The organism is Corynebacterium casei LMG S-19264, from assembly GCF_000550785.1.
Taxonomy (GTDB): domain Bacteria; phylum Actinomycetota; class Actinomycetes; order Mycobacteriales; family Mycobacteriaceae; genus Corynebacterium; species Corynebacterium casei.
This window is the reverse complement of the sequence record NZ_CP004350.1, coordinates 1,437,869-1,495,539: the sequence shown is the minus strand read 5'-3', so window position 1 is coordinate 1,495,539 and position 57,671 is coordinate 1,437,869. Positions and strand designations below refer to the sequence as shown.

Genomic DNA, 57,671 nt, shown 5'->3' with positions numbered 1-57,671 from the left:
ATCCATGACGACATAAGAGGTGCCATCGTTGTACAGGTAGGTCATGTCACGACGATCAACGGTTGCGGTCTCAACCTTGGTGCCCGCACTCCAAGTCTTATCCGTGGTCTTGCCGGAAACAACATCCTTGAGCTTGCTGCGAACGAAAGCTGGGCCCTTGCCCGGCTTTACGTGCTGGAACTCAATAATCTGCTGGAGCTTGTTGTCAATTTTAAGAACAAGCCCGTTCTTGAAGTCGCTGGTATCTGCCACGAGATTCTCCTGTGATGGGTCGTGTAAAAGTACGGTCTATCATCCTACTACAGCCCCGTGTCCACACGTTACTGGACCGAGCCGGGCGCTTTAGAAATTAGAAGGTGCAATCTAGCCCACGGCTAGATAACACGCAATTCCTTAGAGGATGGGGTGATGACTTTTGGTGCGCCGGAAGTGATGATCAACGTGTCTTCAATGCGTACACCGCCCTTGCCAGGGATATAGATTCCAGGCTCGATGGTCAAGGTCATGTTTTCTTCCAAGTGGCCCTTGCCCGTGGATGCTGCAGATGGCCCTTCATGGACGTGCAGACCAATACCATGACCAGTGGAGTGCACGAAGCACTCGCCATAACCTGCATCTTCAATGACCTCGCGGCAAGCACGGTCGACGTCAACCAGCGCGGTGCCGGGCGTTGCAGCGGCCACGCCAGCAAGCTGCGACTTGAGCACCACGTTGTAGATTTCCTCAGCGAAATCGGTCAGCTCACCCATGACGAAAGTACGCGTCATATCGGAGTTGAAGCCGCGTAGGTGTGCGCCAAAGTCGATGGTGACTAGGTCGCCGGATTCGATAACGCGGTCATCGGCACCGTGGTGTGGCATTGCAGAGTTCGGGCCCGAAGCCACGATGGTATCGAAGCTAACGCGCTCAGAGCCTGCCTTGCGCATGCGGTATTCCAAATCAGCTGCAACCTGGCGCTCGGTACGCCCGATAGCAAGCTCCCCTGCCTCCAACATGTCTTCCAGGGCGTTATTTGCCAGCAGCGCAACATTCTCGAGCTGCTCCAGCTCGAAAGAGTCCTTAGTCTCACGCTGCTTTTCAATCACTCCTGAGACAGGAACCAACGTGACATCTTCGGGGCAAGCTTCCTCGAGCTTCTTAAACTGCTCAACGGAGACAAAAGAAGACTCGAAACCAACGCGCTGTGGCCCTTCAAGGTTCTCGAGCAAGTCTGCGCCGACATTGCGCTGGATAACAGCCTTGATGTCTGGAACTTCCTCAGCAATCTGGGTGACATAGCGACCATCGGTGGTCACAACGGCAGAAAGATCCTTGCGCAGCAACAACGCACCATTCGAGCCAGAAAAGCCAGTCAAGTAGCGCATGTGAGTCAAGTCAGTCACCAAAATTGCGTCGATACGCTGCGCGGCCAAGGTTGCCGCCAGTGCGCGGCGTCGATTGCTAAAGCGAGTATCTGCCAAACCCATACTTACTACTTATGTCCTTTACTCTCATGCCGCTACCTTCCGGGGTACGGAAAATAGCGGCGTGACCAAAATGTTTCTAGATGCGAATACTGTCCAAGCTTACCAGCCTAGGCGTTCTTTGGTGCCAAGTCTTGAGTGAAATATCCCAGCGCCGCAATGTAGCCATAAACACCCAGGCCAGCGACAACACCGATGGCCTTGTCAGAAAGGAAAGAGTGCTGGCGGAACTCCTCGCGCGCGTGCACATTGGAGATGTGAACTTCCACAAATCCCTTGCCGTCGGCGATTTCCGCCAGCGCATCACGCAGGGCAACTGAAGTGTGTGTAAAGGCGCCAGGGTTGATAATAACGGCGACGCCTTCATCGGCAGCAGCATGCACGGTATCGAGCAGCACGCCCTCGTGATTGGACTGCACGAAATCTAGCTCGATACCTGCCGCGTCCGCGTGGCTGCGCACCAGCTTCTCAATATCGGCAAGCGTGGTGGTGCCATAGATTTCTGGCTGGCGCTTACCCAGTCGGTTCAAGTTTGGTCCATTGACTACAACAATCTTCATGCTTGTTTAAACCTTTCGCTTCTTAATGTGTGGAAATCGCGTCATAAGCCACACGCAGTTCATCCATGCTTGGGCCTTCCAGGCGCGTGGTGCTTCCCACACCGGTCAACGCCACAAACCGGATGGTGCCGTGGCGGTTTTTCTTATCGCGAGTCATGGCTTGGTACAGCTCATCGAAATGGCCTGGCTCATAGGTTGTGGGCAGACCAATATTCGCCAAGATTCGCTCATGGCGCGCAACCAGCTCCGCGTCAATTAGGCCACGCGCGTGCGACAGCTGCGCGATAAACATCATGCCGACCGCGACTGCCTTGCCATGGCGCCAGCGGTAGTTTTCGCGCAGCTCCACAGCATGACCAAAAGTATGGCCGTAGTTCAGGGTTTCGCGCAGGCCCGCCTCTTTGAGGTCCTCGCCCACCACGGCTGCTTTGACCGCTACCGAACGCGCGATGAGCTCTGGCAAGAACCCGTCTGGGTCCACGCACGCCGCTGGGCCTTGCTCATAGCGCTCAATAATGACTGGGTCATGGATGAAGCCGGTCTTGATGATTTCGGCGGAGCCGGCAACGATTTCATCGGCAGGCAAGGTGCGAAGTCGCTCCAAGTCGATGAACACTGCCGAGGGCTCATGGAACGCGCCCACCAGGTTCTTACCCGCTGCGGTGTTAATACCAGTCTTGCCGCCAACGGCAGCATCAACCATGGCGAGCAACGTGGTGGGAACCTGAATGACCTTGATGCCACGCATCCAAGTGGCGGCCACAAAGCCCGCCATATCAGTCACTGCCCCGCCGCCAAGGCCAACAATGGCATCGGTGCGGGAGAAGTTCTCCTCGCCCAAACGATCCCACAGTGCGATCGGTGTTGCTACCTGCTTGCCGCCCTCTGCATCGGGGACTTCTTCAACGAAGACCTCCAACCCCTCTTCCCTGATGCGCGCAGCGAGCTGTGCTGCCGGTTCGGCGATGCTTGGCTGGTGCACCACCATAACCTTGTCAGCGCCGGTAGCTTTCGCATGCTTAGCGATGCCGACGTCAAGACCCTTGTCAATGACTACCTCATAGGGAGCTGGTCCATTGACTGCGATTGTGGTCCTTGAATTGCTTGCGGCTCCGGAGGTTGTGGAAGTCACTGACTGTGCCTTTCTCTAAATATGATGCGTTGGGCAGGCGTGGTTTCTTAAATCAACAATGGGGTTGTATCAGCACACCGTGTCGAGGAAGCCCAGGATATCCGCAACTACTTGTTGGGGGCTACGGCCATCGGTGCGAGCCCGGAAGTTGGCTACCTCACGGTAGTAAGGCTTGCGTGTTTCGATGAGGTCCCGGTAGTGCTCCACTGGATTATCCGCGGCGAGCACCGGGCGGGTGGACTCACGCGCAGTACGTCGTGCGCCTTCCTCAGCGGAGACATCAATGAGCACCACCACGTGATTTTCTAGCAACTGGCGCGTTGACTCAGTCAACACAGCACCACCACCAAGGGAAACCACGCCGTCAGATTGCAGCGCCTCTGCAACATGCTGGGCTTCAATATCACGGAATTTTGGCTCACCAAGGTCTGCGAAAACTTCACCGCAGGATTTACCTTCAGCTGCTTCAATGAGCTGATCAGAATCCACCAGTCCCACGTTCAGAGCACGCGATAGGCGCCTGCCGATGGTGGATTTACCAGCACCAGGAGGTCCCACGAGCACCACATGCGGGCGAGTCGCAGCAGTAGGCTGCGGAATAGAAGGAAGGGTCATGGTCACTAGTCCTGGTTAAATTCCATACGCTGTGCAACGTAGTCCTGGTAGGCAGCAATATTGCGCTTAGTTTCTTCAACGCTGTCGCCACCGAACTTATCCAGAACGGAACGGGCAAGCACCAAAGCAACCATTGCTTCGGCCACAACACCTGCTGCCGGCACAGCACAGACATCGGAGCGCTGGTGAATACCAGTCGCTGCTTCGCCAGTCGCCATGTCAACGGTTTTCAGGGCGCGCGGCACGGTGGAAATTGGCTTCATTGCCGCGCGAACGCGCAGCTGCTGACCATTGGTCATGCCGCCTTCCAAACCGCCAGCGCGGTTGGTCAGGCGATCCACGCCGTCTTCGGTGCGAACCATTTCATCATGAGCTTCTGATCCGCGGCGACGTGCTTCTTCAAAGCCATCACCGATCTCCACGCCCTTGATGGCCTGAATGCCCATCAACGCGGAGGCCAACTGTGCATCCAAACGGTCATCACCAGAGATGTGGGAGCCCAGGCCAATAGGCAGGCCATCAACCACAACTTCAACGATTCCGCCGAGGGTATCGCCCTGCTTCTTTGCCTTCTCAATCTCTGAGATCATGGATTCCTCAGCTGCCTTGTCAAAGGAGCGCACTGGGGATTCATCGATCGCGGTGATGTCTTCAAAGTGTGGGGCCGTGCCCTCATAGGTTTCAGATGGACCGATGGACAAAACGTGGGATAGGACCTCCACGCCAAGAGTCTCACGCAGGAAGCTACGCGCTACGGTTGCGGCTGCAACTCGCGCGGCGGTCTCACGGGCAGAAGAACGCTCCAGGATTGGGCGTGCTTCCGTGTGCCCGTACTTGATCATGCCAGCGAAGTCTGCGTGACCTGGACGTGGACGAGTCAGCGGTGCACCGCGACCCGATTCCATAGCTTTAACGTTTTCTGGATCATCCATGTCCAGCTTTTCTGCGGACATGATGGTGGTCCACTTTGGCCACTCAGTGTTGCCAATCATGATGGCGATTGGGCTGCCCAAGGTATAGCCATGACGAATACCGGTGAGTAGCGTCAACTCATCCGCCTCAAACTTCATGCGCGCACCGCGGCCATAGCCGAGTCGGCGACGAGCGAGCTGGAATGAAATTTCATCACGGTCAACGGGTACACCGGCCGGCATATGCTCAAGCATCGCAATGAGCGCCTGGCCGTGGGATTCCCCTGCAGTAGTCCAACGAAGCATGCCAACCATTATCACACGTGGGTAGGTGCAATGAACCATTTGCCTCCGGGTTTGATTCAGCACTCCCCCTACAGTGGTGTAAAAGTCACCATTGCCGTCGCCAAAAGCATGGCTGGCCCATTGGGTGGATCCGCAAACTTCTGTGGACTTTTTCGATTTCGCAGCCGCAACGGTATCCCCCAGACCAACGCGAGCAGTGCTGTAATCACCATGGCGACAAATATGTAGACGGCCCCAGAGACTAAGGCGATGGCGATGCCGAGTGGCAACGCAAGCTTGATGTCCCCGCCTCCAATGCCGTTGCCTTTGCTGAGCAAAGCGAGCAAGAAATACAGCAGCGGCCACGCAAATCCCCACAACCCGGAGAAATCCATGGACAGAATCGTCCAAGTCAGCATCACCGCACCGGCGGGAAGCGTCAGTGCATCAGGTAGTCGGCGCTGGCGGATATCAAAGTAAATCAGCGCTGCGGCCCATGCCACCGCCACGCCCGCGATGACGGTCAACAACCAAATATTCATGGACACACTCCCCCAAGTATGTTTTCAATTTCACGATGCGGCGCGAAACAGGCTTCCGACTTTAATGTCCATTTCTGGACTAGTACAGACGGTTAACGTTCTTGTCGCGCATGTAAATATTCAATGCCTCAAACATAGCCTCGCGTGGTGCTTCCTGGCCAGTGTATTGCTCAAACTGGCTGAAAGACTGGTACGCCAGCATGCGGTGTCCACCCACGGTTGGGTAGCCATCGGCTGCAGCATGCACGGTCAACGGGGTTGGCCATGGGTCATAAATGACGTCCAAGACAGGTGCATGCGCAAGCGCAAAGCTATGGTCTGCAATCGCCTCTGAGGGCACGGTGGAAATAATTACCTCACTGCGTTGTGCAATAGCTTCGATGTTGTCATCGTAAGTCACTGGCTCAATGGTCAGGCCAAGCTTTTCTGTCAGATGCTGAAGCTCACCACGGCGATCCGAGCGGTTGAGTAGGTCAATGTGCTTGATGCCACGCTGGGCCAGTGCCCACAAAGCAGGACGAGCCGTGCCGCCCGCACCAATAAGTAGTGCGCGGGGCTCAGTTTTCGAGGAATCCGTAATCCGCAATCCATCGGCGCGGCCCAGAAGCTCATTCAACGCACCTTGCACGCCTTCAGTGTCGGTGTTGTCTGCTTGCCAGCCTTCCTCGGTGCGTACCAAGGTATTTGCCGAGCCCATCAATCGTGCGCGCTCCGTCACTGTAGTGGCAAAGTTCAGAGCTGCGAATTTGCCCGGCATGGTCACTGAAAATCCACGGTAGTCCTCCTCGGCATCGGCAACAATGCTCGGCAAGGTGTCCGCATTGGCTTCAATCCGGGAATAGGACCAATCATCCAGACCTAGGGCCTTGTAGCCCGCAGAGTGCAGAATTGGGGACATTGAATGGGCAATCGGCTGACCCAAAACTGCGGCGCGTGGCATGGACTTTTAATGCTCCTTTGAGATGTGAGGAATACCCCGTGAAAGGTCTTCCTCATGCTTTCTTTAATTGCTTAGGACTACCCTACTGACGCTGGGTATCCAGGATGCCGGAATCAATAGCGCGGTCAACCTGCTCGAGGTGCTCCTCGAAGGTGTTGGTAAACACGGTAGTGCCTTGGTCATCAATGGTGACGAAGAACAGCCACTCACCATCCGCAGGGTTTTCCATTGCCTTGATTGCATCCTCCGAAGGAGATGCAATTGGAGTCTCTGGCAGACCATCCATGGCGTAGGTATTCCATGGAGTGACGTTGCCACGGTCTTCATCGGTAGTAGCAAGCTCAACATCTTCCAAGCCGTAGTTCACGGTGGAGTCGAACTCCAGACGCATCGGCGCATCCAGACGGTTAAGGATGACGCGAGCAACCTTATCGAACTCCCCAGCCGGAGCTTCACGTTCCACCAAAGACGCAGAAGTAAGCAGCTCATATGGAGTAATGCCGATTGCCGCTGCGCGATCCACAATGCCGGTCTCGTTGTACATGGAGGTAGAACGAGTAATCAGGTCAGTCAGAATTTCCTGCGCGCTCATGTTCGGGTCCAGGACGTACTGACCTGGAGCAATCAGACCTTCGATACGCTTCGGGTCATCACCGCGGGCACGGATTTCTTCCAATGCCCACTCCGGTGCACCAAGTTCTGCTGGGTCAACGGTCGCAGCGGTGTTTTCCAGATCCGCCTTGTTCACGCATTCGCCGTCGTTACAGGTCACGCCCTCAATCAATGAGTACACGCCATATCGGACATCACCGCCGAGGACATTAATGTCCATCAATGTGGAGCCGCCTTGAACTTCTAACATGTCCACGCGGTTTTCAGCGTCCAAGAGCGCTTCAACAGCGGAGCTAGCGCTCATCTGCCGCTGCAGACGGTAGAAACCCGGCTGGATATTGCCGGCATCAGAATTGCTTGCGGCGGCGGTCTGGAATGCGGCATCGGATTTCACAATATCGCGCTCTTCCAGTTCTGGTCCCAACTGAGAAATAGAGGAACCTTCTGGAATCTGGACTAGCTCGACAGTGCCGTTGCCTTCGCCCTCATAGTCATTGCCGTCTACTTCTCCGCCGCTGTTGCTGAGCACTCGCATGGCGATATAGATAACCGCACCAATGATCAGAACGAAGGAAGCGATGAGTACCGCGATACCGCGTTGGCGGCGCTTTACATGGACTGGTTCCATTGACTTGGCCAGTCGAGGTTCTTTGTGGCTCACTAAGGTCACGGCTCCTTGGGGGTCATTTCCACTTTGGCGTCCCTTTTGGTCACCAAAATGTTGCCATCAACATGTATTAACGCCACCACACTAGTCGCTGTATTCATGGTTAGCGAGCAGGCATACCGGTAAAACGTTACCTTTCTGAGATACCCCAGTTGTGAACCTGAAATTTATCTGAGAAATACCGGTATTTATTCGCCCGGTTCTTCGCCCGATTCGTTGCCCGTTTCATCGGCCAAGGCAGCGCTGCGCCCATCGATCCAGGACTGCAGAATCTCTACGGCCGCAGCCTGGTCAATAACAGAACGGCCCTTCTTCTCACTCACACCAGAGGCACGCAGCGCTGTGGTGGCAGCAACTGTGGTGAGCCGTTCATCGCCCATCCGGATAACGGGGGTGGGCTGCGGCGGAGTTGGGTCAGTTGCAAATGGTTTGGCCAAGCGACGCTTGAGGCGGAAAGCGATTTCCTTGGCGTGTTTGACGCTGGCGGAGCCATTGCCCTGCAAATCGCGCGGGAAACCCACGACGATTTCGATGATGCCGTATTCGGCAATAATTGCCAGCAGCCTATCGATGTCGCCCTGGTCCGCGTCTTTCAGACCGGTTTCGCGCGGCACGGTTTCCACTGGAGTGGCCAGACGGCCATCGCGGTCAGAGACCGCTACGCCAATGCGGACGGTGCCCACGTCCAAGCCGAGTCGACGGCCGGGACCTGGGTCATCCACGCCCGGAGTATCCGGTGAAACCTTTGCCATGATGTATCTGCTCTTTAGAATCTGGACTAGAGCTTGGCAGCGAAGTCTTTAACAGCGGCAAAGCCCTGCTCCACACCAGCAGCAGTGTTGCCCGCGCCCTGCGCCATGTCAGGCTTTCCGCCGCCACGGCCATCGACATATTCGCCGAAGGTCTTAACCAGGTCGCCGGACTTCACACCACGTGCGACAGCCGACTTCGTTGCAGCCGCGATAAATGGCAGCTTGCCGTCATTGTCGGATGCCAGAACGATGATCGCGTCGTCATTGTTCATGCGGTTGCGCAGGTCGGTAGCCAGGGTACGCAGGTCACCAGCAGCAACTCCTGCTGGTAGGTTCACGGTCAAAACCTTGAAGCCATTGATGTCTTCAGCTTGAGCCACGAACTCTGCCGCGTTTGCCTGCAGCTGTGCCTGGTGCAGTTTCTGGATTTCCTTCTCAGCTTGCTTCAGCTTCTCCGTCAAAGCAGCAATGCGGCCTGGCAAATCATCCGATGGGACCTTCAGATCCTTCGAAACGGCATCAATAAGTGCTGCTTCCTTGGAGTAGTACTTGAAGGCATCCATGCCGGAAAAAGCCTCAATACGACGGGCGCCTGAACCAACCGAAGACTCACCCAGGACAGAAACTAGGCCAATCTGGGAGGAATGCGCCACGTGCGTACCACCACAGAGCTCGATGGAGAAAGGTCCACCGATTTCTACGACGCGTACATTGTTGCCGTAGTTCTCGCCGAACAATGCCATCGCGCCCATTGCCTTTGCTTCTTCCAAAGAGGTCTCAATGGTGTTGACAGCGAAGTCAGAGTCCACAGCCTGGTTGGCAATCAGAGCGATTTCATCCATCTGCGCTTGCGTCAGCTGCTCGGTGTAGTTGAAGTCAAAGCGCAGGTAACCCGGACGGTTCAAGGAACCAGCCTGGACTGCTGTTGGGCCAAGAACCTGGCGCACTGCAGCGTGAATCAAGTGAGTAGCGGTGTGCGCCTGTGTTGCGCCGTGACGCCACTGCTGGTCAACCTCAGCGGTGACGTTAGAGCCCAAGTCCAAGCCACCGGAAGCCACGGTAGCCTTGTGTACCCACAGCTTCTTGCCGATCTTCTGCACGTCTTGGACGTCCAGGACTGTGTCACCGGTGAAAATGCGGCCGCGGTCGGCCATCTGTCCACCAGATTCCGCGTACAGCGGGCTATGGTCCAAGATGACTTCAATTTCCTCGCCGGCACCAGCGGAGGTGATCTTTTCGCTGTCGCGAACCAGGCCGATCACCTTGGCGTCGGAAGAAATCTCTTCATAACCAGTGAAGATGGTTGGCTGGTTGTCCACCCACTCGCGGTACAAAGACTCATCAGCGTGGCCGTGCTTCTTAGCGCGGTTATCCGCCTTGGCACGCTCACGCTGCTGGGTCATTGCAGCGTTGAAGGATTCCATGTCCACTTCGAGACCAGCTTCTGCAGCCATCTCCAAAGTCAGGTCAATTGGGAAACCATAGGTGTCATGCAGTTCGAAAGCCTCATCGCCCTGAACCGTGGACTTGCCAGCAGTTTTAGCCGCCGATGCCACCTCATCAAAGCGATGGGTACCGGATTCCAGGGTCTTCAAGAAAGCCTTTTCCTCATTGAGGGAAACGCGCAGGATGCGCTCACGGTTTTCTGTGATCTCTGGGTAAGAAAGCTCCATAGTGTCCATGATGGTGTTCATGAAACGCTCGAGGACCTCAGCCTGCGCACCAAGTAGACGTGCGGAGCGAATAATGCGGCGCACCAGACGGCGCAGGATGTAGCCACGGCCTTCGTTGGATGGGGTTACGCCATCCAGGATGAGCATCATCGCGGTACGGGAGTGGTCTGCAATCACGCGGAAGCGCACATCATTGATGCGCCCATCCTTAGGGTCTTCATAGGTTGCGCCGGTGACCTTTTCAGCCTCAGCAATAACTGGTGCCAGAAGGTCGGTTTCATAGACATTGTCTACGCCCTGCAGGATACAAGCAACGCGCTCAATGCCCATGCCGGTATCAATATTCTTCTTTGGCAGCTCGCCGAGGATTTCAAAGTTTCCCTTGCCGGTGCCTTCGCCGCGGATGTTCTGCATGAAGACCAAGTTCCAGATCTCCATGTAGCGGTTATCATCAGCCTCTGGCCCGCCTTCGTTGCCATATTCTGGGCCACGGTCGTAATAGATCTCAGAACAAGGACCACAAGGACCAGGCACACCCATGGACCAGTAGTTGTCTTCCATGCCCATGCGCTGGATGCGTTCTTTAGACACGCCGATAACGGTGTTCCAAATCTCTGCTGCCTCATCATCGTCCAAGTAGACGGTGACCCACAAGCGCTCTGGGTCTAGGCCAAAGCCTCCTTCTTCAACAGAATTAGTCAGGAGCGCCCAGGCATTCTTGATAGCGCCTTCCTTGAAGTACTGACCGAAGGAGAAGTTGCCGGCCATCTGGAAGAAGGTGTTGTGGCGGGTGGTGATGCCAACTTCTTCGATATCCAAGGTGCGCACGCACTTTTGGATAGAAGTTGCTAGACCGTTCGGAAACGGTGGGTTCTGCTGGCCCAGGAAGTAAGGCTTGAAAGGAACCATGCCAGCGTTGACGAACAGCAGGTTTGGGTCATCAAGAATCAACGAGGCGCTCGGTACCGCTTCGTGTCCACTATTAACGAAGTGTTGGGTAAACCGTTCGCGAATCTCATGAGTCTTCACTGTGCAGTGTCCTTTTGCATCTATCGGCGGCATCTATCGGGATTGATAAATGCAGCATCTGGCGGGTTAAATCTCTCGTCCGCACTCTATCAATGCCATCAATGCAGTGGCATCACATGCATGAGGGAGCAACACTGACCACGAGTGCGGACTTAACACCACAAGACTTTACCCGTCTTGCGTGTGAGCATGGAATCTAGGGCGGTATTTTTGAGGCGCACAAACGATTATTTGCGCTTGCCACTCTTAGGTTCCTGCCGGACAATTCCCCGCAGGCGTGGCAGGTATTCATTAATCCGCTTTTCGGCGCCATGATCCGTTGGGTGATAGTACTGTGCATCTGCGAGCTCATCAGGCAGGTATTGCTGTGCAACCACACCGCGTGGATCATCATGCGGGAACTGATACCCCACCGCGCTTCCCAGTCGCTTCGCGCCTTCATAGTGCCCATCACGCAAATGCGGCGGTACGTGACCAATCTTTCCCCGCCCGATGTCTTCTTGGGCTGCGGCAATGGCCTGCATGACGGAATTAGATTTCGGCGCGGTAGCCAAGTGAATTACTGCCTGCGCAAGCGGAATACGTGCCTCGGGCAAACCAATGAGCTGTGCTGCCTGTGCTGCGGCAACAGCTGTTGGCAACGCCGTTGGATCCGCCATGCCGATATCCTCTGAGGCGTGCACAATCAAGCGCCGCGCAATAAACCGCGGGTCCTCGCCAGCTTCAATCATCCGCGCCAAGTAGTGCAAGGCTGCATCCACGTCTGAGCCACGAATGGACTTAATAAACGCTGACACCACGTCATAATGCTGATCACCATCGCGGTCATAGCGCACCACCGCGCGGTTCACACTGGCATTAAGAATTTCTGAGGTCAACACCGGCTTCCCCGCAACCGCTTCATCAGCGCTGGATTCATCAGCCCCAGAATCATCGGCCGCAGAATCGTCGACGCTTGCTTCAGCGGATTTGGCTTCAACTGCGTTGGCTTCTGTGGTCTCAGCAGCAGCTTCCAGGTAGGTCAATACCCGTCGAGCATCGCCGCCAGCAAGCATTGTCAATTGTTCGCGGGCGTCATCGGCAATGGTGATCCTGCCCTGCAGACCCCGTTCAGATGCAATTGCTCGGTCAATTAACTGCCCAATGTGCTCGGGCTCCAAGGAGTTCAATTGCAGCAGAAGCGAGCGTGATAGCAGCGGCGCCACAACGGAGAATGAAGGGTTTTCCGTGGTTGCGGCAACAAGTAGGACCGTCCGGTTTTCCACTGCGGCAAGAAGCGCGTCTTGCTGGGTTTTAGAAAAGCGGTGAACCTCATCAATAAACAACACGGTGCGCACGCCGCGGATGGCTTCCTGCCGTGCATGAGTGATAACTTCACGGACTTGCTTTACGCCAGAATCAAGTGCTGAGAGCCCCACGAAGTTTTGTCCCATTGCCGAGGCAATCAAAGACGCAATCGTGGTCTTGCCCGTGCCTGGTGGGCCGTACAAGATAACAGAGGCCTCACCGGAGCCCTCCACCAAACGTCGTAGCGGTTTGCCGGGAGCTAACAAATGATCTTGGCCCAGGACTTCATCCAAGGTTTGCGGGCGCATGCGTGCAGCCAGCGGCGATCCGCTGTGCGTGGCAAACATGGAGTTACCGCGGCCAGCTATCCCCGTCGCACTATCAGAATCGGTGCTGGCAGATGGCGTGGTGGGAAATAGCGAGTCCTGCGACATATAAACCTTCCAACCCTAAAGCGGGGATTAAATCCAAGCGGGTATCTCAGGCGATACCTAGATCTGGTGGTTCGATCCTAAACGGTTCTCACGGAGACGGTCAGCTACTTGCAATCCGAAATCTGCAATCACCTGGTATTCCTCGGTATATGAGCCGCGTCCACGGCGAACAGCGAAGCGATGAAGTGCTTCAAAGGTTTCAAACAAGTCGCGGCGCACCAGCATTTCATCATCGCTGAACGGCTCTAATCCACTTGGGCGCAACAAGGAGTTAGCGGTTTGTTTATCAATTTCGCGCTTCTCAGAAGCAAAAGACGCTAATTCTTCTACCCCGCCGGTGTACATCGTGGCAACACTGGACAGTGCCCAGCCAATGAGTGAACGTACGATCAGACGGTTGAGTTCTTCGCTTTCGCCAAAGCGTGGCCAAGTGTCGGTGACTTCCCGTGCCCATGCGTGGACGAATACGTCTGCTTCTTCATTGGAGATTGGTCGCGCAAAGAGGAATTGCGGGAAGCCTGCAATCACACATGCGACGTCAAAGCCGACATTACGGAAGCCCGCCCATTCGTAATCCAGGAAGGAAATCCTGTGGGAGACAATAATGTTGTCAGGTGAAAGATCGAACGGCGTAAACGCGCGTTCATTTCCGCTGAGCAAGGTTGCGGCCGATGCATACGCGTAGTGCGTCACTGCCTCAGGCGGCATCAAGCCCGCGCGTTCAAGAATTTCAATGCCCAAGTAGATGGAGTTGTGTAGTGCATCTGCACGCAGCTGATAATTAACCTTGTCAGGGTGGTTGCGGACCACGCGGTTGAGCAGTGCTTCAAAGTCTGGTTCGCGGCCGGCAGTATCTGCGTGCATTTGACCAAGCTCAGTGCCCAGCGCACGGATGATTTGCATGCGCTCATCATCGCTAGCCTGCGCGAGAGTATCCGACAAGGTGTTGGAATCGCCCAAATCCGTCAGAACCAGAATGCGCTGCTCTATATCGTGCGCCAGCAGAACGGGCCCAGGACGGGTGTCTTCAGAAAGAGATGTGGTGAACTGGTATGCCACAACCTCACTGATGAAAGCCACATCATCAATGGCTTGGCCAGTTGGCGGATTATGCTTCAGTACCACGGTCCGCTGTTGCAGAAACGGTGAGGAAGACACGCGCGCACGCAGGACAATAGCGTGACCAGAGCCGGAAAGCCGCTCTACTTCGGAGAGTTTTTGTTGACCACCAAACCGCCGCGACAGCAAGTCTTGAGCAATGTCTACGACTTGTTGTTGTTCCAGGTTCACGGTCTACTCCTCAGGTCTGGCACCACTATTAGCACGTCTTTCATTTCATGGCGGAAAATAGTGGTGCCTAATGCTAGATTCATCCCGCGCGGCGTGCGCGGAAAGCTAAAGTCTCAAGCTTGAGCTTTAAACTTCGGCCTTGTTGTCGTTCTTGGCCTCAGCGTTGTTCTTCGCCTTTTCTGGCTTGAAATCAACGCCGGTCTCTTTACGCTGCTGCGCAGGAATTGGTGCTGGTGCGTCGGTCAATGGATCGACTCCGCCACCAGACTTAGGGAAGGCGATGACGTCACGGATGGAGTCAAAGCCGCCGAGCAGGGACACAATACGATCCCAACCGAACGCGATGCCGCCGTGTGGTGGTGCACCATACTTGAAGGCGTCGAGCAGGAAGCCGAACTTCTCCTGTGCTTCTTCTTCGCCAATACCCATGACGTTGAAGACACGCTTTTGTACTTCACCGTTGTGGATACGGATGGAGCCGCCGCCGATCTCGTTGCCGTTGCACACAATGTCGTATGCGTAGGCGGTTGCTTCACCTGGATTCTCATCAAAGGAATCCATCCACTCTGGCTTAGGAGAGGTAAAGGCGTGGTGTACAGCAGTCCACTTGGAGTTACCCAGAGCAACGTCACCCGATGCAGTCGCATCGGCTGCTGGCTCAAACATAGGAGCGTCCACAACCCAGGTGAATGCCCAGTCGCCTTCCTTGATGAGGTCGTTCTTACGAGCAATCTCACCACGTGCTGCACCAAGCAATGCACGCGAAGACTTGGTGTCACCAGCGGCGAAGAAGATTGCGTCGCCTGGCTTCGCGCCAACGTGCCCAGCAATGCCTTCGCGCTCAGCGTCGGTGATGTTCTTCGCTACTGGGCCACCGAGGGTGCCGTCTTCGGCAACGGTGATGTAGGCAAGGCCCTTTGCGCCGCGCTGCTTTGCCCATTCCTGCCAGGCGTCGAACTGGCGGCGAGGCTGTGAAGCGCCGCCTTCCATGACAACCGCGCCTACGTATTCGTTCTGAAATACGCGGAAGGTGGTGTCCTTGAAGAAGTCCTGGCACTCCACAATCTTGATGTCGAAGCGCAGGTCTGGCTTATCAGAGCCGTAGTACTTCATTGCATGCTCGTAGGTCATGCGTGGAATTGGGGTGGTGATTTCATAGCCGATGAGCTTCCACAGCTCAGAGATGATCTCTTCGCCCAAAGCGATGACGTCATCCTGATCAACGAAGGACATCTCAACGTCCAACTGGGTGAACTCTGGCTGACGGTCCGCGCGGAAGTCCTCATCGCGGTAGCAACGCGCAATCTGGTAGTAGCGTTCCATGCCGGCAACCATGAGCAGCTGCTTGAACAGCTGTGGGGACTGTGGCAGTGCGTACCAAGAACCAGGCTTTAGACGTGCTGGAACCAGGAAGTCACGTGCACCTTCTGGGGTGGAGCGGGTCAAGGTTGGGGTTTCAATCTCAGTGAACTCGTGCGCATCCAGGACGCGACGTGCAGCGCGGTTCGCTGCCGAACGCAGACGCAGAGCATCGCCCTGTGCCTTACGGCGCAAGTCCAGGTAGCGGTAACGCAGACGAGCTTCCTCGCCTACCTCGCCGGAGGTAGATGGGTCATCAATCTGGAAAGGAAGTGCTGCAGACTTGTTCAACACCTCAAGCTCAGTGACGTTGATTTCAATTTCGCCAGACGCCAGATTTGGGTTCTCAGAACCTTCTGGACGGGCCTCAACGATGCCGGTGACCTTCACTACGAATTCCGAACGAAGTTCATGAGCTTGCTCAGCAACCTCAGACTCGCGGAAGACAGCCTGTGCAAGACCGGAACGGTCGCGCAGGTCAATGAAGATAACGCCGCCATGGTCACGACGTCGGGAAACCCAACCGGTAAGGGTGACGGTTTCACCGGTCAGCTCTTTGCGGAGTTCGCCCGCTAGGTGTGTACGCAACACGTTAGTGTTCATTCCTTTCAGATATGCAACCACTCCTTCCTGCTTCGCCTTGCGTAGACAGCGCGCGCGACATGCGGGAAGAAGACATGAACGGCCCAAGTCTACTCGCCTTCAATGTCCGCGGCCTCTAAGGGGGTCATACTTTCCCACCCGGCAGACATGCTTTACTCCCTCGAACTGGCCGATACTCCCCCATGGACTTCATCATGAACTTTCTGAGAACAAAATGAGAAGGATTGACCTGTGCAAAGTTGACCAAAAATTTTCCTACTTGACATAATTCCTGCGCATGACTGTGGCATGATCAGTGCATGACATTCAAAAAGGGTGCAGATATTAGTGGTAGGCGTGCCACTACAAGGCGCGGCGGTCGAGGCGGAGCTATTGCTGCCGGCGGCGGCCTTGGATCAGTATTGCTGATTGGCCTTTTCCTACTTCTGGGTGGAAATCCCTCCCAGATTGATGATGTATTCGGTGGACAAGAGCAACAACAGCCAGCCATTGAAGGCGGTGAAGAAGGTGGGGATACCCTCGCCCACTGCAAGACAATTGAAGACGGAAATGTTTACGCCGATTGCCGCGTAGACTTTACTGCTCAGTCCGTGGACGATGTGTGGACGGAAATTCTTCCGGCAGAGGCTGGCATTGAATATGTTGAACCAGGACGCGTGGTTTTCCAAGACACTGTTCAATCGGGATGCGGCGCGGCTACTGCGGCGACTGGCCCCTTCTATTGCCCGGCAGACCAAACTTCCTACTTTGATGTCTCATTCTTTGAACAGTTGGAGCAATTCGGCGGCACGAATGCCCCGCTGGCGCAGATGTACATTGTTGCTCATGAATTCGGTCACCACATTCAGCAGCTCGAGGGCACGTTGAGTTTGTCTAATTACAACGAGCCTGGTGAGGATTCCAATGCTGTGAAGATCGAGTTGCAGGCAGACTGCTACGCAGGCCTTTGGGCATCGCATGCCGATAAGGGCGAAGACGCCATGCTGGAGCCCATCACCCCAGAACAGGTGGCTACTGCGGTGGACACTGCACGCGCTGTGGGAGATGACAACATCCAGCAGCGCTCAGGCGGTGAAGTCCGCCCGGATATGTTCACGCACGGCACCTCTGAACAGCGCCAAGAAGCTTTCTTAACCGGCTACAGCGAAAGCACCATGGCAGCATGCGACACCTTGGAACGCGGGGTTTATAACTCCTAGCCAAACCGCCTTTGGCCCCGCCTAGCGCAGCTATTCAGCCCACTGAGACTCACTTGCACTAAAAGTCTTAGTGGGTTTTCGCATTGGTACGAAGTTTCGCCGACTAAAAATCAAGCCATCACTTCGTGGATGTTCAGTACGCTAACACCTATGACATCCACGCAAAATGGAGACACTCAGCCCAACGCCTCCGATGCAGATTTAGAGGACGCTAAGACTGAGCAGAAATTTCAGAGCCGAGCTATTCCTTTTCTTTCTGCGTTCAATGACATTGAGACGCATTTGCGGATTGTGCTGGAAGCCAAGCGTTCGGACTCATTTTGGTGGATGGTAGACCGCGCGGTGGACAAGCACTTGCTATCGCGTAGGCAAGGCGAAGTGCTGAAGGATTATGGAAATTTGCGCAATGCTATTTCCCATGGCCGCTATAACAACGGAGAACCGATCGCGGAGCCGCACCCGGTTGTGGTCAAAGATATTGAAATGTTGCGCGGACTGCTTATTGATCCACGTTCAGCGCTCTCGATTCTTCAACCAACCAATGTGGTGAGCTTGAGTCCTGACTCCCCTGTCACCGATGCCCTGAAGGTAATACGGGAGGACGGCTTTGCGCAGATTCCCATTTATGAAGACAACAAGTTCGTGCAGCTGTTAACCACAAACACAATCTCCCGGTGGGTGGCCACTGATTTGGCGGACAATAACGCCCTAGACGCCCGGACCATTGCAGATGTTCTGGCCATGGTGAAAAAGATCGACCAAGCGGTCTTCCTTGCGCGGGACATTACAGCGCAGGAGGCGGTCGATGCCTTGATCAGCCCCGATAAGGTCGGTCGACTGCCTCACGCGGCCATTGTGACAGAGAATGGCGAGCGAAATCAGAAGCCACTTCGCATCATCACCACCTCTGACCTTGCCATTTTGATTGATTCGTTAAGTCTGGAATAACTTTCCCAAAATATTGTTGACATGTCATAGATATACTAGAGTTTCTAACAGCATCACTTAGGAATTGAAGTAAAACCTCAATAACTCAACGTTAGGATCAGACATGCAGTTCGGAATTTTCACCATCGGTGACGTAACCCCAGACCCACTAACCGGCATGACCCCAACTGAACATGAGCGCATTAACGCCATGACCCAGATGGCACTCAAGGCCGAAGAGGTTGGACTAGACGTCTTCGCTACCGGTGAGCACCACAACCCACCGTTCGTGCCTTCTTCCCCAACCACGCACTTAGGCTACATTGCGGCGAAGACCGAAAATCTTATTCTGTCCACGTCCACCACGTTGATCACCACCAATGACCCATTGAAGATCGCCGAGGACTTTGCTTTCTTGCAGCACCTATCTGGCGGACGTACGGATTTGATGATGGGTCGCGGCAACACCGGACCTGTGTACCCATGGTTTGGCAAGGACATTCGCGAAGGCATTCCGCTGTCCATTGAGAACTACCACCTGCTGCGTCGCTTGTGGCGCGAAAAGAACATCTCTTGGGAAGGCAAGTTCCGCACCCCGCTACAGGGCTACACTTCTACCCCATTCCCGCTGGATGAGGTTCCACCATTCGTGTGGCATGGCTCCATTCGCTCCCCACAAATTGCGGAGCAGGCTGCATACTACGGTGACGGTTTCTTCCACAACAACATTTTCTGGAATAAGGAACACGTCATTGACATGGTGGGCATGTACCGCCGCCGCTTTGAAGCTTATGGCCACGGTAGCGCCGACCAGGCAATCGTTGGCCTCGGAGGCCAGATCTTCGTTGCCGATACCGAAGAAGATGCAAAGAAGCAGTTCCGTCCATACTTCGATGTAGCACCGGTCTACGGCCACGGCCCTAGCCTCGAGGAGTTCTCTGAGCTGACCCCATTGACCGTTGGCACCGTGGAGCAGGTCATTGAGCGCACCATGCAGTTTGCGGACTGGGTGGGCGATTACCAGCGTCAGATGTTCCTCATTGACCACGCCGGTTTGCCGCTGGAAGTTGTGCTCAACCAGATTGAAATCTTGGGCACCCAGATTGTTCCTGAGCTTCGTCGACGCATGGACGCACGCCGCCCGGACCACGTTCCTTCCAACCCACCAACCCATGCATCCCTGAAGGAAGACCGCAGCCATGCGCACTTTCAGGTCGCGCCAGGCAAGATCGCTGAGTAGCTCAGGAAACCCACCAGCTAATTCCAGTTAGCGTTGTAGCAGGTAAGGTTGTACTAACTACGTGCTAATAAGAAAGAAAGAGTTGAAAAGATAATGCGTTCTTTGGCCGTTATCACCGCCGGATTGTCCTCACCATCGTCCACGCGGCAGCTGGGAGAAAAGATTGCCGCTTCAGTTGAAGGTGCAGTGACCTCCCGCGGTGAGTCGGTTGAAATCCACTTCATTGAGGCGCGTGATTACGCTGAGGAATTAGCAGCAGGTTTGGTCAACATGGCGGCTGAGACGCCATTGCTTGACGATGCAAAAAAGACGCTTTCCGCAGCAGACGGCCTCATTGTGGTCACTCCCATTTTCCAGGGAAGTTACTCAGGGCTGTTCAAGATGTTCTTTGATTCATTGGATACTGAGAGCATCAATGACATGCCGACGGTCATCGCGGCAACAGCAGGCTCCGCACGCCACAGCATGGTTTTGGATTTTGCCCTGCGCCCGCTGATGACTTTCCTGCACGCAATGGTTATGCCAACCGGAGTATTCCAGGCAACGGAAGACTTCGGCACTCCTGAGGGAGCACGCATTGAGCAGCGCATCCAACGCGCAGCCGGTGAATTGGCAAACTTTATGGTGTCGAACCCAGATCACGTTGAAGGGTTAGCCGGGGATTTCACCAACATAGAATCCAGAAAACGCAAATCTGGGGTTGGGATCGATACTGACAATTTTGTTCCTATGTCTCAGCTGTTACAGTAAAGGCAAAGCTCACCAGCTATATCTTGCCGGTGAGACAATGCGCGTGTTCTGTGAATAATTTACTAAGCCCAAAGCCGAATCAGTTCAATGCTTTGGGGTTAGAATAACAACCAGAAACATGCGCATTTCTGCGTTTTACACGATGTTTTACCCCCTGATTTGTATCCAAGTTTGATAGAGAAAGGCGTCGTTGAATGACCATTAGCGTCGTTGACATCTTTTCCGTAGGTGTCGGCCCGTCTTCGTCGCATACCGTTGGACCAATGCGCGCAGCCAAGAGTTTTGTGGAGTCCTTGCCTGCTCTTCCCGCAAAGGTTCACACTGAGTTGCGCGGATCCTTATCTGCTACGGGTAAAGGCCACGCAACTGACCGTGCAGTGATTCTAGGGCTCGCAGGTTGGGCGCCCCTGACCGTTCCCGTTGACGCTGAGCCCACCGCTGGTAGCTTCATTCCTTCCGAGGGAACCATCGAAGGTCCAGTGGGCAGGCTAGATTATTCCATCGCTTTCAACAATGAGCCCGTTCCTGAGCACCCAAACTGCCTCATTTTTAGCGCCTGGGATGAACAGGGCAATGAAATTGCAAGCAACATGGAATACTTCTCCGTCGGCGGCGGCTTCGTCTTGTCCCGTGCCGAGTTGAACGCAAAGCTTGAAGAAACTCATGAGGTGCCAGCAGGTATGGCTGCTGCCCAAAGCGATGATGAGCGCATTCCATATGACTTCTCCACTGGTGATCAGCTGCTGGAATTGTGCAAAGAGACCGGCAAGACCATTTGGGAAATCATTGCCGCTAATGAAGCCGTCCTCCACCGCGAGGACGGCGGAATTGCCCGCGTCAACACCCATCTGGACTTGGTGTGGGACGTCATGCGCGAATGCGTAACCGACGGCATTTCCACCAAGGGCATTCTTCCCGGCGGCTTGCAGGTCAATCGTCGTGCACCACAGCTGTATGCGTTGTTGTTAGAACAGCAGGATGACCCAACCTCGGGCTTTTCTGCCATGGAGTGGGTCAACCTCTACGCGCTGGCCGTCAATGAGCAAAATGCAGCGGGTGGTCGCGTTGTCACGGCACCAACTAATGGCGCCTGCGGCATCATCCCAGCAGTGCTGCACTACGCGCGTGACTTCCTCCCAGATTTCACCCGTGAGACCGCTCGCCGTTTCTTGCTCACCGCTGGCGCGGTCGGCATGATCATCAAGCAGAACGCCTCTATCTCGGGTGCTGAGGTTGGCTGTCAGGGCGAGGTCGGCTCTGCTTCTTCAATGGCGGCCGCAGGCTTGGCTGAAATCCTCGGCGCTACCCCAGCTCAGATTGAAAATGCTGCGGAGATTGCATTGGAGCACAACCTGGGCCTGACATGCGATCCAGTCGGCGGTCTGGTCCAGATTCCGTGCATCGAGCGCAATGCGATTGGTGCGGTGAAGTCCATCAACTCTGCGCGTCTTGCTCGCATGGGCGAAGGTACTCACCACGTCACCTTGGACAACGCAGTCCAGACCATGGCCGAAACCGGCCGGGACATGCACACCAAGTACAAAGAGACCTCCATTGGCGGTCTGGCAAAGACCTTGGGACTGTCCGTCTCACAGGTGGAGTGTTAAACCACCTGCGCCAAGAGCGGCCAACGTGGATTTTTGTCCGCAGCTGAAAGTGCCGTGGAGATCAGTTCAATCTGATCTTCACGGCACTTTCAACGTTTTGAAGCAACCACCAAGGTCTAAAGCTTGGAGGTCAAGACTTCAACGATGTCCTCGATGGCAACGTCTTCTTGCTTATGCGCTGCCAGGTCCTTGAGAGCAACAGTGCCGTTGGCAAGCTCCTGGTCACCCAGAACTAGAGCGAAGCGTGCGCCGGCACGGTCAGCGCCCTTCATCGCGCCCTTGAGGCCACGATCACCATAGGACATGTCTGAGCTAATTCCAGCCAGGCGAAGATCATTGATGATGTTAACCATCTTCTTCTTTGCCTCTTCACCCAGCGCGACTCCGAAAACAGCTGCGCGTTCATCAACACTAGGAATGGTCTTGCCTTCGGCCTCCAAGGCGAGAACAGCTCGGTCGACGCCCAAACCGAAGCCAATGCCGGACAGGTCTTGTCCACCCAGTTGCGCCATCAGGCCGTCATAGCGTCCACCGCCGCCAATACCAGATTGTGCACCGAGGCCATCGTGAACGAACTCGAAGGTGGTCTTGGTGTAATAATCCAAGCCGCGAACCATACGTGGGTTAATCACGAACGGCACATTCATGTCTTCGAGCAAAGACTTCACGGTGTCAAAGTGCACGCGGCACTCATCGCACAAGTTGTCCAGCATCAACGGAGCATCGGCAGTAGCTTCTTGCATCTCTGGGCGCTTGTCATCCAGCACGCGCAGAGGGTTGATCTCTGCGCGGCGGCGGGTTTCCTCATCCAAGTCCAGCTTGAACAAGAATTCCTGCAGCTTCTCACGGTAAGCAGGGCGGCAATTTCCACAACCCAAAGAAGTCATTTCCAAACGGAACTCGCTCAGACCAAGCGCGCGATAGCCGCGGTCTGCCAGTGCGACAACTTCCGCATCCAGTGCAGGATCATCAATACCGATGGCCTCAACGCCCACCTGCTGCAGCTGGCGGTAACGACCAGCCTGGGGGCGCTCATAGCGGAAGAATGGGCCGTAATAAGCCAGCTTGACCGGAAGCTGACCGCGATCCAGATTGTGCTGGATAACAGAACGCATCACACCCGCTGTGCCTTCCGGACGCAAGGTGACACTGCGCTCTCCGCGGTCAGCGAAGGTGTACATTTCCTTCGAGACCACATCGGTGGATTCTCCAACACCGCGCGCGAACAGCGAAGTATCTTCAAACACCGGCAGCTCAATATGCGAATAACCCGCTAAATACGCTTGACCCACGAGAGTCTTGCGCACAGCGTCGAATGTCGCGGACTGCGGCGGAACATAGTCTGGCACGCCTTTTGGTGCCGACAAGGCTTGAAACTGCTTCTTATCACTCACGGCTTCTAGATTACATCTCCCAGGTTGAGAAGAAACCCATTGGTCTTTCTTTCCGCACGCATGGTGGTTGTCGGGCCATGCCCCGGAAGCAGCGTCAGTTTATCATTCAAGATATTCAACAGGCTACGCAACGAATCCTGCATGGCCCGTGGATCCGAATGCTGTAGGTCTGTGCGTCCAATTGAGCCCTTAAACAGCACATCGCCGGTCAGCGCAAAATCCTCAGCGACGATGACAACACAGCCCGGGGAATGGCCCGGGCAATGGTGAACCTCAAACTCCATGCCGATCAGAGACAACTTCTCTCCCGTACCGAAGTGGCGAACGTCCGCGATGGGGATCATCGAGGCAGCATCGAAAAGCACCAGCGATTGCGGGGATACTCCCCGGCCGTCTTTCAACATGAATTCATCATCCGGGTGAATATAAACCGGCAAGCTCAAGCGCTTTGCCAAGTCTCCCGCCTCGCGAGTGTGGTCAAGATGTCCATGCGACAGCACGATGGCCTCGATGGTGAAGCCGTGTTGCTGACTGAGCTCAATGACTCTGTCCATGGCGTGCATTCCGGGATCGACCACAAAGGCACGTCCTTCGTGCTCCACGATGTAGGTATTTGTCTTGTAAGGACCGGCCCCAAAACCAAGAATTTGCATGCCTATACCCTATCCTTTGGCTGCCAAAACTCAGCATTGTGGCAATCACGACAAAGCTCCGATCAACCCACATCTAATGGGTCGACCGGAGCTAGTAGATACGAGCCTTGCTCGCCAAATCAGGGGGGGGCTTTACTGCAGCGCAGCCAGTGCCTCGTCGTAGTTAGGCTCTTCAGTGACCTCATCGACGAACTTTGCGTAGACAACCTTGTGGTCTTCATCGGTGACGATGACGCCACGCGCGAGAAGGCCAGCCAGTGGGGAGTCCTGCAGGGTTGCGCCGAAATCTTCACCGAAGGAAGAACGGAAAGCGGATGCTGCAACCACATTGTCCAGGCCCTCTGCTGCACAGAAGCGATCCAGAGCGAATGGCAGGTCCTTGGAGATGGACAGCACAACGGTGTTGTCCAGGGAGGTTGCCTTCTCATTGAATGAGCGGGTCTGTGCCTGGCACACGCCGGTATCGATGGATGGGAAGATTGAAACAACCAGGCGCTTGCCTGCGTAATCCGCTGGAGTGACGTTCGAAAGATCGGTGCCGACGACGGTGAAGTTAGGAAGCTCTGCACCTACTGCTGGAAGCTCACCTGCGGTAGTTGCTGGGTCATTCTTAAAAGTTACGTTAGCCATGTCCCCGACGATACTGTCGTTTTCACTTCCTCGCCATGAAGTTGTTTCTTTGCCACACGTATTCAGCCCGGGGAGGCCCGCCCGCGTCCGCAAAGTGCCAGGAAATGCACAACTAATTGCGTAGGGGCACTTCAACCTGTCTGCGAGGTTCACGCTAGAATCAGTCCGAGAAACCTGGCACGCGAAGTTTCGCTGAAGCGCTGTGCCAGATGTACCTGTTCAACCACGAGCTAAGGATCACTCGGTGACTAGTAATAAAAAGCGCGGCGAAGAAGCCCTATCTCATCTTGCACGCGAGATTAAAGCTCGCGACCGTAAAGACAAGGCACGCCCGTTTGGCGTTGTCATCGCTTCTCTCGTAGCCATCCTCGCCATCGGTGGCGGCATCACCTACATGGCAATGCAGGGCAACGAGGAAGACGTCGTTGCAGAAGACGCAAACACCAATGAGACTGAAGCTGCTCCTGAGGAGCAGGAAGTACTCACCCTTGCCGGTCAGCGTGAGACCCCGCTGGAAGACACCGTTCAGTGTGAGTACAACGAGTCCGGTGAAGCTGCAAATGATGCCACCGTTCCAAACGGCGACGACATTTCCACTGAGGGCACTGTCACCGTCAACTTCACCACCAACCAGGGCGAGATTCCAATGGAGCTCGACCGTGCGCTTGCTCCGTGTGCCGTCAACGCGATCACCGATTTGGTTGACCAGGGCTACTACGACGACACCATTTGCCACCGCATGACCACCGGCGGTCTCGCTGTACTGCAGTGTGGTGACCCAACCGGTTCCGGCTCCGGCGGACCTGGCTTCCAGTTCGCTAACGAGTACCCAACTGATGAGCTCGATGACACCGCTGTTCAGTCCATCTACCCACGCGGTTCCATCGCGATGGCAAACGCTGGCCCAGACACCAACGGTTCCCAGTTCTTCCTGAACTACGCGGACTCCACCCTGGCGCCTGATTACACCTACTTCGGCAACGTCACCGAAGAGGGACTTGAAACTCTCGACGCAATCGCCGAGACCGGTGTTGAGGGCGGCGCCAGCGACGGCGCTCCTGCGGAAGAGGTTCGTATCGAATCCGCTACCCTCGCCTAGGGTCAATCGCCTTGTGCGGAAATATTTAGACATTTAGCGTGCCCGCTGGATTTATATTCCAGCGGGTTTTGCTTTACCACGTCGCGAAATACATCAAATACTTAGCCGCAACAAACTAAGATCGTCCAGTTTTCACAGCTCACAGACAGTAAGTGTTGGATGTCACACTCTTAACAAAACTTCATAGATCTCTTGCAATAGCCTTAAGGTCACGTTAATATCATGGCGTCTACTAGAACTTACGAAGTCTGAAGGATTTCCACATGAAGCTTTTCTCCCGCAAGGCAATCGTTGCCGGCGCAACCGCACTCGCAGTCACCTTCGCAGGTACCTCCGTAGCCGTCGCTCAAGAAGACGAGACCACCGTCACCACCACCACCGACGAGACCTCGGTTGAGACTCCAACCTCCAAGGAATCCGAAGCTCCAGCTGAAGGCGACAAGGATGATGAGAAGGAAGAGGGTTCCTCCACGGACCCCAAGGACATCACTGCTTGGATCTCCGTCTTCACCGCAGTCGTTGGTGCAGTGGGCACACTGTTCACCTTCGCTAACAAGCACTTTGACTTCATGGGCTAATTTGCTTCCTGTGAAGTAAACAAGCTTAAAGCTGCTGGGACATTGACTCAGCAGCTTTAGTCGTTTTTGGACTCGCTCAACACGGGTTAAGCAAACTAACCCGATTGCCGAGTCATGAAAGTGTGAGATTGGTTCAATTTCACATATGTGTGTCGAAAAATAATTACATTAGAGTAGACTTCTTCTGGGCACTTAAAACTTGAATATCAAAGGATTGTTTCATGACTCTCTTCTCCCGTAAGGCTCTTGTTGCAGGCGCTACCGCTGTTGCTTTGACCTTCTCTGGAACCGCTGTTGCAAACGCACAGAGCAGCTTCGCCGGTAGCTCCGAATCCACCACTGCGGAAGGAGAGAACACCGGCAACGGCAACAACGCTAATGCCGACGTCTCCTCTGAGGATTCCTTCGTCTACAACCTCTTCTACGGCTCCACCAATGATGAGGGCGAATTGGATCCAAAGGAATTCACCACCTGGATCAACACCATCAACTCCTTGCTGCGCACCATGGACAGCTTCCTGTCTATGTAAGCACTTTGCTCAAGGCATTCCGGCTGGCTCGTTATTACGGGTGAGCCGGATTTTTGGATCACTGGCTTGGATCAGTGGCTTAGACCGGGAGCTCATTTAGTGTGAGGATTTTGGGCGGGTGCCTCAAGGAGTTCTTTTGCTCCACGCACGTCTTTAAGCATTTCTGGGTCAAGGGGGCTGCCTGCACGGATGATGGAGACGTCACCCGAGGCCTCTAGAATCATTGCTTGGACATCTGCGAAGTTTCCAATCCCCGCCTTGCGAATAGACGTTCTGACATCGTCATAAGAAAAATGCGACTTGCGAAGAGCGTTGGTCACAATAGCGCCTTCAAACATCAGCAAAATCGGTTCACGGTCTATTAGGTGCCCAAGTCCGCTCTTCTCCCGCAGGATTCCGAAAAAGGCTTCTAGGACCATCAGGGTTGCAAGCCCAATGATGCCAGCTGCCAGCGTGGGTGGATGGCCGAGGATGACGCGCCCGGCGACTGCGCCGAACATAATGATGATGACTGCATCAGACGCTGACATTGACGTCAGTACGCGCGAGCCGAAGATCTTCACTAAGAGTAGGAACGCGATATAAATCAGGACTGCCGCCAAGATGACGATGGGAATACGCGGCGGGTCAATATAGAGCTGCTCGCGGGCATGTTCCATCAACGTATCAGTCCAATTCACGTCATCTACGTTACCTTGCCTGTTGCCTGGGGCCATGTAAAAGCGGGTGGTTCTTCCCCATTGCTGAGGATGAACCACCCGCGGTGAGTAGCTAGCAGCTAATTAGAACTGGATTGGGCTGACAGTGTTGATCTGACGGCGCAGGTCGTTCAGAGTACGCTGCATGTTAGCTGGGATGAACTGGTCGAACTGACCGCTTAGACCAACGAATGCTGCGATGCCAGCAATCGCTGCCAGTACACCGGCGAAGCCAAGACCTGCAGCGGAGCCGGAGGCAGAACCTTCGGAGGAGCCCTCAGCAGAACCCTCAGAAGGGGTTCCTGGCTCATCGCCATCGGTGTCCTCGGTGAATCCAAGCTCGCTCAGTGGGACGGTGATTTCGGTGCCTGCATCGGTGGTTATGGTGACCAGGTCGGTCTCCACAGCGTCCTCTGGCAGAATCAGTTCAACGGTTGCGCGGCCGAACTCGTTGAGCTGGTTGTCTTCCTCAGCGTTCCACTCGGTGTCAACGTCAGCGGTCTCAGAAACATCGCCAACTGCAACGGTCGCGGTAGTGGCCTGTGGGTCTTCTTCCATGGTGTAGTTCAAGGAAGTCAGGTTGAAGGTAACTGCCTCGCCTGGTGCAACGGTGCCCTCAGCGGAGATGCCGATATCGGTCTGTCCGGACTGGATATCAGCACCAGCCGCGATGTAGTCATTGAGCACGGAGTAGTCCATGTATCCCACATCGGTTAGCCCCTGAACACTAGCCAGTGAGGTAAAGCCGTCGCCACCGTCGAATAGGAAGGTGGAGGTTGCCACGGTGTAGTCAGCGGCTGGGTCAATCTCTTCACCGTTTAAGGTTGCGGAGATAACGCGCTCACCCTGCTCTGCAGACGGATCGTATACGTATTCAAAGCCTGCGGACATGCCCAATGCCAGACGTGGACGGGAAGCACCTGGCTGCCACTGAGCCTCCAGAGCATCCAGGATGTCCTGGCCGGTCAGGATGCCATAAGCAACAGAGTTGCCGAATGGCTGCACGGTAAGAACGTCCTCAAAGGTGACGTCGCCTTCAGGCAGGTCAGCGCGAACGCCGCCGGCGTTCATGATGCCCAAATCGATGTCCACACCGATCTGCTGTTCCAGGGATGCGCGGTTAGCGTCAGCAATCAGGGAGTTCAAGGTGGATTCAACGCCACGGTTAGAACCGGAGCCAGCGCCAGCATCCTGGCCACGGAAGGTTGCGGACTCCATCTGGCCAACAACCTCAGCGCCAAGCGCCTTAGCCTCTGCCTCGGCTGCAGCAACACGCGCCGCTACCTCAGCATCAGGCTCGAGAGCTTCAACCTCTGGCATGGAACGATCCCACTGATTGATCTCAATGGACTCAATCTCGTTGGTGTCCTTGTTGAATTTAATGTCTGCGTCCTGCAGAACCTTGCCGTACTCGTGGCCCTGAGCCCAGTACAGTGGCAGTGCACCTTCGCGTGCAACCTCACCGCTGCTGCGCACGTGGGAGTCGCCACCGAAGAGGATATCAACGTTGTTGTTGAAGCCCTCTGCGTACTGCTCCACGTCCTCATGCATCAGCGCGACAACAACATCTGCTTCGCCGGATTCGGTCAAACGGTCAGCTTCTGCGTTGGTAGCAGCTACTGGGTCAGTGAACTCAACGCCCTCGATTGCAGACGGAGCGACCTTGTTCTTGGTCAAAGTGGTCACAGTACCAACGAAGCCGACCTTCACGCCGTCAACTTCGATAACTTTGGACGCATCCAGCAGTGGCTCACCGTTCAAGGTGACGTTAGCGCCGAGAATTGGGTAGTCAGAGCCCTCAACAATGCGGCCAGTCAGATCCTCATGGCCCTGGTCGAACTCATGGTTGCCAACAGCAGAGACATCAACGCCCAACAGGTTGAGGATGTCCAAGGTTGGTTCATCATTTGCCACTGCAGAAACGAATGCGGTGCCGCCGACGTTATCGCCGGAGGTGGTCATGATGAATTCCTGGTCCTGGTTGACGTATTCAATCAGGGGCTTCAGCTTCGCCGCACCCATTTCAGAGTTAGCGCCTGGCTCTTCGGTTTCTTCGAAAGAAAGGTGGCCGTGGAAATCGGTGATGTTGGTGACGGAGAAATCGACAACGTCACCTTCCTGTGCGAAAGCAACAGGTGCGCCAACAACGATGGTGGCGGAAACGGTGGTAGCAGCCAATAGGCGGCCGAAATGACGGAACTTAGACACGGGTTCTCCTGTGAGGATCATAAAAGTTTGCTTACAAGAGTTCTTTATAACGCCTAAGAAACGATTCGGCAGTGCAACGATTACACCCCACCTGCGTATTTACCTTTGGGTTCTCAACAGTTCACGTTGTGGACATGCACCCGAAATATATTAGAAGCCTAACTACCCCTAAGGAGGGGGCTTGCCGGTACAAGCCCCCTCCTTAGTTTGGCAACGCCCTCACTGCTAACTGAAAGCTGTCCTTGCGTCGACTGTCGTGCGTCCCTGCCTAAGCCGTCACACGGTAGACGTCAAACACACCCTCGGTGTTTCGCAGCGTGGTCATAAGCGCACCCAGCTGCTTGGTGTCAGAGACAGAGAAGGTGAACTGCAACGTGGCAATGTGGTCTTCTCCCCTGCTAGAACGCATGGACAAGACATTCAGCTTGGACTCGCTGAAGATCTTGGTCACCTCGAACAGCAGACCTTGACGGTCAAGAGCCTCGAGCTGCAAGGTTGCGGCGAAAGCACCTGAGGAAGACTTTCCTTGGGCCCATTCCACCTGCATCATGCGTTCAGGTTCGCTCTTGAGCTTCTCTGCATTCGTGCAATCCACTCGGTGAACAGAGACACCGCCACCGCGGGTGACAAAGCCAAAGATTTCATCACCCGGCACCGGCTGGCAGCACTTCGCCAGCTTGGCCAGCACATCAGGGCTGCCCTCAACCAGAATGCCGGAGCCATTCTTGGAGTCTTCAGTCTGCTGCTTCGCGCGGGAGCTCTCCAGCTCAGATAGAGGAGTACGCGAAGCAAGAGCATCGGCAGCATCATCACGGTCACCGAACAGTGCCATCAACTGATTAGCCACATGCTGCGCGGAAACGTGGCCAGCACCAATCGCGGTGTACAGCGAATCTACATCCTCAAAATGCAGCTGCTCCGCAACCTGTTTCATCGACTTTGCAGTAAACAGACGGTGCATCGGCAAGCCACCGCGCTGCACCTCCGTGGCCAAAGCGTCACGGCCTGCCTCAAGGTGCTCCTCACGGCGCTCCTTGGCAAACCACTGGCGAACCTTCGCCTTCGCGCGCGGTGACACCAAGAACTCCTGCCAGTCCCGTGATGGACCGGCATTGGCATCCTTGGAAGTAAAGATTTCTACCTTGTCACCGGACTTCAACTCCGATTCCAGCGCGACTAGCTTGCCATTGACCTTGGCGCCAATACAACGGTGACCAACCTCCGTGTGCACGGCATAGGCAAAGTCCACAGGGGTGGAACCTGCCGGCAGCGTGACCACATCACCCTTCGGGGTAAACGCGAAAATCTGCTGCGACGTCAGGTCGTAGCGCAAAGAATCCAGGAATTCATTTGGATCGGCTGCTTCCTTCTGCCAATCCAGCAATTGACGCATCCAGGCCATCTGGTCAACTTCTTCATTGTTGCCAGAGTTCTTGCCCTTCATCTCCTTGTATCGCCAGTGCGCTGCCACACCGAATTCGGCGTTGTAGTGCATCTCGTGTGTACGCACCTGGACTTCTAGGGTGGACTCCCCAGCAATCACCGTGGTGTGCAGAGACTGATAAACACCGAAGCGCGGCGAGGAAATATAGTCCTTGAAACGCCCCGGAAGAGCCTGAAACAGCGAGTGCACGACGCCGATAGCTGCGTAGCAATTGTTCACGTCATCGACCAGGATGCGGATGCCCACGAGGTCAAAGATCTCTGCGAAGTCACGGCCACGCACAATCATCTTTTGATAAATCGACCAGTAGTGCTTTGGTCGGCCCATCACTTCAGCTTCAATGCCGTTTTCTTTCAGAGCAGAAGAAACCTGTTCCTTGATTTCGGCTAGTGCCCGGTCACGTGAAGGTGCGCGGTCAGCAACCATGCGCACGATCTCGTCGTACTTCTTCGGGTACAAGATGGCGAAGGCAAGGTCCTCGAGCTCCCATTTGACGTTAGCCATGCCCAGGCGGTGCGCTAGTGGTGCAATCACGTCAAGGGTTTGCCGCGCCTTCTTAGCCTGCTTTTCCGGCGGCAAAAAGCGCATGGTGCGCATGTTGTGCAAACGGTCCGCAACCTTGATGACCAGCACGCGCGGGTCATGCGCCATGGCGACAATCATCTTGCGGATTGTCTCCGCCTCAGCGGCCGCGCCAAGCGCGACCTTGTCCAGCTTGGTCACACCATCAACCAGACGCGCCACCTCAGGACCAAAATCAGCCGTGATGTCCTCGAGTGAGTAGTCGGTATCCTCCACCGTGTCATGGAGCAATGCCGCCACCACAGTGGTGGTGTCCATGCCGATCTCCGCGGCAATGGTTGCCACCGCCAGCGGGTGAGTAATATACGGCTCCCCCGACTTCCTAAACACACCAACATGCAGCTTCTCCGCAGTTGAATATGCATTATTGAGAAGTTCTACATCAGCGCGGGGATGGAACTGCCGGTGGATAGACAGCAACGGATCCAAGACCGGATTTACCTTGACGCGGCCCCCTGTCAGCGAACGCGCAAGGCGGGCTGACATACTGCGAACGCCACTGCTCGCTGGGCGTTTCGTAGACCTATTATTCGTCATATGCGCCCTTTCACTCACTACACGACCGGCTTCGAAAGCTTCCCAGAAGCTATCTATTATCTGCCACTGTGGGGAACATAATGGCAGTAACCGAATCCTTAATGTATCTAGTTTAGCGCGTCTTATTCAGATGTGGCATTCAGCACACTGATTGGGCGATCCCCGAACTTCTCGCGGCCACCCAAACCATCAACTTCCAAGACCACAACGGCTCCAACGACCTCAGCACCAGCTGACTCCAACAGCTGACGTGCTCCGGCTAGGGTGCCGCCGGTGGCCAAGACGTCATCGACAAGAGCGATCTTGGAGCCCTTAATCATTGCCCCGTCTGCGGGAATCTCCAACGCCGCCGAACCATACTCCAAGGAGTACTCCTGGTGCAGCACTGGAGGAGGCAACTTTCCGGCCTTGCGCACGGCGAGCACGCCGGTACCAAGCTTGTAGGCCGCAGCAGAGCCCAAGAGGAAACCGCGCGCATCCAAGCCCGCAATCAAGTCAGCGCCGAGCTTCTCGCATTCATCGGCGAGCCCATCGATGACCACGGAGAAGGCTGCACCATCAGCCAAGACCGGAGTGAGGTCCTCAAAGAGCACACCCTTTTCTGGGAAATCCTGCACGTAGCGGATATTGTCCTTGATAGCTTCGCGGGCATTGGCATACTTGGAATTCACGTTTTTAAACCTTAAAACCTAATCTCAACGGATTGGATATGTTGTGGAAATGGGGCGGATGTAATAGCTGGGAAGTGCGAGCACAAGCAGATTATCAAGTGGACTGGGAAGTTTCTTTAGTCGCCGTTCTCAGCGGAGTTAGTGGAGGTCTCTTCGCTGGCTTCGGCTTCGCGCACAAACCAACGGTCCATGTTCCAGCCAATTCCGGAGCTACCGGTATAAGGCACGGCGTTGGCCACCTGTGGGGAGATAAAGAAGGTGTGCGGTTCAGCCGACAATGGGAGGCCTGGAAGGTCTTCCCACAATTGGCGTTCTTCATCGCGCAGCTCATCCACGCGCGCCAAGCTTGCCGATGACACTCCGTACTGCGAACGCGAATCAATCGGGCCGAGGAAAGCATCGATGCTTGGCAGCCAGGTCTCTGGGTCCATCTCAAGGAAGGCGGCGGAGACATTTGCGCCGGAGACTTCCTCCACAGTGATCCCAGCTCGTTCGCACTGCTGGCGAATGGAGTCCACCATGGCTTGGAGGCGTTGATCTTCACCTAGGTAGCCAATGCGGATGGTCATGCCGGCTAGCTGTCCGGCGGTGTCCATATCAGTGCCCTGGTGTTCTTCGGTTACTGAAGTCAACGTGCGTGCGAGCGGATCATTGTGGTTGACCGCGTGGGTATAAACAGCTGGCACCTCAACGCCGGAGGCTTCTGAACTCACACGGGCAATCTCATTGTGGTCGATGCAGCTGGCAAATGCTTGGCGAGCCCACTGCTGTTCGAATACGCCGGAATCGGAGAATATCAGCGAGTCAGTAAGGTCACCCACGACGTCTTCGATCTCAAAATCATCGGCCATGGTCTCTGCGTTATACCACTGCGGCTCAGAGACCGCGGCGTCTGCAATCAACAGGTTGTCCTGCTCAGTTACTTCAGAGACATCGGACTGAATAGGCCACACCACTAGGTGTTCCACCGCTGCCTGATCACCGTAATAATTCTCATTGCGCTTAAGCAGTACCTCGCCTTGCTCGCCGACGCTGTCAATGGTGAATGGGCCGTAGGAAACGTGCATCTCAGGGATAAAGTTCTCTAGTCCAAAAGCAAAGCGCCAAATCTCTGCGATGCGACCCAACTGGTTAGGGTCCTGGGAGAACAATGCGCTGACTAGTTCTTCCCTGCTCATCTCAGCACGTTCAGCGACCTTGTGCGCCGGCATAATGGTGCCGGGGCTAAACATGTAGCGCCACTGGCCACCTTGTCCTGGTTGGAACTTGACCAAGAACTTCTTGTTTTCAGGCGCGCAAGCCACGGACTCAACCTGATCCATCAACGGCATGTTGGAGCCGAACATTTCCTGCATCTGCCCGGCGGTGTACGACAAGAGGAAATCATCACAGGTAACCGGGGTGTTGTCAGAGTAGATTGCGTCTTCGGCGATGGTGTACAAGACATTGCGCTGATCGCCGTCCATCCACTCTTGCGTAGTCACCAAGTCTGAATTGGGGACGAACTGTCCCGTTGGCCCTGGGACAAATGCACCTGGGTATAAACGCCCAGACAACTGCGAGGCGACAGAGGCCGTACCGAACGCGGATCCAGCGTTCACGGTTGTCAGCTCAGAGTTCGCCAGATAACCCGGGTATTCCGAAGCCTTCTTCTCCTGCGGCCCCAGCTCGTCCTCGCTGCCTTGGTCAGCACCGGAGGAACATGCGGTCAATGCCACCGACATCGCGGCTAGAAGCGCTACACCGGCACGGCTGCGCCATGCACGCGAACCACGCGCATTCGCACCTGTTGTACCTGGCATCTTCCCTGCCTTTTTGGTCATGCCCACGTCTCCTTCACAAGCCTGGAATTTTACTACTGCCGTGCTTCTTAGACCAATAATCAACCGTGGAATTCAATCAACCTCAGTAAAGCAGACACTAAAGAAGACAGCACCGCCAAAAATGAGCGGTGCTGTAAGAAATTAGCTAGCTAGAGCCAAGCTTTAGCGCCCGGGGCGCCACGAGGAACCAGTGCGGTTTGCTTGGGTTCCTTCCAGGTTGGTGACTTGCTTGGTTGGAGAAACGACCTGACGCTTGGTGCCGTGGTCTGATTCGGAGCCGGCGCCAGCTTCTTGCTCCTCCGTGAATTCCGCGCTCGCACGGTACTCTGCGACGTCCTTGTTGTGCTGCTGAATCTTCTTGCTGCGGTTAGCCAAGGAGACAACCAGTGGCGAGGCCAAGAAGATGGAAGAGAAGATACCTTCAATCACACCGATCAGCTGAATCAGCGCCAAGTCACGCAAGGTACCAATACCCATCATCCACACGGCAACAATGAACAACGCAACAATTGGGAGTGCGGAAATAACCGAGGTGGAGATCGAACGCATTACTGTCTGGTTAATAGCCAAGTTGGTTTGCTCGGCGTACGTTCGATTTCTTTGCCCAGTAATCCCCTCCGTATTTTCATTGACCTTGTCAAAGACGATGACTGAGTCATAGATGGAGAAGGTCAAAACGGTCAGCAGACCAATGATTACTGCTGGGGATACTTCCAGGCCAAAGAGTGCGTACAGGCCCGCGATGATGACACCATCGGCGATCAGCGCAAGAATTGCCGCAATCGCCATGGTGCGCTGCAAACGGAATGCAACATACGCGGTTGCGATGACTAGGAAGACGATCATCGCGATAACCATGCGCTGGGTAATCGTGGAACCCCAGGACTCAGAAACGGTGGAGACACCCACTGCGTCTGGAGTGGACTCACCCATCGCATTAACTGGCTCGAACTCTTCGTAGATGGCCAAACGCGCGGCGTCAGCCTGTTCTTCGGTCAATCGCTCGGAATTGACCTCGAGGGTGGCTGAGTTGCCACTACCAACGATTTGAACCTGTTCAGGTTCAATGCCGGTAGCTTCCTCGAAGACCTCGCCTACTGCTTGTTCTTCGAGGTTGGCAGCCGGCAGGCTGACCTTGGTGCCGCCTTCAAAGTCCAGGGACAGGGTGAATCCGCGGATGGCGATTGCAGCGATAGCCACGATGAGCAGGCCAGCAGTGATGGCGTACCAGGTCTTTGCACGGCCGATGAAGTCGAACCCGCCCTCATCGAGGTAGAGGCGGTCCATGCGTGAAATCTTAGATTTATTTGCAGCCATGATTATTTCTCCTCATCCTGGGAGTCCTGCTCCGACGGCGTCGTGGAGTCACTATCCCCGCGGGATTGGTTTTCGGTTGCTGTAGATGAGGCGGATCCAGTCGCGGCTGGGCCTACGACACTACGGAGTTTGTTCTCTGGTGCTTCTTCCGGCGCTGCCTCATTGTCGGCGGCAACGTTCGCGCCAGCAGACTTGCCAGACTTGGAGAAGAATCCTTGCTCACGGCGCTCTTGCGCAAGCGCGAAGATGCCGCCAAGGCCATTCATAGAAGGCTTTGCAAACGCTGGTCGCCGAGCTGCAAGCTGCATGAGTGGTGCCATGATCAGGAAGGAAACGACCAAGTCGAATACCGTGGTCAGACCCAAGGTGAACGCGAAGCCCTTAACTTCACCGACAGCCAGGAGGTAAACCACGATGGAGCCAATCAGGGTCACGGCGTTACCGGTGACGATGGTAGAGCGTGCACGCTCCCAAGCCTTCGTAGCAGCCGACCTGAACGTGCGGCCCTCTAGCAACTCATCCTTGATGCGCTCGTAGTAGACCACGAAGGAGTCAGCCGTTGCACCGATACCGATGACCAGACCGGCAATACCTGACAGGTCAAGTGAGTAACCAATCCAGCGGCCCAACAGAACAATGGAGCCGTAGGTCAGGATTGCTGCGCCAACCAGAGTCAGGATGGAGACACCGGCCAATGCACGGAAGTAGTACAGCGAGTACAGAGCAACCATGATCAAACCAACGATGCCGGCAATCAAACCTGCCTGTAGTGCGGTGTGGCCCAGGGATGGTGGAACAATTTCGGTGGTACCACCGGATTCGCCGTCTTCACCAGTAAAGGACAACGGCAACGCGCCGTAGCGCAGGTTGTTCGCCAGGTTCTGTGCTTCTTCCTGGGTAAACTGACCCGTAATGGAAGTCGCGGAACCATAAGGGGTTGCACCCTGAATAACTGGAGCGGAGATCACCGCGGAGTCCAAGGTGATAGCAATCTGCTTCTGCAGATTCTCCTGAGTCAGGTTAGCCCAGGTTTCAGAACCGGAAGGACCATCACCAGTTTGGAAGGAGAAACTGATTTCCATCTGGCCGGTCTGGGAGTTCAAACCACCGTTGATTGGAGAGTTCGTGTCAATCTCATTACCAGTCAGGCGGGTACCTTCAGGGTCCTCAATGCCGGTCAGCAGTGGAGCCGGCTGCAGCAAGTAAGGAGCCTGGTTGGCGTAATCACAGGTAACAAATGGCAGCGCTGGGTCATCAGCACCAGCCAATGGGTCAGTGGTGGCATCACACTGCATCAGAGAAAGAGCTGCTGCCTGAACCGTTGGGTCTTCCGACTGACGGTCTTGCAAGAGCATATCCGCCATCTCGTCGCGTCGGTCGGCGGCCTCAATGGAGTTTTCTGGCTCCGGAAGAGGCTCCGCTGTCACGGTTGGAGCATCCGAGCCTTCGTCCGCAGCATCAGCTTCCTCCTCACCTTCTTCCGCAGTGGTTGGATTTATGGCGTCATGAACTTGGCCAAGGATTTCATTTGCACCCTCGCCAGAGATGACGTCATATTCCACCCAGCGGTTAGCCATTTCTTCAATGGTCTCGCCCAATGCTGCTGGATCTGGCATTGGCTGATCCGCTACGGGACGGAACAGCAGCTGCGACGTAGCACCCACTGCCTGTGCCTGAGTGGTGTCTTCACCAGGAACCGTAATCACCAGGGTGTTGCCGTTGGTGACAACCTCTGCACCAGAGACACCCATGCCGTTGACACGTTGTTCCAGAATGACACGAGCCTGTGCCAACTGATCCTGCGTTGGCTCTTCACCCTGCGGAACCAGAGTTACTCGGGTACCACCCTGGAGATCAATACCAAGCTTCGGGCTTAGTGAACGGTCACCAGTAAACAGCACTAGTGCGTACAAAAGGACCACTATGAGGCCGAACAGCGCCAGTGCGCGTTTTGGCCAGGTGCGACTGCTGTTGCTGATCGCGCCGCGGTTAGGAGCGGACAAGACTAATCTCCCACTGATTGACTTTATTGGTTATATATCTTTCGTGGCCTCCACAAGTACTACATCTTTCAATGCAGAGTTCTGAGACCAAACACAAACCATCATCGTACGTCATCTTGGTGGCTAAGCTGCACCCGACCATGGCATTTCTGGTCGCTTGTGACAATTACAACGACGTATCAACAAAGCTGTGCAGGTAAACGTACCCTTAGTTAACAAGGTGTGATCAAAAAAGGCACCCGCGGCACCTTCTTCAGGTGGCGCTCGGATGCCTTTGCTGCAACGTAGCCTATTGCTAGGTTATGTTAATTTTTGGACTCTGGGGAGTTTCCGTAGTCGCCCTCACCATAGTCACCGGAGCTGAAGTTGTCCGGATTGTTCTCAGGATGAACGTTGCGGTCACCGAAGGAATCCTGCAGGGAATCTTGCTCTGATGCAACGTCCTCAGCGGGAGCCTGCTGGCCAGCAACTGCGGTTGCTTCAGCGGAGCCAATTCCGTCTGCGCTTCGCAGGATGCCCATGCGGTCAAAGGTGATGACAACGTTTGGCGCGACTTCCAAGTCCACTCCATTTTCATTGGTGGAAACAACGGTACCGATAATTCCGCCCGCAGTAGCTACGCGCTGACCTGGGACCAGGTTCTGCTGGAAGTCAAGAACTTCACGTTGACGCTGGCGCTGCTTGCGGCCGATCAAAATACTTGGAAGGAGGAAAAGGACGAGGATGAGTGCGAGAAATACTAATTCCATAATGACACCATAATGCCAGAATAACGCTTCAATCTCTGCCCTATTTGGCTTTGTTCTCTACACGCGAACAAAATAGTTGCCATGTCCCCTACCCGGGATTTTCCCAGGTAACATCCCTAGAACAACCCAGCTGCAGTTTCTGGCGGGGTCATTCCCAAATGCTTCCACGCCAAACGCGTAGCGATTCGACCGCGCGCAGAACGCGAAATCATACCTGCGCGAACAAGGTAGGGCTCACATACTTCCTCAACCGTGGAGGGCTCTTCGCCGACAGCAATCGCGAGCGTATTGACACCAACTGGTCCACCACCGTGACCTTTAATCAAAGCACCGAGGACGGCGCGGTCAAGACGGTCCAGCCCTTTATCGTCAACGTCAAAGACTTCCAGTGCACCCTGTGCGGCTACGAGGTTGACGCGACCATCACCATTGACTTCAGCAAAGTCACGCACACGGCGCAACAGTCGGTTCGCAATACGAGGTGTACCTCGTGAACGAGAGGCGATTTCAATGGCGGCTTCTTTATCAATCTCCACACCAAGGATGCGCGCAGCACGCGTGACCACATGCTCAAGATCATCGGTGTTGTAGTACTCCATCTGCGCGGTAAACCCGAAGCGGTCACGCAGCGGGCCAGTCAGCATGCCAGCTCGAGTGGTGGCACCCACCAAAGTAAATGGCGGGATTTCCAAAGGAATAGATGTCGCGCCTGGCCCCTTGCCCACGATGACGTCAATGCGGAAGTCCTCCATCGCCATGTAAAGCATTTCCTCTGCAGGACGGGCAATACGGTGGATTTCGTCGATGAATAAGACATCGCCTTCCATCAAATTCGACAGCATTGCCGCCAAGTCACCCGCACGCTCTAGCGCTGGGCCGGATGTCATGCGCAAACTGGTGCCCATTTCTTGCGCAATAATCATGGCCATGGTGGTCTTACCCAAACCCGGAGGACCAGAGAGAAGAACGTGGTCAGGAGTTACACCACGGTTGCGCGCACCAGTGAGAACCAGCGAGAGCTGCTCTTTTACCTTCGGCTGGCCAATGAACTCATCCAAGCCCTTCGGGCGAAGTGAACGCTCAATATCATGCTCACCAGTGTGCGCCTCAGACTCGACGTTCTCGTTGCGCTGCAGTGGAGAGGTCCGCGTGGCTTCATCAGGAAGGTTAAACTCTGTACGTTCTACATCTGACATGTGCTGTCCCAATCTCCCCTGGATTACTTACTGACGCTCAACGAGGACAAGGAAGCACGAAGAATCACTGCGGTCTCCAGCTTTTCAAGGTCCTCTGATGCTCCAACGTGTGCTTCGACCACAGGGCGTGCTGCCTTTTCGGTAAAGCCAAGGCCAACCAGAGCCTCGACAACAGTGTCGATGATGGCACCGCTGCCCACCGGCAAGTTGGACTGTGTTGGGCTAGCCGCTCCCTCTGCTGAATCTGGAAGGCCAACGAATCCCTTGACTTTGTCCTTCAACTCCAACGCCATGCGCTCCGACATGCGCTTGCCCACACCAGGGATGGTCTGCAACTTCTTGGCATCTCCATTGCTAATGGCCATGGCAATTTCACCAGCATCCATGACCGACAAACACGCAAGGGCTAGTTTCGGGCCAAGGCCGGAAACAGCCTGCAGTTGGTGGAACATCGCCCGGTCATCGGCGTTGGTAAAGCCGTACAAAGTCATGGCGTCTTCTTTGACGGTCATGGATGTCATCACCCGCGCATGCTCACCGCGGGTCAATGTTCCCAGAGTCCTAGGCGTGGCCAAGAACTGGTAGCCGACTCCGGCGCACTCTATAACAGCGTGATCAAGCTCAATTGTGAGAACTTCACCGCTCAAAGATGCAATCACGTGGACTCAAGCTCCATTTCTTCGTTCAACTAAGTTCAGACTGTGGGACGTTTCGCCCAACATTGGTTCTATCTTTACAAGCTATATAGTTTTTGACTGCCATTAATGGCCATTGGTTGCATGACGTTGCGCCGATTGATTAACGCGCAGCCTTCTGGCGGCGCTGTTCTTCAAGTTCTTTCAGCTGTTGCTGCGCTAGCTCAGCTCTATGAATGACTGGTGCACGCCAGCAGTGACACACTGCCAACGCCAGAGCATCAGCGGCGTCCGCAGGCTTCGGCGCCTCACTCAAGCCTAAGATTCGAGTAATCATCGTGGTCATCTGCTTCTTATCAGCGCGACCATTGCCAGAAATAGCTTTTTTCACTTCTGACGGGGTGTACATGTACACCGGAATATCACGCTTCGCCGCTGCCAACATCAACACACCAACACCATGAGCGGTATAAAGGACTGTTGAGACATTTCCACGCTCGAAGAGTCGCTCGATGGCCACCACATCCGGCTTATAGTCATCCATCCACTCTTCGACAGCATTAGACAACCGAAGTAGGCGCTGCGCGAGCTCTTCCTCTGGAGGTGTGCGGGCAACTCCCACCGAAATGGGCAGAACTGCACGACCACGGCCAGCTTGAACGACGGATAAACCGCAGCGGGTTAGGCCAGGATCAATGCCCATTACGCGTAAACCCTCAAGGTTCATTAGCCACACCGTCCTCTCGCGCCGATTCAGAAATTCATGCTACCCGCCAATGTCGCATTTTACGACACCAACTCACATATATGTTCTACCACGGGACCTAGACAAAGAACTGCACCTACTCCCCTAACCTGGAAAGTAGGTGCACTCTTTTAATTTCTAAAGCCCTTTTTAGGCCAATCTAATTTCGAATTAGTCAGCGTCCAATGCTGCGATGACATCATCGGAGAGATCCATATTCGTGTAAACGTTCTGCACGTCATCGGACTCTTCCAAAGCATTGATCAAACGCATAATCTTCTTCGCGTCATCAACGCCCAGTGGAACCTCAACGGAGGCCCGGAAATCCTGGTCAGAATCTTCAACTTCAATCTCTGCATCGACCAAGGCTTCCTTGACTGCAGAAATGTCGGTTGGCTGGCACGTAACTTCGTAGAATTCGCCGATGTCGGCTACATCCTCAGCGCCTGCTTCCAGTACTGCCATGAGGACGTCGTCGACTTCAAGCTCGCCCTTCTGCACGAGTACAACGCCGGTGCGGGTGAACATGTATGAAACGGAACCAGACTCACCAAGGTTGCCACCGTTACGGGACATTGCGGTACGAACCTCGGTTGCTGCTCTGTTGCGGTTGTCGGTCAAACACTCGATCAGCATTGCAACACCGTTCGGGCCATAACCTTCGTACATGATGTTTTCCCAGTCAGCACCGCCAGCTTCTTCGCCGGAGCCGCGCTTGCGCGCGCGTTCGATGTTATCGTTCGGGACGGAGGCCTTCTTAGCCTTCTTGATCATATCGTCCAGGGTTGGGTTGGCCGCCGGGTCACCGCCACCAGTACGCGCTGCAACTTCGATGTTCTTGACTAGCTTCGCGAATTCTTTGCCACGCTTAGCGTCATTCGCAGCCTTCTTGTGCTTCGTAGTTGCCCACTTTGAGTGGCCTGACATTCAAGTTACCTTTCGTACGTGAAAATTTAGCTCTGTATCAACTATACGTTCTTCTGCAGTTCGCAGTATTTCTCCCCCGCAGAAAACGGCAAAACTAAACTCAAAAACTTGATCCCCAAAGACCAGGGATGGCCGGATTAAGAAGTCCGCTTTGCGCGAATGAGCCCTTCCTGGGACAGCACTACCACCAGTTCACCCCGTTGGTTGTAGACATTTCCCTTACTTAAACCAATGCCGCTACCGGCTGAAGGCGAATACTGATCAATAAGCAACCACTCGTCAACGCGCACGGGCCGAAGGAACCACATCGCATGGTCGAGGCTGGCAGCCTGAATATCAGGGTTATCGTGGTCCAATAGTGTCGTGTACAGCAACGTCATATCGGAAAGATACGCAAGGGCTGCCTGGTGCGAACCCTGGTCATTACCCATGTCGCTCGTGTTTTTAATCCACAGGTACTGATGTGTTGCCTGCCCTGCTGGATGGAGTAGCTCTTCTGAAAGCTTCTCATTGGGTACCACGCGGATATCCCAGTCGGTCCAATCCAAGGCGCGCTTCTTTGCCGATTGTGGGCGGAACTCAACGTGGTCAATGGATTCTTCAGGCCCAGGAACATCCGGCATTGATGTGGCATGTTCGGGACCAGAGTCTTGGTCATGGTGAAAGCTCACGGACATGATGACCATGCGCTTGCCGTTTTGAAAGCCTTCGACGCGGCGCGCGGCAAAAGAACGGCCATCGCGGATGCGCTCGACGTGGAAGTCAATTGGTTCGGCAGCTACGCCGCCTTCCAGGAAATAACAGTGCAAGGAATGCGCATCCTTGCCTTCGACAGTCAGCAAAGCGGCGCGAAGAGCCTGCGCGACCACTTGTCCGCCAAAGGTACGGGTAAATGCGGTGGGTACTGCAGGCCCCTGAAATACGTCCTCGCCAAGTGGTTTCATCTCAACTATGTCGCTTACCGTGTGTGAGGCACTCGTTGGCACTGAATACTCCTTTAATACTTACTTTCAATATGGAGCTAAAAGGCTCGCAATCTTATGTGAGCAATCGTAAACCCTCACCTGCCTGTCTAGTGCACCAGTATGGAAGTTTGTTGGATACGATGTTGCCTATGACGCCGAAGAAACTGCACAGAATTGTCGCATATCTGGAAATGTTTACCTGGACCTTCCTCATCGTGGGAATGATCCTCAAGTATTCGGGAGTTACTGACGCAGTTACTTCGATTGCCGGTGGCATCCACGGCTTTGGCTTCCTGTGCTTCATCTTCATCACCACCTTGGTGTGGATTAACAACAAGTGGCCTTTCGGCATTGGCGTGCTGGGGCTCTTTGTATCCGTCGTTCCGTGGGCAGCGCTTCCATTCGCATTGTGGGCTGACCGCAAGGGACTGTTGGAAGGCAATTGGCGCTACACCAACCGTGATGAGAAACCCCATGGTCTCTTCGACAATGTCTTAGCTCAGGTTGTCCGCCACCCAGTGCGCTCAATCCTCATCGTCTTTATCGTCGTGGTCATTGTCTTCAGTGTTCTGCTCATGCTGGGACCACCAGTGGATGTGGAATCTGCCATTGAGGGTCAGACCAACTAGTTCTAGGCTGTAGCCTTAAAAAGCTCGCTTTTCGAGCTTTCACCGGACATCTGTTTATTTCAACAACAATAAAGGCCACTAACGCATGCCAGTTTTAAGGCGTCTGTTTGCTTCCGTTCCTGCGGTGTGGACAGCTTGGGTTCTCGCCCGAATTGCCCTTGGGTTCATCATTTTGGACAATTTCACCCCGCGTGGTGACGTTGCTTATTACTACTTCGGGGAGTTCGGCGATGACCCAACGATGATGACGGAGTATCCGCATGCGGGTACTTGGCCAGTTGAGATTCTTACCGCCATCATCGGCGACAGGTTGGATGCTTTCTACATCGCCTTCGTGGTGATGTGCATGCTTTTCGATGCCCTCTTCTTAGCCCTCGTTCTTCGCGGGCATCAGAACAATTCGCGTGTGTTCTACGCCGGTTTGTTTTGGGCATTGTTTGGCACCCTCGCGGGTCAAGTCTTTTACATGCGTCTTGATATTTTCCCAGCGCTTGCCGTGGCTGCAGCCGCGGCATGTATTACGCGCTGGCCCAACCTGGCGTCGGCAATGCTGGCTTTTGCCACCACCATGAAGCTGTGGCCTGGCGTCTTAGCCGCTGGTCTGGTGGGTCGCTTCACCAAGGGCAAAGCCTGGTTTCGCCTGGTGTCCTTCTTCGCTGCACTCGTAGCGCTATGCGCCGTCACGGTGTTTACCCGCGGCTGGGATCGTCTCATTAGCCCGCTGACCTACCAAGGTGATCGCGGACTTCAGATCGAATCGATCCCCGCTACGTACTTTGTTTACCAAGCTTTCTTTGAACCTGAACGCTGGGACATGGGCTATGCCAGCTCTAAGAGCTTTGAAATCGCCGGCCCTGGTGTTGAGCAGGCAATCACTTGGTCAACCTATGCAATGGTGGCTGTGGTTGCCTTTGCTTTGTTATGGGCACTCTGGCGATTTTTCGCCGGCGGCTGGCAGCCACGCAGCACCATCGCTTTCTTTGCCGTCATGGTCCTTCTGCTGATTGCCACCAACAAGGTCTTCTCCCCGCAGTACATCGTCTGGTTCGGCCCTCTGCTCGCTGTCGCAATCCGCCAGCCCAAAATCGAGGGCACTCCAAAGGCACGCATCGCCATACGCATTTTGCTGTGGCTTCTGGCATTGATGACTCTGGTGGCCGCCGGTTTGGGAACTTATGTCTACCCAACCAAGTACAACTTCATCTGGAACGATGTCGGAGTCGAGTACGGCCCTGTCTTAGCACTGGCTATCCGAAATGGACTCATCGTTGCGATGGCTGTTCTCTCGCTTATCTGGCTCGCCATTGAAACCTGGCGCGATGCGAAGCTCACTAGGAGCGGCATCGCGGGCAAAGACATTATTGCCCCGCGCGATAGTGAATCAGAGGGCGCCGAAGCAGAATCCTCTGTCGGTGTTTCTACGGCCAGCCCAATTTCGCAATACGAAGATTTTGGTGCAGCTCCAGAATCAGGGCCGAAGCAAACTCCAGAGCCGAGGTTGGGACCAGAGCCGGATGCTGGCACTACGACTGATCGAGTTTAAAAGAGTACTCAAAAAACTCCGGTAAAGGTGCTGTGCCGCCGAGGCGAAGCACCCTTACCGTTGGGCGTAGTCGCAGCCCGCGGGTGTCTGAGACTGCTTCATTGTAGAAGCGGTGCGCTAGATGGACGCGCGTTTCGGCATCGACAAGCTGCGGATTAGCCGAAATCGAGTTTCCCCTCGCCAAGTCAGATCCCAATCCAGGCTCTGTCTCAAGGAAGCTGTGAACTGCCTGGTTGAGCTCACGTTCGCGTTGTGCTCGCTCATCGAACTGACCGTGGCGCAAGGGAACCCCTTCGGCCTTTGTGGCAGTGGCCGCGATCGACGGAATGAGCACCCCGATTACAGCTGCGCGTCGATCCAACATGGCTTGCAGCTGTGCCAATGCAGCGTCGGTTCGAATGTGCAGGGTGTTGAGCCGCTGCGCGGTGAAATACGCCCACAGCGCCATAACGGTGATGACAACCGTGGCGATAATTAGCAATATTGTGTTCATTGTTAACCGATGCGAACCTTCGTGCCGTCTTGAACAGTTTCATAAACTTGCATGACAGCCGCTGCCACATGGTCCCAATCGTATTGCTGGGAACGTTTGGTGCCTGCTGCAATCAACTCGTGGCGCGCCGCATCGTCATCGATAAGATGCGTGATTTTCGCGGCTAAGTCTCGAGCATCACCGTTTTTAAATAGCAGCCCTGCCGGCTGCGGGGAATCTGCGTCGCAGACAGCAGCAAATGCTTCAAGGTCACTTGCGACGACAGCACAACCGGCAGCCATGGCTTCCACCAGGACAATACCGAAGGACTCCCCGCCCCTATTGGGCGCAACGTAGATATCCGCACGGCCCAAAATCGTAGCTTTGTCCAAATCTGAAACGCGTCCCACAAAGTCCACGCCAGGCCGGGACCGAGCGTGACCTCCGCCCATGACAGTTACCCGAATTGGGCGGTGAATATGCTCCAGCGCATCCAGCAACACGTCTAGACCCTTGCGGGATTCATCAAGGCGGCCCAGAAAAACGATCTCGATTGGATCATTGCTACTTTCACCGCTGGTCTCTGCCAAGGCGAGCTTTTCTTCATGCAGCTTGCGGGCACCCGCGTAGACGGATGTGTCCACGCCGTTCGGAATGAGTACAGGATCGCCACCAAGCTGCTCGACCTGCCAGCGCCGAGCCATTTCAGAAACGGCAATACCGCCACGAATCTTATCCAGCATAGGGTTGAGAATCGGTTTGGCTAACTGCAAAAGGCGCGAGTTGGCTGCCGATGCATGGTAGGTCGCCACAATGGGTCCTTCCGCGATACGCAGCGCCCGCATGGAATAACTCGGGGAATTCGGCTCATGGATATGCAGGACGTCGAAGTTGCCTTCGCGAATGAACTTTTTCACGCGCTTGGACACCTGCGGGCCCACCGAAAGCCGAGCCACCGAGCCATTGTAGGAAATCGGGATCGAGCCGCCGCCTTTGACCACAAAGTCTGGCATTTCCGTCTTTGCTGAAGCAGGCCCTAGGACCTGCACAAAGTGTCCTTGGTCCAAAAATACTGACGCCAAGTCCAGCATGTGGGCTTGAACGCCACCGGGTTCGTCGAAAGAATAGGGGCACACCAATCCAATACGCATAGTTGTGTCCAAACCTTCCTAAACCGCACCTGATTACTGAGTACTTGACTAGTTTTGTCCCTGTTTGCGCCGCCTGCGACGCGCTTCAACATCCACATTCCATTGTGGCTGCAACATGTGCCAATCTTCTGGGCGCCGCCTTAAAAATCCCTCAAAAGCATGCGCGATACGCTGCGTTGTGGCTTGCGTGTCCGTGACCTCAATCGGTTCTGAGACCGTCATACCCCAGCCAGGCGTGGAGTCATCGAAGAAGCAATGAACTGCGTGAAGATTAGCTCGGGTTTCTTGCGCAAGCAACGCCGGACCCGCGGCCATATTGCAGGGCTCGCCAAAGAAATCTACTTCTACCCCGCTGCGCGTTAAATCACGTTCAGACAGCAAGCACACCACTTCACCAGCATTGAGCGCTTCCTTCAGTTGTTCAAAAGGAGGCTGTTCCCCACCGGTTAAAGCAATAACTTTAAAGCCCAGGGACTCGCGGTATTCCACGAAGGCTTCAAAAAGCCTTTCAGGTTTTACCCTTTCAGCCACCGTTGTAAATGGGCCGTCATAGCCAACTAAGAAAACCCCGGCCATATCCCAGTTGCCACTGTGGGTCAGAGCCAGGATGGTGCCTTTATCAGAGGCCAAGGAGGCATCGATAAGCTCTTTGCCCTCCAACCCTGCTAGAAGCTGACGGTGCAGGTCTGGTTCTTTCTGAATGGTTTGAAGCCGAAAAGCCTCCATCCAATAGCGCATATATGAGCGCATGGATTTACGCACCAACTCTGCGGTGACATTCCCCGGCCCCACCACGCGGGCGAGGTTGCGGCGAAGCTGATCCATCCCCTTGCCATTGTCGGAGACTTTGTCTGCGACCTTGTTAAAAACCCACCGGGCAAACGGCAACGGCAAGTGCTTTACCACTGACCACCCAGCTAGGTAGCCTGCCGCGGAGATGTCTTCTTTGCTAAACATTTATCCTCTCAGGCTGGCTTCGCGGGGTTTGGGCCGCCACTGGGCTTTCGTTGTTGGGCCTGTTGCTGCTGGTCCTGTTTGAAAGCCAACATGAGGCGCTGGTAGACGGTGAAACATGAACCTACGGCCAAGACCCACAAGCAGATTGGGAGGATATATGGCACGCCAAGACCTTCCAAACCAATGCCAACCAAGCCAAGGATGAGACGTTCCGGGCGTTCAATCAAACCGCCGACCATGGCAAACCCTGAAGCCTCACCGCGGGCTTTGACATAGGAAATGACCTGCGAGGTCACCAACACCACGAGAGCTGCAAAAATGGTAGCCGGATGGGCATTGTCCTGATAAATCAAGTACCAAATGATGGCAGCAAACAATGCGCCGTCAGTAATACGGTCGCAGCTGGCATCAAGCGTTGCGCCGAACTTCGTGCCCCCGCCGCTCAACCGCGCCATGGTCCCATCAACCATGTCAAAAGCAGCGAAAAGGCCCGAAAAAACTGCTGCCGCGAACAAATATCCGCTTGGAATCAGAGTCACCGTGATCGCGATGGTGACAAAAGTGCCAATGAGGGTAACAGCATTGGGAGTCAAACCTACTTTGAGGAACGCGCGAGCAACCGGCTCAACAACGACCGCCGCAGGCTTGCGCCCATGGACGCTAAGCACTGGGGTTCTCCCTCTTAGAAGTCTCCATTTGGCTATCCTCCAACTCAATTTCTTGCCAGCCCTTGGCAAGCACCTGCCGCGTATCTTTCAGCAGCTGCGGCAAAACCTTCGCTCCATCAAGAATAGTCATAAAATTACTATCACCTGACCAGCGCGGCACGACATGCATGTGAAGATGATCTCCCACCGAACCACCTGATGCCTTACCTAGGTTGAATCCTACGTTGATTGCTTCAGGCCGTGACACCTTCTTAAGCACTCGGATGGCTTTCTTCACAAACGCCATGAGCTCAGCCGTCTCTGGTTCGGTGAGATCCTCGAAGTTGGATTCTTTGCGGTAAGGCACCACCATCAGGTGGCCTGCGTTATAAGGAAACAGGTTCAGAAGTGCATAAACGTGTTCCCCGCGGGCGATGATGAGTGCTTCCTCATCATCTTTCTTTGGTGCTTCAACAAACGGGTCCTTGGTGCGTTTGTTAATGTACGCCATGCGAAAAGGGGCCCACAGCCGTTCGAGGCGGTCTGGCTCACCCACACCAGAATCCACGTACACGTCCATTCCTTCTTGTCCTTCTTTCTCGCTCTCGGCTGAGGAGTTGGCCATGACTGAGGACGTGTCCTTTCTTCTCGCCCTGCAAGTGGCGAGTCTTAGGCTGCAGATTCTTGGTATGGGTAGCTTTTGTGCTTAGGCGTTCTCGGTGCGTCGCGCCTCAATGTTTTCCTGGTTTGGCTGCGCGTTATTACGCTCTGCAATCCAGTTGGTAATCAGCTCGACTGCCTCATCAACCTGCACGCCATTGGCCTGAGAGCCGTCCAAGAAACGGAAGGACACAGCGTCTGCTTCCACGTCACGTGCACCAGCCAGCAACATGAAAGGCACCTTGCCGGTGGTGTGGTTGCGGATCTTCTTCTGCATGCGGTCATCAGAAGTATCCACCTCAGCGCGGATGCCCTTCTTGCGCAGCTTAGCGATGACCTGCTCCAGGTGTCCCACGTTGTCTTCAGAGACTGGGATACCAACTACCTGGTGCGGTGCGAGCCACACTGGGAAAGCACCAGCGTAGTGCTCAAGCAGTACGCCGAAGAAGCGCTCAATGGAACCGAACAGCGCGCGGTGAATCATGATTGGCTGCTGCTTCGATCCATCCGAAGAGGTGTACTCCAGGTTGAAACGCTCTGGCATGTTGAAGTCCAACTGAACCGTGGACATCTGCCAGGTACGACCAATAGCGTCACGCGCCTGAACGGAAATCTTTGGACCATAGAAAGCAGCGCCTTCTGGGTCCGGAACCAGATCCAGACCGGACTTCTCAGCCACGCGAGCCAAAATCTCCGTAGAACGCTCCCAAATCTCATCAGATCCCACAGACTTCTTCGGGTCACGGGTGGACAGCTCCAAGTAGAAGTCATCCAGACCGTAGTCCTTCAGCAAGGAAATAATGAAGTCCAACACTGAGGTCAGCTCACCTTCGAGCTGGTCTTCGGTGCAGTAGATGTGCGCGTCGTCCTGGGTAAAGCCACGCGCACGGGTCAGACCGTGAATAACACCGGACTTTTCGTAACGGTAGACATTGCCGAACTCAAACAGGCGCAATGGCAGTTCACGGTAGGAACGACCACGGGTGTCAAAGATCAGGTTGTGCATTGGGCAGTTCATCGGCTTCAGGTAGTACTCCTGACCCGGTTTGGTCTCATTGCCCTCTTCGTCATATTCCGCATCCACCTGCATTGGTGGGAACATGCCGTCCTTGTAGAAGCCCAAGTGACCGGAACGCTCAAAGAGGTCCTGTTTGGTGATGTGCGGGGTGTTGACAAAGGAGTAGCCAGCTTCAATGTGGCGACGGCGGGAGTGGTCTTCCATCTCGGTGCGAATGATGCCACCGTTGGGGTGAAAAACAGGAAGGCCAGAGCCCAGGTCATCCGGGAAGCTGAACAAGTCAAGTTCGGTCCCTAGACGGCGGTGGTCGCGCTTTTCGGCTTCTTCCATCATCAACTGGTAGGCATCAAGGGATTCCTTGGATTCCCATGCGGTGCCGTAGATGCGCTGCAGGCCAGCGTTGTCTTGGTCACCGCGCCAGTAGGCAGCGGAAGAACGGGTCAAGGTAAATGCTGGAACATACTTGGTGGTTGGCAGGTGCGGGCCACGGCACAAGTCAGACCATTCCACCTCATTGGTGCGTGGGTTGACGTTGTCGTAGTAGGTCAGCTCACCAGCGCCAACTTCGGTTGCCTCATCGGAATTCGGGTCAACATTGCCCTTATCCTCAATCAGTTCGAACTTGAATGGCTCGTCCTTGAGCGCTGATGCTGCTTCCTCATTGGAAGCGAAGACACCACGCTCAAAGCGCTGACCGGTCTTGATGATCTTCTTCATGCGCTTTTCAATGGTCTTGAGATCCTCAGGCGTGAAAGGCTCCGCGGTCTGGAAATCGTAGTAGAAACCATTCTCAATCGCCGGGCCGATGCCCAACTTGGTGCCTGGGAACTCAGCCTGTACGGCTTGTGCCAGCACGTGCGCACAGGAGTGGCGGATAACAGCGCGGCCATCATCTTCGCAGGCTGCGACTGGGGTGAACACAGCATCTTCTTCTGGCACGTGTGCGAGGTCCTTCAATGTTCCCTCGGCATCACGCACCACCACAACCGCCTCTGAGCCCTTATTAGGAAGACCCAATTCCTTCATTGCTGCGCCTACTGCTGTGCCTGCTGGGCAGGTAAACGGTTCATAGTTGACCGAAATGGCGGCGATTGCTTCTGACATGCTGCGCTCCTTTGCGCTAATGGGAAAAACGGCTTACCTGGCCGCCACCCTGATGTACAAGATCTAACCCGGCTATCCTACCGCGTCCAATAGAGTTTCGGTCCAAAAGGTACCGGTGGTTGCACCGGCGTGGACTCCCGGTGGAACGAAATAGACTGCCGAGCCAATGTGAGTAATCCACTCATTGAGCAAATCTACTTCATCCATGCGCCTTTGCATCGGTTCAAAAACCTTGGTCATGTCTTTCTGGAAACAAATAAAGACCAGTCCGGAATTCGATAGCTGCACGTCGGTACCCGAGAGCTCTTCCTCGTCATTAACGAAGCCGGTTTCTGAGATCGGCGCGTAGTCCGGTCGCATATCGTAGTTAAAAGCACGGCGCAGCATGCGCTCCTGAGGCTTGCCGTCTGGCGCTTGGGCACGCGCGATGTGCGAATTGCGGTCAATAGTAGGAAGCCCATATTTGTCCACGGCATCGAAATCTGGTTCGTCGAACTCTTCCTCACCAGTCAAGGGCGCACCGTTATCAAGCTTGCGCCCGATGGAGTTCTCACGGGAATTGCGGTCCAGCTTCTCCCAGGTGTCAAGATTCATGCGAATGCGGCGCACCACCATGGATGTTCCACCTTGTGCCCACTCAGGGCCCTCATCGATCCAGACCTGCTGGTCCATTTCTTCATCGGAGCGGGGGTTGACTGTGCCATCGAGCTGCCCAAAGTGGTTACGCATGGTCTTTTCTTTGCCGCCGGATGCATAGGCATGGCCAAAGCCTTGCTGCAACCAGGCCACCTGCGCATAGTCTTGCCCCGCGCGAATCATGTGCCGCATGGCATGGCCTGCGGTCACCGCGTCATCGCAGCAGATCTGCAAGACAATGTCTGTCTGCCCCCATTCCGGTGACAGCTTGTCCCGGTCAAAGGCTTCAACATCCCGCAGCCACTCCGGGCGCAGCACGGGCGCACCGATGACGTCAAAGACGCGCTCGCCTATTCCACACGTAATGGTCAGGTTCGCCGGGGTATCCACCATCTCTGGCTCCAGTGAGCCCGCCGGGGTTTCAGCCGTGCACAAGTCGCGCGCATCAGCGGTCCACAAACGCATCAGGTTGGTGAATTCACGTTTACCAACAGAGTCTTTCAGGTTAAAGCCAAGCAAGTTCAACACCGCATGGGAGTTAGCGGTAATGCCGGCTTGGTGGTCACCATCGAAAGGCACCATTGCATCATCGAGGACGTGGTCGGATACAGATTGGGCTTCCGCATTGCTTTCCGATGCCCCCGTACGCTCCGCCGCAGCACCCGCCCCCGCGCCAGGGGCGGTCACGCCGGAATTGGCAGCATTCGGGTCGCTGCACCCAGCAATAATCGCACCAGTCGCAGCGAGCCCGCTGGCTAGACCACCACGAACTAGTAAGGCTCGTCGGTCGAGCTCAACCATGGAAACTGTCTCCTTCTTCAGCGCTGTGCTTAACCAGCACAGCGAATTAATCAACACAGCGAATTACTCTAGTGGCCTTCGTGATCATCATGATCGTCGTGGTCACCGGCATCGTCAGCATCGTCATGGTCACCGTGGCCTTCGTGGCCAAGGTCGCCATAGTTCTCATCGCCCGCACCGATGGTGCGTACCGGAATATCATCGAATTCTTCGGTGGAGCCATCAGCAAGTTCAACGGTCAGCGTGATTGCATCGCCAGCCATGACTGGCTCGCTAACGTCCATGGGCATGAAGTGGTCGCCACCTGGCTCAAGTGTTACAGACTCACCAGCTGGGATGATTAGGGGTTCTTCCTTCTCACGCATCTGACCATCAACGGTCTCGTGGATTTCATTTACACCCGCCTCGATGCTGGAAGTAAATCCAACAACCTCAATATCCGCGGTGGACTCATTGACCAGCGTGCCGAAGATAGCGGTCATATCGGCGTCTTCTGCCATCGCGCGGACTACTGCATCTTCAAAGTCCAATGCATCGTCAGCATCGTCCGCGTCATCGTTGTCGTCTGCGTCATCATCGTCTGATTCAGCAGAGGCATTCGCAGCGGTTTCTGGCGCAGAATCATTTTGCGTGGAGTCCTGCTCAGAATTGCTACAACCTGCCAATGCCAAGGCTGAGGCAGCAACGATGGACACGAAAATACGAGGGTGGTTTAACATTGCGATAAAACTTTCTCCGCCTTCATTAAGGCGGCGTATAGGTTAAAAATGAATCGAGCTTCTGTGAAAGAAAACTACTCTGCGTCGTATCCGCGGCGCTTAGCCAGCACAGCGAATTAATCAACACAGCGAATTACTCTAGTGGCCTTCGTGATCATCATGATCGTCGTGGTCATCATGGTCACCGGCATCGTCAGCATCGTCATGGTCACCGTGGCCTTCGTGGCCAAGGTCGCCATAGTTCTCATCGCCCGCACCGATGGTGCGTACCGGAATATCATCGAATTCTTCGGTGGAGCCATCAGCAAGTTCAACGGTCAGCGTGATTGCATCGCCAGCCATGACTGGCTCGCTAACGTCCATGGGCATGAAGTGGTCGCCACCTGGCTCAAGTGTTACAGACTCACCAGCTGGGATGATTAGGGGTTCTTCCTTCTCACGCATCTGACCATCAACGGTCTCGTGGATTTCATTTACACCCGCCTCGATGCTGGAAGTAAATCCAACAACCTCAATATCCGCGGTGGACTCATTGACCAGCGTGCCGAAGATAGCGGTCATATCGGCGTCTTCTGCCATCGCGCGGACTACTGCATCTTCAAAGTCCAATGCATCGTCAGCATCGTCCGCGTCATCGTTGTCGTCTGCGTCATCATCGTCTGATTCAGCAGAGGCATTCGCAGCGGTTTCTGGCGCAGAATCATTTTGCGTGGAGTCCTGCTCAGAATTGCTACAACCTGCCAATGCCAAGGCTGAGGCAGCAACGATGGACACGAAAATACGAGGGTGGTTTAACATTGCGATAAAACTTTCTCCGCCTTCATTAAGGCGGCGTATAGGTTAAAAATGAATCGAGCTTCTGTGAAAGAAAACTACTCTGCGTCGTATCCGCGGCGCTTAGCCAGCATCACCGCTAGGACTGCGATAACAGCCAGCACACCAACTCCGGCAAGTGCCCACTTCATCCAGGTGCTCATGCCTTCGGCTTCTTCTGCTGCTTCCGCAGGAGTTTCGGCCCCTTCAGAGTCAACTGCCGCACCGTTGGCGGTTTCTGAAGCACTGGCGGTTTCTTCACCGGATTCAACGCTGAAAGAGATACCGCCGCGAGTAGCATGCCCATCGGAGGAAGTAATTTGGAATCCGAACATGTAGTCGCCATCGCCTGGGTCTTGATCCTCTGGCGTAGTGATGGTCAGCTCGCGCTCGTTAATTTCTGGTTCTTCAGAAAATAGCACTTCGCCGGTGGCTTGATCGGTGATTGCGAAGTTATTGAATCCGTCGCGCGGAATTGCAGAGAACTCAATCATGATCTCTTCTGGGAATTCATCCAGTACGTCGCCTTCAGTGATGCTGCCACCGATGGCGGTGTCATGCGCCGACGCAACGGGTGCCAACAAGGCAGATGACAAACCCAGGCCCGCAACAAGTGCACCGGCAGTTAAGGTCCGTCCCAGATGGATCGATGATCGAATCATTTTTCACTCCTTGGCTCCAGGAAGAAATTCCTGTCGTGAGCCCACGTGTTAGACAAAGTACGCTTGCTCAATGCGTACTAACTATTTAGTCGTATCACCGCTGAGAATAGTTCCTTTGGTGTACTTTGGGAAAGCTGACGCCACACTACTGTGCCGGCGCGAACTTATTCTCACCATTGCCTTTAGTAATTCTTCCCGGCTTTCGTGTGCCGCACTGGTGATATCAAACACAGCGGGTAGCGTCGTTGACGCTACCCGAAAGGCATTTGGGGCTATGTGACAAAAGTGGTGTCTAGATCCGGCAATCTCCGCAGCTCTCAATAGCTAAATCAATACTCTGCAAGGTCAAAAAGCTTGCACACACGAGTTTTTCGGTCAATCCCGAAGTTTCTACCGCACCTGTGCTAACAGGTGCGGTTTTGTATTTCTCATGCCCGAAATACGACCACGATGCCCACTATGCACTGGGGAAATGAAGAAAAATGGGAAAAGAAACGCACGCACCCGATGGCGCTGTAAAAACACCACCTGCGGAATATCCGAACAAACCCACCGACCAGACATCACTGCCAAGCGCCACTTCACCTACTTCCACAACCACGTCACCGGCATTTACCCAATCACCGAATGCGCCAGGCTGATGAAAGTATCCACCCGCACCGTATACCGATACTTCGAGCCACTGTGGCTTATCGAAATACCCAACAACCCTGACAAACACCGCATCCACGACCAAATCTTTATCGACGGCACCTACACCGCAGCCGGATGTCTACTCATAGCCTCAACCTCCGACCACGTCTTGTGCTGGCACTGGTGCAAACACGAAACCACCCACGCCTACACACAGCTACTCTCTAAACTCGCAGCACCCTTATGCGTGGTACTCGACGGTGGACAAGGTGCTCAAGCCGCCATCAAAAAGCTCTGGCCTAACACCTTGATCCAACGCTGCCTCATCCATGCCCAACGAGTTGTTCGCCGCTACGTCACCTCCCGGCCACGGACCGAAGCCGGACGCGAAATCTATAATCTCGCCTTAGAACTAACAAGCAGAGAAACCGTGCAACAAGCCCGAAAATGGGCCGTCGACCTCCACAAATATGGAATCAAACACCACGATTTCCTCAACGAGAAAACCCCCTTGCCCCCAGAAATAAACCGCACCGGCAAACGCTATGAATTCACCCACCGCAGAGTCCGCAGCGCCTATAACTCGCTGACTAACCTGCACAAAAAGGGACACCTATTTATCTACCTCACCCCACCAAAGCAAGCCATAGACAAAGAATCTTGGGCATCAAATACCAACAGCCTAGAAGGCGGCATCAACTCGCAACTGAAATTCATCGCTCGCTGCCACCGCGGGCGCGGCGGGGAACGGCAAAGAAAAATGCTCGAATGGTGGCTCTACAACAAAACACCACTGCCTGACGACCCACGCAAGATCGCCAGACAGCAGAACTGGGGAAAAGACCAACTCGCCAAAGTCCACGTCTTAACCCACACCGAGAACCACACCAACCACGAAACCGGAAGGCCAGCCCTCTACGACAATGCTATCCCAACCGAATACAACCACTCAGTAGGAATCAGAAAAGGAACCATCCGCTAAACACCCCACCCCGACACGCCGCCAGACACCACTTTTGGCATATAGGCCGGCATTTGGGCACGAGAAAAGGTGGGTCATTCTTTCTTAGAAATGACCCACCTTTTAAGTGGAGCGGATGACGAGACTCGAACTCGCGACCCTCACCTTGGCAAGGTGATGCGCTACCAACTGCGCTACATCCGCAAACGAAACCAGGCCCGGTTTCTAGGATTTGCCACCGAAGTGGTTATCCGTGTGCGCGATACTGGGATTGAACCAGTGACCCCTACCGTGTCGAGGTAGTGCTCTACCGCTGAGCTAATCGCGCTTGTACCTGCCCCTAGGACAGCACAAATTGAGGTGGAAACGGGAATCGAACCCGTGTGCACGGTTTTGCAGACCGTTGCCTCACCACTCGGCCATTCCACCGTGGCGAACCGCCTCAGGCACTTTGACGGCTAACCGTAAAAGAACCAGAGCGGATGACGAGACTCGAACTCGCGACCCTCACCTTGGCAAGGTGATGCGCTACCAACTGCGCTACATCCGCATTTTCAAGGTTTTACCCTTGGTGCGCGATACTGGGATTGAACCAGTGACCCCTACCGTGTCGAGGTAGTGCTCTACCGCTGAGCTAATCGCGCTAACGAAAGTTTCATGGTAGTGAAACTTTGAGCGGATGACGAGACTCGAACTCGCGACCCTCACCTTGGCAAGGTGATGCGCTACCAACTGCGCTACATCCGCAATGCTTCCCAGGCCAAGTATTTCCTCCATGACTTGAAACAGTCATGAAACACTTGTGCTGTGTTGCGATATGAAACTTTATCCTTTGCGGCCCTAGTTTCCAAATCCCCCGCTCAACTACACTTTAGCCGCCCTCCACGAACGCTAAATCCCGGAAACTAACTACCCCAGTGTAATTCATGCGCTGTTTACTTTTCGGGCCGAACTAACGCCACTGGCAACACCGAACTTTTCAAGAAGGCTAGATTGGTGTGATG

At 54.8% G+C, this 57,671-nt stretch carries 52 protein-coding genes and 6 tRNA genes (2 of these 58 running past the window's edge); 12 read left to right on the top strand and 46 right to left on the bottom strand.

Features of this window, described 5'->3' with window-relative positions:
- From efp to aspS, 14 genes are all read right to left on the bottom strand, one after another.
- Positions 1-252: the 5' end (the start) of an elongation factor P gene (efp, locus tag CCASEI_RS06900; RefSeq protein WP_006823631.1), read on the bottom strand. Its footprint begins 312 nt before the window's first position; 252 of the gene's 564 nt are visible here — the first part of the coding sequence; it begins with the start codon at positions 250-252; its stop codon lies off the left edge, out of view.
- Positions 253-374: 122 nt separating this feature from the next.
- Positions 375-1,466, bottom strand: a complete 1,092-nt coding sequence (locus tag CCASEI_RS06895) for a M24 family metallopeptidase (RefSeq protein ID WP_006823630.1) — start codon at positions 1,464-1,466, stop codon at positions 375-377.
- Between the two features lie 107 nt (positions 1,467-1,573).
- Positions 1,574-2,023 carry a type II 3-dehydroquinate dehydratase gene (gene aroQ, locus CCASEI_RS06890; RefSeq protein WP_006823629.1) on the bottom strand — a complete coding sequence of 150 codons (450 nt, stop codon included), beginning with the start codon at positions 2,021-2,023 and terminating at the stop codon, positions 1,574-1,576.
- Positions 2,024-2,045: 22 nt separating this feature from the next.
- The gene (aroB, locus tag CCASEI_RS06885; RefSeq protein WP_006823628.1) at positions 2,046-3,155 is read right to left on the bottom strand and encodes a 3-dehydroquinate synthase; all 1,110 of its coding nucleotides are present in this window, start codon (positions 3,153-3,155) and stop codon (positions 2,046-2,048) included.
- Positions 3,156-3,224: 69 nt separating this feature from the next.
- Positions 3,225-3,770: a shikimate kinase gene (locus CCASEI_RS06880; RefSeq protein WP_035095922.1), complete on the bottom strand. Its 546-nt coding sequence runs from the start codon at positions 3,768-3,770 to the stop codon at positions 3,225-3,227.
- A gap of 5 nt (positions 3,771-3,775) precedes the next feature.
- On the bottom strand, positions 3,776-4,996 hold the full coding sequence (gene aroC, locus CCASEI_RS06875) for a chorismate synthase (protein ID WP_181443307.1): 1,221 nt from the start codon (positions 4,994-4,996) through the stop codon (positions 3,776-3,778).
- A gap of 59 nt (positions 4,997-5,055) precedes the next feature.
- On the bottom strand, positions 5,056-5,508 hold the full coding sequence (locus tag CCASEI_RS06870) for a prepilin peptidase (RefSeq protein WP_006823625.1): 453 nt from the start codon (positions 5,506-5,508) through the stop codon (positions 5,056-5,058).
- A gap of 79 nt (positions 5,509-5,587) precedes the next feature.
- Positions 5,588-6,448 (bottom strand): shikimate dehydrogenase, encoded by an 861-nt coding sequence (locus CCASEI_RS06865; protein ID WP_006823624.1) that lies wholly within the window; start codon positions 6,446-6,448, stop codon positions 5,588-5,590.
- A gap of 82 nt (positions 6,449-6,530) precedes the next feature.
- Positions 6,531-7,688, bottom strand: a complete 1,158-nt coding sequence (gene mltG / locus CCASEI_RS06860; RefSeq protein WP_025387519.1) for an endolytic transglycosylase MltG — start codon at positions 7,686-7,688, stop codon at positions 6,531-6,533.
- Positions 7,689-7,915: 227 nt separating this feature from the next.
- Positions 7,916-8,479 (bottom strand): Holliday junction resolvase RuvX, encoded by a 564-nt coding sequence (ruvX, locus tag CCASEI_RS06855; RefSeq protein WP_006823622.1) that lies wholly within the window; start codon positions 8,477-8,479, stop codon positions 7,916-7,918.
- Between the two features lie 26 nt (positions 8,480-8,505).
- Positions 8,506-11,181 (bottom strand): alanine--tRNA ligase, encoded by a 2,676-nt coding sequence (gene alaS / locus CCASEI_RS06850; protein ID WP_025387518.1) that lies wholly within the window; start codon positions 11,179-11,181, stop codon positions 8,506-8,508.
- Positions 11,182-11,408: 227 nt separating this feature from the next.
- Positions 11,409-12,902 (bottom strand): replication-associated recombination protein A, encoded by a 1,494-nt coding sequence (locus CCASEI_RS06845; RefSeq protein ID WP_006823620.1) that lies wholly within the window; start codon positions 12,900-12,902, stop codon positions 11,409-11,411.
- Positions 12,903-12,959: 57 nt separating this feature from the next.
- Positions 12,960-14,192, bottom strand: a complete 1,233-nt coding sequence (locus CCASEI_RS06840; protein ID WP_006823619.1) for a hypothetical protein — start codon at positions 14,190-14,192, stop codon at positions 12,960-12,962.
- Positions 14,193-14,318: 126 nt separating this feature from the next.
- Positions 14,319-16,142 (bottom strand): aspartate--tRNA ligase, encoded by a 1,824-nt coding sequence (aspS, locus tag CCASEI_RS06835; RefSeq protein WP_025387517.1) that lies wholly within the window; start codon positions 16,140-16,142, stop codon positions 14,319-14,321.
- Between the two features lie 311 nt (positions 16,143-16,453).
- Between aspS and ypfJ the strand changes: the two genes are divergently transcribed.
- From ypfJ to CCASEI_RS06810, 5 genes are all read left to right on the top strand, one after another.
- Positions 16,454-17,353, top strand: a complete 900-nt coding sequence (ypfJ, locus tag CCASEI_RS06830) for a KPN_02809 family neutral zinc metallopeptidase (RefSeq protein ID WP_025387516.1) — start codon at positions 16,454-16,456, stop codon at positions 17,351-17,353.
- A 150-nt stretch (positions 17,354-17,503) separates the two neighbouring features.
- On the top strand, positions 17,504-18,301 hold the full coding sequence (locus CCASEI_RS06825; RefSeq protein ID WP_006823616.1) for a CBS domain-containing protein: 798 nt from the start codon (positions 17,504-17,506) through the stop codon (positions 18,299-18,301).
- A 103-nt stretch (positions 18,302-18,404) separates the two neighbouring features.
- Positions 18,405-19,520 carry an LLM class flavin-dependent oxidoreductase gene (locus CCASEI_RS06820; RefSeq protein WP_006823615.1) on the top strand — a complete coding sequence of 372 codons (1,116 nt, stop codon included), beginning with the start codon at positions 18,405-18,407 and terminating at the stop codon, positions 19,518-19,520.
- A 93-nt stretch (positions 19,521-19,613) separates the two neighbouring features.
- Entirely contained in the window at positions 19,614-20,270 is a 657-nt protein-coding gene (locus CCASEI_RS06815; RefSeq protein ID WP_006823614.1) for an FMN reductase, read from the top strand.
- Between the two features lie 194 nt (positions 20,271-20,464).
- Positions 20,465-21,877, top strand: coding sequence for an L-serine ammonia-lyase (locus CCASEI_RS06810; protein WP_006823613.1), 1,413 nt, complete (start codon positions 20,465-20,467; stop codon positions 21,875-21,877).
- A 116-nt stretch (positions 21,878-21,993) separates the two neighbouring features.
- Here CCASEI_RS06810 and hisS read toward each other — a convergent pair whose 3' ends face one another.
- The 3 genes from hisS to tpx all read right to left on the bottom strand — a co-directional run bounded on the left by hisS (position 21,994) and on the right by tpx (position 24,554).
- Positions 21,994-23,271 carry a histidine--tRNA ligase gene (gene hisS, locus CCASEI_RS06805; RefSeq protein WP_006823612.1) on the bottom strand — a complete coding sequence of 426 codons (1,278 nt, stop codon included), beginning with the start codon at positions 23,269-23,271 and terminating at the stop codon, positions 21,994-21,996.
- Between the two features lie 5 nt (positions 23,272-23,276).
- A complete protein-coding gene (locus CCASEI_RS06800; RefSeq protein ID WP_006823611.1) occupies positions 23,277-23,924 on the bottom strand; it encodes an MBL fold metallo-hydrolase in 648 nt (215 codons plus the stop codon).
- Positions 23,925-24,056: 132 nt separating this feature from the next.
- Positions 24,057-24,554 (bottom strand): thiol peroxidase, encoded by a 498-nt coding sequence (gene tpx / locus CCASEI_RS06795; protein WP_006823610.1) that lies wholly within the window; start codon positions 24,552-24,554, stop codon positions 24,057-24,059.
- A 244-nt stretch (positions 24,555-24,798) separates the two neighbouring features.
- Between tpx and CCASEI_RS06790 the strand changes: the two genes are divergently transcribed.
- The 3 genes from CCASEI_RS06790 (at position 24,799) to CCASEI_RS06780 (ending at position 26,761) form a co-directional block, all read left to right on the top strand.
- On the top strand, positions 24,799-25,653 hold the full coding sequence (locus CCASEI_RS06790; RefSeq protein WP_006823609.1) for a peptidylprolyl isomerase: 855 nt from the start codon (positions 24,799-24,801) through the stop codon (positions 25,651-25,653).
- A 263-nt stretch (positions 25,654-25,916) separates the two neighbouring features.
- The gene (locus CCASEI_RS06785; RefSeq protein WP_006823608.1) at positions 25,917-26,231 is read left to right on the top strand and encodes a hypothetical protein; all 315 of its coding nucleotides are present in this window, start codon (positions 25,917-25,919) and stop codon (positions 26,229-26,231) included.
- Positions 26,232-26,452: 221 nt separating this feature from the next.
- Entirely contained in the window at positions 26,453-26,761 is a 309-nt protein-coding gene (locus CCASEI_RS06780; RefSeq protein WP_006823607.1) for a hypothetical protein, read from the top strand.
- A gap of 92 nt (positions 26,762-26,853) precedes the next feature.
- Here CCASEI_RS06780 and CCASEI_RS06775 read toward each other — a convergent pair whose 3' ends face one another.
- The 13 genes from CCASEI_RS06775 to CCASEI_RS06715 form a co-directional block, all read right to left on the bottom strand.
- Positions 26,854-27,420, bottom strand: a complete 567-nt coding sequence (locus CCASEI_RS06775; RefSeq protein ID WP_081466679.1) for a DUF421 domain-containing protein — start codon at positions 27,418-27,420, stop codon at positions 26,854-26,856.
- A gap of 123 nt (positions 27,421-27,543) precedes the next feature.
- Positions 27,544-29,688: a bifunctional metallophosphatase/5'-nucleotidase gene (locus CCASEI_RS06770; RefSeq protein ID WP_038574511.1), complete on the bottom strand. Its 2,145-nt coding sequence runs from the start codon at positions 29,686-29,688 to the stop codon at positions 27,544-27,546.
- A 247-nt stretch (positions 29,689-29,935) separates the two neighbouring features.
- Positions 29,936-32,230, bottom strand: a complete 2,295-nt coding sequence (locus tag CCASEI_RS06765) for a RelA/SpoT family protein (RefSeq protein ID WP_025387514.1) — start codon at positions 32,228-32,230, stop codon at positions 29,936-29,938.
- A 122-nt stretch (positions 32,231-32,352) separates the two neighbouring features.
- Positions 32,353-32,901 (bottom strand): adenine phosphoribosyltransferase, encoded by a 549-nt coding sequence (locus CCASEI_RS06760; RefSeq protein WP_025387513.1) that lies wholly within the window; start codon positions 32,899-32,901, stop codon positions 32,353-32,355.
- 116 nt (positions 32,902-33,017) lie between these two features.
- Positions 33,018-34,724 (bottom strand): ABC transporter substrate-binding protein, encoded by a 1,707-nt coding sequence (locus tag CCASEI_RS06755; protein ID WP_025387512.1) that lies wholly within the window; start codon positions 34,722-34,724, stop codon positions 33,018-33,020.
- 162 nt (positions 34,725-34,886) lie between these two features.
- Positions 34,887-36,041 carry a protein translocase subunit SecF gene (gene secF / locus CCASEI_RS06750; protein ID WP_025387511.1) on the bottom strand — a complete coding sequence of 385 codons (1,155 nt, stop codon included), beginning with the start codon at positions 36,039-36,041 and terminating at the stop codon, positions 34,887-34,889.
- A gap of 2 nt (positions 36,042-36,043) precedes the next feature.
- Positions 36,044-38,044, bottom strand: coding sequence for a protein translocase subunit SecD (gene secD, locus CCASEI_RS06745; protein WP_025387510.1), 2,001 nt, complete (start codon positions 38,042-38,044; stop codon positions 36,044-36,046).
- A 305-nt stretch (positions 38,045-38,349) separates the two neighbouring features.
- Complete coding sequence (gene yajC, locus CCASEI_RS06740; RefSeq protein WP_025387509.1) at positions 38,350-38,793, bottom strand: preprotein translocase subunit YajC; 444 nt, start codon at positions 38,791-38,793, stop codon at positions 38,350-38,352.
- A 116-nt stretch (positions 38,794-38,909) separates the two neighbouring features.
- Entirely contained in the window at positions 38,910-39,989 is a 1,080-nt protein-coding gene (ruvB, locus tag CCASEI_RS06735) for a Holliday junction branch migration DNA helicase RuvB (RefSeq protein ID WP_006823598.1), read from the bottom strand.
- 23 nt (positions 39,990-40,012) lie between these two features.
- Positions 40,013-40,648, bottom strand: coding sequence for a Holliday junction branch migration protein RuvA (gene ruvA / locus CCASEI_RS06730; RefSeq protein WP_025387508.1), 636 nt, complete (start codon positions 40,646-40,648; stop codon positions 40,013-40,015).
- A gap of 139 nt (positions 40,649-40,787) precedes the next feature.
- A complete protein-coding gene (gene ruvC / locus CCASEI_RS06725) occupies positions 40,788-41,351 on the bottom strand; it encodes a crossover junction endodeoxyribonuclease RuvC (protein ID WP_006823596.1) in 564 nt (187 codons plus the stop codon).
- Between the two features lie 189 nt (positions 41,352-41,540).
- Complete coding sequence (locus CCASEI_RS06720) at positions 41,541-42,296, bottom strand: YebC/PmpR family DNA-binding transcriptional regulator (protein WP_006823595.1); 756 nt, start codon at positions 42,294-42,296, stop codon at positions 41,541-41,543.
- A gap of 137 nt (positions 42,297-42,433) precedes the next feature.
- Positions 42,434-43,240 (bottom strand): acyl-CoA thioesterase, encoded by an 807-nt coding sequence (locus CCASEI_RS06715; RefSeq protein WP_038574506.1) that lies wholly within the window; start codon positions 43,238-43,240, stop codon positions 42,434-42,436.
- A 170-nt stretch (positions 43,241-43,410) separates the two neighbouring features.
- Between CCASEI_RS06715 and CCASEI_RS06710 the strand changes: the two genes are divergently transcribed.
- On the top strand, positions 43,411-43,890 hold the full coding sequence (locus CCASEI_RS06710) for a DUF3817 domain-containing protein (protein ID WP_006823593.1): 480 nt from the start codon (positions 43,411-43,413) through the stop codon (positions 43,888-43,890).
- An 85-nt stretch (positions 43,891-43,975) separates the two neighbouring features.
- Positions 43,976-45,433 carry a glycosyltransferase 87 family protein gene (locus CCASEI_RS06705; RefSeq protein ID WP_025387506.1) on the top strand — a complete coding sequence of 486 codons (1,458 nt, stop codon included), beginning with the start codon at positions 43,976-43,978 and terminating at the stop codon, positions 45,431-45,433.
- On the opposite strand, the gene CCASEI_RS06700 is transcribed toward CCASEI_RS06705, so the two are convergent.
- The 10 genes from CCASEI_RS06700 to CCASEI_RS06655 all read right to left on the bottom strand — a co-directional run bounded on the left by CCASEI_RS06700 (position 45,414) and on the right by CCASEI_RS06655 (position 55,073).
- A complete protein-coding gene (locus CCASEI_RS06700) occupies positions 45,414-45,926 on the bottom strand; it encodes a LemA family protein (RefSeq protein ID WP_006823591.1) in 513 nt (170 codons plus the stop codon). The two genes, CCASEI_RS06705 and CCASEI_RS06700, sit on opposite strands and share 20 nt — an antisense overlap.
- A gap of 2 nt (positions 45,927-45,928) precedes the next feature.
- Positions 45,929-47,056, bottom strand: a complete 1,128-nt coding sequence (locus tag CCASEI_RS06695) for a glycosyltransferase family 4 protein (protein WP_006823590.1) — start codon at positions 47,054-47,056, stop codon at positions 45,929-45,931.
- A gap of 48 nt (positions 47,057-47,104) precedes the next feature.
- The gene (locus CCASEI_RS06690; protein WP_025387505.1) at positions 47,105-48,013 is read right to left on the bottom strand and encodes a phosphatidylinositol mannoside acyltransferase; all 909 of its coding nucleotides are present in this window, start codon (positions 48,011-48,013) and stop codon (positions 47,105-47,107) included.
- 8 nt (positions 48,014-48,021) lie between these two features.
- Positions 48,022-48,681 carry a phosphatidylinositol phosphate synthase gene (gene pgsA, locus CCASEI_RS06685; protein ID WP_025387504.1) on the bottom strand — a complete coding sequence of 220 codons (660 nt, stop codon included), beginning with the start codon at positions 48,679-48,681 and terminating at the stop codon, positions 48,022-48,024.
- Positions 48,674-49,285, bottom strand: coding sequence for an HIT family protein (locus CCASEI_RS06680; protein WP_006823587.1), 612 nt, complete (start codon positions 49,283-49,285; stop codon positions 48,674-48,676). Before CCASEI_RS06680 ends, pgsA begins: the two co-directional genes overlap by 8 nt.
- Positions 49,286-49,366: 81 nt before the next feature.
- Positions 49,367-51,442 (bottom strand): threonine--tRNA ligase, encoded by a 2,076-nt coding sequence (gene thrS / locus CCASEI_RS06675; RefSeq protein WP_006823586.1) that lies wholly within the window; start codon positions 51,440-51,442, stop codon positions 49,367-49,369.
- A 72-nt stretch (positions 51,443-51,514) separates the two neighbouring features.
- Positions 51,515-52,879, bottom strand: coding sequence for a Dyp-type peroxidase (locus CCASEI_RS06670; protein WP_006823585.1), 1,365 nt, complete (start codon positions 52,877-52,879; stop codon positions 51,515-51,517).
- A 68-nt stretch (positions 52,880-52,947) separates the two neighbouring features.
- Positions 52,948-53,598 carry a copper chaperone PCu(A)C gene (locus CCASEI_RS06665; RefSeq protein WP_025387503.1) on the bottom strand — a complete coding sequence of 217 codons (651 nt, stop codon included), beginning with the start codon at positions 53,596-53,598 and terminating at the stop codon, positions 52,948-52,950.
- Positions 53,599-53,736: 138 nt separating this feature from the next.
- Positions 53,737-54,396: a copper chaperone PCu(A)C gene (locus CCASEI_RS06660; protein ID WP_025387502.1), complete on the bottom strand. Its 660-nt coding sequence runs from the start codon at positions 54,394-54,396 to the stop codon at positions 53,737-53,739.
- A 74-nt stretch (positions 54,397-54,470) separates the two neighbouring features.
- A complete protein-coding gene (locus CCASEI_RS06655) occupies positions 54,471-55,073 on the bottom strand; it encodes a copper resistance CopC family protein (protein ID WP_006823584.1) in 603 nt (200 codons plus the stop codon).
- A gap of 430 nt (positions 55,074-55,503) precedes the next feature.
- On the opposite strand from CCASEI_RS06655, the gene CCASEI_RS06650 reads away from it, so the two are divergent.
- Positions 55,504-56,688, top strand: a complete 1,185-nt coding sequence (locus CCASEI_RS06650; RefSeq protein WP_038574503.1) for an IS1249 family transposase — start codon at positions 55,504-55,506, stop codon at positions 56,686-56,688.
- Between the two features lie 107 nt (positions 56,689-56,795).
- Here CCASEI_RS06650 and CCASEI_RS06645 read toward each other — a convergent pair.
- The 6 genes from CCASEI_RS06645 to CCASEI_RS06620 all read right to left on the bottom strand — a co-directional run bounded on the left by CCASEI_RS06645 (position 56,796) and on the right by CCASEI_RS06620 (position 57,414).
- Positions 56,796-56,871: transfer RNA gene (locus CCASEI_RS06645), tRNA-Gly, on the bottom strand.
- A 52-nt stretch (positions 56,872-56,923) separates the two neighbouring features.
- Positions 56,924-56,995, bottom strand: a tRNA-Val gene (locus CCASEI_RS06640).
- Positions 56,996-57,025: 30 nt separating this feature from the next.
- A tRNA-Cys gene (locus CCASEI_RS06635) sits at positions 57,026-57,096 on the bottom strand.
- 48 nt (positions 57,097-57,144) lie between these two features.
- Positions 57,145-57,217, bottom strand: a tRNA-Gly gene (locus CCASEI_RS06630).
- A 19-nt stretch (positions 57,218-57,236) separates the two neighbouring features.
- Positions 57,237-57,311, bottom strand: a tRNA-Val gene (locus CCASEI_RS06625).
- A 30-nt stretch (positions 57,312-57,341) separates the two neighbouring features.
- A tRNA-Gly gene (locus CCASEI_RS06620) sits at positions 57,342-57,414 on the bottom strand.
- 254 nt (positions 57,415-57,668) lie between these two features.
- On the opposite strand from CCASEI_RS06620, the gene CCASEI_RS06615 reads away from it, so the two are divergent.
- On the top strand, positions 57,669-57,671 hold the beginning of the coding sequence (locus tag CCASEI_RS06615) for a dihydrofolate reductase family protein (RefSeq protein WP_025387500.1). 753 nt of this gene lie beyond the right edge of the window; only the first 3 of its 756 coding nucleotides appear in the window; the start codon lies at positions 57,669-57,671; its stop codon lies off the right edge, out of view.

What these genes read in the sequence shown, in the direction of transcription:
- CCASEI_RS06895 (WP_006823630.1), bottom strand. Translation starts at nt 1,466, where the DNA reads ATGGGTTTGGCAGATACTCGCTTTAGCAATCGACGCCGCGCACTGGCG.
- aroQ (WP_006823629.1), bottom strand. Translation starts at nt 2,023, where the DNA reads ATGAAGATTGTTGTAGTCAATGGACCAAACTTGAACCGACTGGGTAAG.
- CCASEI_RS06880 (WP_035095922.1), bottom strand. Translation starts at nt 3,770, where the DNA reads ATGACCCTTCCTTCTATTCCGCAGCCTACTGCTGCGACTCGCCCGCAT.
- aroC (WP_181443307.1), bottom strand. Translation starts at nt 4,996, where the DNA reads ATGGTTGGCATGCTTCGTTGGACTACTGCAGGGGAATCCCACGGCCAG.
- CCASEI_RS06870 (WP_006823625.1), bottom strand. Translation starts at nt 5,508, where the DNA reads ATGAATATTTGGTTGTTGACCGTCATCGCGGGCGTGGCGGTGGCATGG.
- CCASEI_RS06865 (WP_006823624.1), bottom strand. Translation starts at nt 6,448, where the DNA reads ATGCCACGCGCCGCAGTTTTGGGTCAGCCGATTGCCCATTCAATGTCC.
- mltG (WP_025387519.1), bottom strand. Translation starts at nt 7,688, where the DNA reads ATGGAACCAGTCCATGTAAAGCGCCGCCAACGCGGTATCGCGGTACTC.
- ruvX (WP_006823622.1), bottom strand. Translation starts at nt 8,479, where the DNA reads ATGGCAAAGGTTTCACCGGATACTCCGGGCGTGGATGACCCAGGTCCC.
- CCASEI_RS06845 (WP_006823620.1), bottom strand. Translation starts at nt 12,902, where the DNA reads ATGTCGCAGGACTCGCTATTTCCCACCACGCCATCTGCCAGCACCGAT.
- ypfJ (WP_025387516.1), top strand. Translation starts at nt 16,454, where the DNA reads ATGACATTCAAAAAGGGTGCAGATATTAGTGGTAGGCGTGCCACTACA.
- CCASEI_RS06825 (WP_006823616.1), top strand. Translation starts at nt 17,504, where the DNA reads ATGACATCCACGCAAAATGGAGACACTCAGCCCAACGCCTCCGATGCA.
- CCASEI_RS06820 (WP_006823615.1), top strand. Translation starts at nt 18,405, where the DNA reads ATGCAGTTCGGAATTTTCACCATCGGTGACGTAACCCCAGACCCACTA.
- CCASEI_RS06815 (WP_006823614.1), top strand. Translation starts at nt 19,614, where the DNA reads ATGCGTTCTTTGGCCGTTATCACCGCCGGATTGTCCTCACCATCGTCC.
- CCASEI_RS06810 (WP_006823613.1), top strand. Translation starts at nt 20,465, where the DNA reads ATGACCATTAGCGTCGTTGACATCTTTTCCGTAGGTGTCGGCCCGTCT.
- CCASEI_RS06800 (WP_006823611.1), bottom strand. Translation starts at nt 23,924, where the DNA reads ATGCAAATTCTTGGTTTTGGGGCCGGTCCTTACAAGACAAATACCTAC.
- tpx (WP_006823610.1), bottom strand. Translation starts at nt 24,554, where the DNA reads ATGGCTAACGTAACTTTTAAGAATGACCCAGCAACTACCGCAGGTGAG.
- CCASEI_RS06785 (WP_006823608.1), top strand. Translation starts at nt 25,917, where the DNA reads ATGAAGCTTTTCTCCCGCAAGGCAATCGTTGCCGGCGCAACCGCACTC.
- CCASEI_RS06780 (WP_006823607.1), top strand. Translation starts at nt 26,453, where the DNA reads ATGACTCTCTTCTCCCGTAAGGCTCTTGTTGCAGGCGCTACCGCTGTT.
- CCASEI_RS06775 (WP_081466679.1), bottom strand. Translation starts at nt 27,420, where the DNA reads ATGGAACATGCCCGCGAGCAGCTCTATATTGACCCGCCGCGTATTCCC.
- CCASEI_RS06770 (WP_038574511.1), bottom strand. Translation starts at nt 29,688, where the DNA reads ATGATCCTCACAGGAGAACCCGTGTCTAAGTTCCGTCATTTCGGCCGC.
- CCASEI_RS06765 (WP_025387514.1), bottom strand. Translation starts at nt 32,230, where the DNA reads ATGACGAATAATAGGTCTACGAAACGCCCAGCGAGCAGTGGCGTTCGC.
- CCASEI_RS06755 (WP_025387512.1), bottom strand. Translation starts at nt 34,724, where the DNA reads ATGACCAAAAAGGCAGGGAAGATGCCAGGTACAACAGGTGCGAATGCG.
- secF (WP_025387511.1), bottom strand. Translation starts at nt 36,041, where the DNA reads ATGGCTGCAAATAAATCTAAGATTTCACGCATGGACCGCCTCTACCTC.
- yajC (WP_025387509.1), bottom strand. Translation starts at nt 38,793, where the DNA reads ATGGAATTAGTATTTCTCGCACTCATCCTCGTCCTTTTCCTCCTTCCA.
- ruvB (WP_006823598.1), bottom strand. Translation starts at nt 39,989, where the DNA reads ATGTCAGATGTAGAACGTACAGAGTTTAACCTTCCTGATGAAGCCACG.
- ruvC (WP_006823596.1), bottom strand. Translation starts at nt 41,351, where the DNA reads ATGAACCTTGAGGGTTTACGCGTAATGGGCATTGATCCTGGCCTAACC.
- CCASEI_RS06720 (WP_006823595.1), bottom strand. Translation starts at nt 42,296, where the DNA reads ATGTCAGGCCACTCAAAGTGGGCAACTACGAAGCACAAGAAGGCTGCG.
- CCASEI_RS06715 (WP_038574506.1), bottom strand. Translation starts at nt 43,240, where the DNA reads ATGAAACCACTTGGCGAGGACGTATTTCAGGGGCCTGCAGTACCCACC.
- CCASEI_RS06710 (WP_006823593.1), top strand. Translation starts at nt 43,411, where the DNA reads ATGACGCCGAAGAAACTGCACAGAATTGTCGCATATCTGGAAATGTTT.
- CCASEI_RS06705 (WP_025387506.1), top strand. Translation starts at nt 43,976, where the DNA reads ATGCCAGTTTTAAGGCGTCTGTTTGCTTCCGTTCCTGCGGTGTGGACA.
- CCASEI_RS06700 (WP_006823591.1), bottom strand. Translation starts at nt 45,926, where the DNA reads ATGAACACAATATTGCTAATTATCGCCACGGTTGTCATCACCGTTATG.
- CCASEI_RS06695 (WP_006823590.1), bottom strand. Translation starts at nt 47,056, where the DNA reads ATGCGTATTGGATTGGTGTGCCCCTATTCTTTCGACGAACCCGGTGGC.
- CCASEI_RS06690 (WP_025387505.1), bottom strand. Translation starts at nt 48,013, where the DNA reads ATGTTTAGCAAAGAAGACATCTCCGCGGCAGGCTACCTAGCTGGGTGG.
- CCASEI_RS06680 (WP_006823587.1), bottom strand. Translation starts at nt 49,285, where the DNA reads ATGGCCAACTCCTCAGCCGAGAGCGAGAAAGAAGGACAAGAAGGAATG.
- thrS (WP_006823586.1), bottom strand. Translation starts at nt 51,442, where the DNA reads ATGTCAGAAGCAATCGCCGCCATTTCGGTCAACTATGAACCGTTTACC.
- CCASEI_RS06670 (WP_006823585.1), bottom strand. Translation starts at nt 52,879, where the DNA reads ATGGTTGAGCTCGACCGACGAGCCTTACTAGTTCGTGGTGGTCTAGCC.
- CCASEI_RS06665 (WP_025387503.1), bottom strand. Translation starts at nt 53,598, where the DNA reads ATGTTAAACCACCCTCGTATTTTCGTGTCCATCGTTGCTGCCTCAGCC.
- CCASEI_RS06660 (WP_025387502.1), bottom strand. Translation starts at nt 54,396, where the DNA reads ATGTTAAACCACCCTCGTATTTTCGTGTCCATCGTTGCTGCCTCAGCC.
- CCASEI_RS06655 (WP_006823584.1), bottom strand. Translation starts at nt 55,073, where the DNA reads ATGATTCGATCATCGATCCATCTGGGACGGACCTTAACTGCCGGTGCA.
- CCASEI_RS06650 (WP_038574503.1), top strand. Translation starts at nt 55,504, where the DNA reads ATGCCCGAAATACGACCACGATGCCCACTATGCACTGGGGAAATGAAG.